Consider the following 54,942-nt stretch of genomic DNA (forward strand, 5'->3'; position numbering starts at 1 on the left):
TGAAAGGCTTATTATTGCTAACATTACAGGGTTATGATTAAAAACGGATAATCAAAAAAATATATAAACTTTCTATACCCAAAAATTCTAATTTTGAGAGTAATGAAAAGAACTTCATGTATCTTATTATTGTTTTCTCTCCTTTTTCTTTTTTCCTGTGGTGATTCCAAATTTACGCAGCTGAAAAAAGATTGGGACAATATGGTGGATGATAACTTTTCAGACTCTAAAGATTCGGCTGATGTTGTTCAGAAAGACGATGTAAATTCTCAGAAAAATATAAAGCCGACTACAGCTTTCAATTCCGGCAATAAACGCGAGGATGTCGTAAGTTTTGCAAAACAATATATCGGAACCAAATATTCTTTTGCCTGTGCAACACCGGAAGAAGGTTTCGACTGTAGTGGCTTTTTGTATTATATATACAGTCATTTCGGTTATAAAGTTCCGCGTTCCTCCGCGGAATATGAATTTTTTGGCAAGGAAGTCCCTATTCAAAATGCAAATGTTGGAGATCTTGTGCTTTTCACTCCCACAGAAAACGATTCTACCGGCGCCAGAATTGGTCACATCGGAATCCTTATCAACCAAAAAGGGATGAACTCCGATTTCATCCATTCCTCCAGTGGAAAAGCCAACGGCGTTACCATTTCACAATTGGGTTCAGAACATTACACCAAACGCTTTGTGAAAGCCATCAACATTATGGATTAATTTTTTTCCCACAGATTGCACAGATTTTCACAGATGTGCAATGTCGCGAGCGAAGCGAGCGGCAAAACAGTTAGTTTTAGAGCTCAAAAACCGACCTCGGAGTTGTTTGCGCAAAGAAAAATTGAAATTTCTTTATCGCAAATCTTTCAACTATCACTACCTAAAAATTTTCAGTGTTTGAAGCGCGGCGAAAATCTGCAATCGAAAAACAAACCTTCAATACGCGCAAGTTTGAAAATTTTATAAAAAGAAATTTCAATTTTTTAGCAAACAAATCCAGTCTTGATCTTTTGATTCTTTTGCATCAAGGCAAATGAACAGTAAACAATTTAAAAATCAATCAATTAACTTTTCAATAACTTTCAATTTTCAATTTTCCATTCTCAATTAAAATCCCTACTTTTGCACCGTCAAAATTCAGATATGCAAAACATTAGAAATATCGCGATTATCGCACACGTTGACCACGGTAAAACCACTTTGGTTGACAAAATTATCCACGCTACCAACATTTTTAGAGAAAATCAGGAAAGTGGCGAACTGATTATGGATAACAACGATTTGGAACGTGAAAGAGGAATCACCATCCTTTCCAAAAACATTTCCGTAACGTACAAAGAAACAAAAATCAATGTAATCGACACTCCTGGTCACGCCGATTTCGGTGGGGAAGTGGAAAGAGTTTTGAAAATGGCAGACGGTGTTGTGCTTTTGGTTGATGCGTTCGAAGGACCAATGCCGCAAACACGTTTCGTTTTGCATAAAGCCCTTGAATTAGGATTAAAACCAATTGTTGTCATCAACAAAGTAGATAAAGAAAACTGCCGTCCTGATGAAGTTCATGATAATGTTTTCGATTTGTTCTTCAACTTGGATGCTACAGAAGAGCAGTTGGATTTTCCAACATATTACGGATCCTCAAAGCAAGGTTGGTTCAACACAAGCTTAGAGCAAACAGATAATATTTTACCACTGTTGGATGGGATTTTACAGTACGTTCCGGAACCGAAAATCGAAGAAGGAAACTTGCAGATGCAGGTAACTTCTTTGGATTATTCATCGTTCTTGGGAAGAATTGCAGTAGGGAAAGTGGCAAGAGGTTCCGTTAAAGAAGGACAATGGATTGGTTTAGCACAGGAAAACGGAAACATCCAGAAAGGAAAAGTAAAAGAACTTTACGTTTTCGAAGGATTGGGTAAGAAAAAAGTAACCGAAGTTCAGGCAGGAGATATTTGTGCTGTGGTTGGTTTTGATGCCTTCCAGATTGGTGATACTTTCGTAGATATTGAAAATCCGGAACCGTTGACAAGACTTTCTATCGACGAGCCAACACTGAATATGACTTTCTCTATCAACAATTCGCCTTTCTTTGGGAAAGACGGTAAATACGTAACTTCAAACCACTTGAAAGAGCGTTTAACAAAAGAATTGGAGAAAAACTTGGCCTTAAGGGTTGAGCAAACTGACGATGCGAATACATTCCTTGTTTTCGGACGTGGAATTCTTCACCTTTCCGTTCTTATTGAAACAATGAGACGTGAAGGTTACGAAATGACAATCGGACAGCCACAGGTAATTTTAAGAGACATCGACGGCGAAAAATGCGAACCTTACGAAAGTATGGTAGTTGACGTGCCGGAAGAATACGCATCAAGAGTAATCGATTTGGCAACGCAAAGAAAAGGCGATCTTCACATTATGGAAACCAAAGGCGAAATGCAGCATTTGGAATTCGAAATTCCTTCCAGAGGTTTGATCGGTCTGCGTTCCCAAATGTTGACGGCAACTGCAGGAGAAGCCATTATGGCACACCGTTTTTCGGAATACAAGCCGTTCAAAGGTGCCATTCCGGGAAGAAGCAACGGAGTTCTGATTTCAAAAATTCAGGGACCTTGTACCGCTTATTCCATCGAAAAGTTGCAGGACAGAGGACGTTTCTTCGTAGATCCGGGTGAGGAAGTTTATGCAGGAATGATCGTGGGCGAACAAAATAAACCTGGTGATTTGGTCGTAAACATCGTGGAAGGAAAGCAACTGAACAACATGCGTGCTTCCGGAAAAGATAAAGACGGCAACATTGCCCCAAAAATCCTTTTCTCCCTCGAAGAATGTATGGAATACATCCAGGGCGACGAAGCTATTGAAGTAACCCCAAACTTCATCCGTATGCGTAAAAAAATCCTTTCCGAAGAAGAAAGAAAACGCGCTGAAAGAATGGCAAAAACAGACTAATTTTTCTAGAAATTAGCAGAAAGAATAAAGATAAAAGACGCTGATTGAAGCGTCTTTTTTTGTGCGTTAACTGATCACAACAGTTGTCATGCTGAGGCTCTTGAAGCATTTTAATTTTTGTCATGCTGAGCTTGTCGAAGCATCTCACAAAACCACTCACCAACTCTCAAACTCATTCACTCATAATTAGGAGCCGGGAACCTGCTTTCCGTTACAAATTGAGGACCGATATTCGGCGATTCCATAAAAAAATATAAAAAATAGAGGCAATTCCTCCCGCCTTTGCTGGTTCCATTGTTTGCTGCGGGATTTTCACTGCAAAACGACGAAGGAGTTTCGGCGATTCCAGTAAAAAACATAAAAAATGAAGAGCCAATAAGGGATAGTTACTGGTTAGGAATTTTTGAAAATTTCGAATGATGATCAAAGTTATTTGCAGAAACTTTTTAGTCTGTCAATTTCCTTTTGAATTTGATCATAAATCTCTGAATTAGCTACTTCTTTGTCAACACTGTACACAATGAATACATTTCCTTTATAATCTCTTGTAAAATTATTGAAACCGGCTTGCATTCTCTCTGAAGGTTTATAATTTCCGAAATTCGCTTTGGATGTAATCGGCTTAATTTGAATACCAAAGGCGATTTCTTCACATACAAAACCTAGATAATCTATATCACCTGCATGATCTAATTCGGGAGGACTTTCTTCAAATCTAACTTCAGGAAACCTTTTTGAAAGATCGTCATTCACGACAGATTTCTCCCTCAAAAATCCGTCATAAGTTCTGTTAATTGTTAAATTGTAGATGTAATCATGGCAGTCTTGCTTGGTAAGTTTTGAAAAAGCTTCCTGCCATTCGGGAATTACTACTTCTGTAATTTTTTCATATAATCTTTCTCCAAGTTCAGTTAAACTTTCGCGTGTGATTTTAAATGTATTTTTTCCTGCTGTTGTTGCATTTTCGAAATACCAACTTTCCCATTCTTCAATAGTTTCAGGCTGACATTCTCTGATTAAAGCCATTACTGCACCCACTTTATTGGGACGTGAAAGTTGATAAGTTTGGCAAGCATAGTTCAGAACTTTTTCTTTCTTGCCAAATTCCATTGAGTATTTCATTGTTTTAAGTTTTATATTTCAAATAATGGAGAAGTAAAGCTCGATTTAAGATGTCTGTTTTAAAATTTTCAAGAAGTGGGAATACCAAATCAAATATTTCCAAGCTTTCATCAGCTGTTATTCTAACTAATCTTCCATGCGCAATATCATTTCTATTATTAGCTAATTTTTCATCAATAATTCCAACTTTGGTTTCATAGTTTTTCTCGTCTATTCCGAGGATATTACATATTTCCACCAGCACTTCAGTTCTTAAGTTGTAATATGTAGCAATCGAGTAGTCATAAGGAATAAAAGATTTTTTGTCTTGATTAAGAAGAATATTTTTTAATGCCAGTATTTTTAACGCAACATTGGATTCTTGATATTCCTTTAACTTTTCCAGCTCGCTAATAGCAAATAAACCAATATTTATCTCATTGTTTTTTAAATCTAAATGACTGATGAACTTAATAAGACATTCGCTTGAATATTTTATGAATCCTTCCCAATGAGAATATAGAACAGATATTAAGTTTTTTGCGTAAACTCTTCCATGCTCATTAGTTTTATTTCTTTCTACTAACTTTTTAAACAAGGTTAATTCATTTCTTCTTGTAACAAAATCTAAATCAACAGCATCCTGTAAATCTTTTAATGATTTAAATCTTTTACTCATTTTTTAAAGTATTCCTTCGCAAAAGGTATAATTCTTCTAATTCTTATTTCAGTGTTAGTTCCAGTTCCTTTTGCATTCTTAAATTCCTCTTGCTCATCAAGGTCGTCAATTTTTTGCTTAATATAAGCATAGTCATCCTTTGAGTAATCGTCAATATTGTAATAAAGTCCAATTGCAATTGCTTCATAATATGATTCTAAAAATTGTTGACCACTACGACCTGATTTTCTTTTAAATACATCTTCTCCATAGCATTCATTTAAAAGTTCAAAAGTTTTTTTGAATTTATTTTTTTCAAGATCTAAATCAAAACTACCATCAACTATTTTTGCCAAAAGATTATCATTTTCATCATAAAATATGGAATTATCCAAATAGTCATCCACTTTTTTAATTTTTGATTTTAAGTCATATTTTGGAAAAATAAAAAGTCTAAGAACTAACTCTTTATCATATTGTTCGTTTATCCATCGCTCTTCTAATCCGGAAATACACGATTTGAAATTGTCGTCTATCGATAAATTTTCCACCCATCTGTAGATATTCTCATCATACATAATGAATAATGCATTTCTATATTCTTGTCCAGATAAAATTGTTGGTTTTTGATTGATTCTCTGAAATAGCTCGAATTTTGCTTTTGACTTTTCAGATGAAGTGTCTTTAATAATTTTAACTTCGATTTTAGTTTTTGTAAAATCAAATTGTGTATCTTCATCAAATTCTTCCCAACCTAAGTTATTTATTTCTTTCAGGGTTTTAACATTTTCAATTTTGAAGCTTTCAATATTTTCGCCTTCATCATCTTCTAAAATTCCCACAAATTGAAAAATAGTTGACAATCTCTGAAGTCCATCAATAACTTCCCATTGACTTCTATCCTGATAAATAAAAATTGAAGGTATTGGAATTTCGAGAAGTACTGATTCGATCAAACGAGATTTTTGATCATTGGACCATCTAAATTTTCTTTGGTATAAAGGATTGGTTTTTAATTGATTATTTTTATACATATTCATCAATTCACCAATTGACATTGAATATGAATCTGTTCTATAATTTTCTCTTTTTTGAAGAATAGTATCGTATAACATTATATTTTTCTAAATTTTGATTTTAACTTGAAATCTAATGATTCATCCACATCCACCAATTTTTCTCTCAACAAATGTGCATTCACAAAAGTTTTGTTTTGTAAATACAGATAAGCCATTAGATTATTATCATTGTCGTGCTTTAATTCATCATATTTCAGATAGACTTTTTTTCCACGGACTTTTTCTCTTAAATAATCCGTTGCTTTTCCATTAATTTTAGGGTTTTCTTTAATGCCAATAAGACGAATAACTAAATCGTTACTAAGCTTTATTAATTCAGGACTTATAATTTCTTTAACTGAGAAAAATTCTTCACGTTTCCCCGTGCTTTCTGAATCTATTTTGGATCCATATTGAATTTTTTTGACGTCAATTTTTTTGTCAAGCTTGTGAGTGTCAACAAATTGATAAGGTAGTTTTTTGATTTCTTTCTCGAAATCAATATTTAAATTTTTCTGTTTAATTAAATTGAATTCAACTTCAGAAAAAGCATCATTCTGTCCAATTTTATTCTTAATGATTGTGATAAATTCAGGGTTAATTTCAAAACCAACAGAATTTCTGTTCAGTTTTCTAGCTGAAAGAGCCGTTGTTCCACTTCCCATAAAAGGGTCAAGAACAGTTTCACCCGGAAAAGAAAACATTTTGATAAGTCGGTGCGGAAGTTCTTCAGGAAACATCGCTAAATGTTTGTCTTGTTTTGCTCCAGAAAAATACCAATGACCATTAAAATAAGTATTCCATTCTTCATTAGTCATTTTGGAGTTTTCCTTCTGCTCTTTGGTAGGTTTTGGTGCATTTCCCTGTTTTTTAAACAGTAAAATATATTCAAAATCAAGTTTCACAATACCATTTCTTGGATGAGGAAAACTTCCCATAATGCTTGCACCACCGGAAGTATTCATAGTTGTGGTTTTCTGCCAAATAATTTGCCCCATAAAATCAAAACCAATCATCTCACAGAATTTTATAATTTCTGCATGGATTGGTATAATTTTGTAACGTCCATAATAGGTTGAACGTGCAAACTGATCTCCAATATTGATGCACAATCGACAACCTTTATCCAGAACACGGAAACATTCTTTCCAAGTTAAATTCAAGTGATTAATATAAGTTTCATAATCGTCGTGAAATCCAATTTGATCTTCAGTTCCGTAATCTTTAAGTTGCCAATATGGTGGTGAAGTGACAATCAGTTGAACGCTTTCGTCTTTAAGATCAGACATTTCGCGACTGTCACCATTGATAATTGTATGTTTTGTTTTGTTTTCCATCTTCAAATCCAATATTTACAAATTTAAAAAATTAAGTTCTAAGGTTTTAAATAATTTTAAAAACTTTATCCACAAAACAAAATCCTCTATTTTTGCCCCATGAAATACACAAAAATCCTCACAATTCTATACATCCTCATGGCAGCAGTTTTCCTTCAAAACTGCTCCACCCAAAGACCCACAAAAACTACAACCCAAAAACCCGCCACAACAAAACCTGCCCAAAAACCATCAACCGACAGCCAAAAACCAACAACCAAGCTTGTCCTTCCCGAAATCGACCGCGAGTTTCGTGCAGCGTGGATTGCAACCGTGGCGAACATCAACTGGCCGACAAAAAATTCGCTGTCCACAGAGCAGCAGAAAGCAGAAGCTGTACAGATTCTGGATTTGTTGCAAAAACTGAATTTCAATGCAGTCGTTTTTCAGGCAAGACCTTCCGCAGATGCACTCTACAAAAGCGATTTGGAACCTTGGTCGTATTTCCTGACCGGACAAACCGGAAAAGCACCGTCACCCTACTACGATCCTCTGGAATTCTGGATTTCCGAAGCCCATAAACGTGGCATGGAACTTCACGTGTGGCTCAATCCTTATCGCGCGCATCATACAACCGGAGGAAACGTAACGAGCGAAAGTATGGCTTCTAAAATGTCCAGGGAAACCTACAGACTGAAAAACGGAATGTATTGGATGGATCCTTCGGATGAAAAAGTGCAAAACCACGTTTCGGCGGTCATCAAAGATATGGTGAAGCGTTACGATATCGACGCTATCCACATCGACGATTATTTTTATCCTTACAAAGAATACAACGGAGGAAGAGATTTTCCGGATGATAAAACTTGGACTGTATACAAAAATTCTGGCGGAATTTTGTCTCGTGCAGATTGGCGTCGTGGAAATGTAAACAAATTCATCAAAAGAATTCACGATGAAATAAAAGCCGAAAAATCGTACGTCAAATTTGGAATTTCCCCATTCGGAATTTGGAAGCCGGGATTTCCTGCAGATGTAACGGGAACTTCGCAATATGATGAACTTTACGCCGATGCAAAATTATGGCTGAACGAAGGTTGGTGCGATTATTTTTCGCCGCAACTCTATTGGAAAGAAGGCGGTCCGCAAAGTTATTCCTCACTTTTAAATTGGTGGAAATCAGAAACACCGAAGAATGTTCATCTTTGGCCGGGATTGAACACGGTGGGAGTAAAAAATGTTGCCGATAAAGCCGAAGAAATTTCAAACCAAATTCAGATTACGAGAAATGTTTTAGGAAAAGAAGCCGGAGTAATCCATTACAGCGTGGATGGAATTTCAAAAAACTATTCCATGCAAACGGCACTTCAGAATTTGTACAAAGAAAAAGCGCTCGTTCCTGCAAGTCCGTGGATTAAATCGGAACCAGTTTTAAAGCCTGAAATTACCGCCAAAAAATCAGGTAATAATGCAGAAATTCATTGGCTTTCAAGAAATCCGCAACAGGTAAGACAGTTCATTCTTTTCGCCAAATACGGCAACCAATGGCAAACCGAAATCTTGAACGTAGACGAACATACCAAATTTTTACCTCTAGTGAAATCAGGCGTTACCTTGACAGATTTAGCCCTGAAAGCGGTTGACAGACTTGGAAACGAAAGTGAGTATGTTGCGGTAGAAATTCATTAACTTTCCGGATGTCTGCAGATTATTACGTAAAGTTTTTTTTACAATATCATAAATAGAATTTAGGGAGCTGCAGTTCTTGATGAAATAAGCTGAAATCTCAGCCCATAACAGCCATAAGAATTTTACTGTTGTTTATAAATATCAATAAAAGTGAACTTTAGCCCGTCTTTTTTTGGATGTTCCCCGTAGCTTCAGCCAAAACTTACAGCGCTGCGAATTTTTATATCACGTTAAATATCACTATTTTTGCCCACTTCAATTTTAGGACAAAGAAAAACTTTGAACCTCAAACTTTAAAACTTAAACAATGAAGTGTGGAATCGTAGGACTTCCGAACGTAGGTAAGTCAACTCTTTTTAACTGTCTCAGCAACGCCAAAGCGCAATCTGCAAACTATCCGTTCTGTACGATCGAACCGAATTTAGGAACCGTTTCTGTTCCGGATCCGCGTCTCAATAAACTTGAAGAACTGGTAAATCCTGAAAGAGTAGTTCCTGCTGTGGTGGAAATTGTAGATATCGCAGGTTTGGTAAAAGGTGCTTCGAAAGGAGAAGGTTTAGGAAATCAGTTTTTGGCAAATATCCGCGAATGTGAAGCGATTATTCACGTTTTAAGATGTTTTGACAATGGAAATATTATTCACGTTGAAGGTTCTGTAGATCCTTTGAGAGACAAAGAAATCATCGATATCGAATTGCAGTTGAAAGACCTTGAAACGGTTGGAAAAGCGGTTGACAAAGCCAAAAAATTCATCAAATCCGGAAAGAAAGAAGATATTTTAGCGTACGATACTTTGGTCGCGCTTCAGAAGTTTTTGGAAGATGGCAGAAATGCAAGAGAATTTGAAACGAATGATTTAACAAAACCAGTGATTGATGAAGTTCATTTGTTAACTAAAAAACCTATTCTTTACGTTTGTAACGTGGATGAAAACTCCATTAAAAGCGGAAACGAATGGATTCCGAAAGTGGAAGAGATGGCAAAAAATGAAGGAGCAGAAGTGGTGGTTTTGGCAGCACAAATTGAAGCCGACATCAACGAACTGGAAACTTTCGAAGAAAGACAAATGTTCCTTGAAGAATTAGGGTTGGAAGAACCTGGTGTAAACCGTTTGATCAGAAAAGCGTATGACTTATTGCATCTTCAAACGTATTTTACGGCGGGCGTGAAAGAAGTTCGTGCATGGACCATTGAAAAAGGTTGGACAGCGCCACAAGCTGCAGGAGTAATCCACACCGATTTTGAAAAAGGATTCATCCGCGCCGAAGTTATTTCCTTCGAAAATTTTGTGAACTACGGTTCTGAAGCAAAAGTAAAAGAAGCAGGAAAAATGGGCGTTGAAGGAAAAGAGTACATTGTTCAGGACGGTGATGTGATGCATTTCCGATTTAACGTGTAATTTTAAGAGCCAAGTAAAAAGAGCCAAGATAAATACAAAAGCGAGCAGAAATGTTCGCTTTTTTTTTGTTTTAGAATTTTTTTAAATGTTTGTGAAGTTTTTAGAAGTTGATTACAGTAATTTTTAAAGTTGTAATTTAAAATCTAAATTTTAAGAAATGCCAAAGAAAATTGCTGTCATCATCGGAAGTTTACGCAAAGAATCTTTCAACAGGAAAATTGCCAATGAACTCATTCGTCTGTCTTCCAAAAAACTCAATATGGAAATTATCGAAATCGGAGATTTGCCTCACTACAACGAAGATTTGGATGAAAATCCTCCAAAATTTTGGGTGGAATTCAGAACTAAAATTAAAACGAAAGATGCCATACTTTTCGTTTCTCCGGAATACAACAGAACCATTCCCGGAGTTTTGAAAAACGCAATAGACGTTGGTTCCAGACCGCCCGGAAAGAGCGTTTGGGACGGAAAATTGGCGGCAGTTGCAACGGCTTCACCAAGTAATTTGGGCGGTTTCGGTTCCAACCATAATATTCGGCAGGCTTTCGTGTTCCTTAATGTTCCCTTGATGCAGCAACCCGAAATGTATTTGTCTAAAGTAAACGAATCATTCCTGAAAGACGGGAAAACTGTGAATGCAAAAACAGCAGCTTACCTGCAGAAATTTCTTGATGGATTTGAAAAGTGGGTGTATCAGTTTTAGTATCTAACTTCCATCTTCCATCTCAATAAACTTTTCCACAAAATTTTTTCTGAAATTTCCATTTCGTTATATTTGTAAGTTATTGATTTTATAGAGGAGAAAAGAGTTTTATGAGCGAAAATACTAATGTGCAATATACCGAGGACAATATTAGAACGCTGGAACCGCGTGAGCATGTCCGTTTAAGACCGGGGATGTATATCGGTAAATTGGGGGATGGTTCTGCTGTGGATGATGGTATTTATATTTTACTGAAGGAGGTGATAGATAACTCCATCGACGAATTCCGTATGAAAAACGGAAAAAAAATCGAGGTAAAAATAAAAGAGGGAAATGTTACCATCCGAGATTATGGTCGTGGTATTCCTTTGGGGAAAATTGTTGAGGTAGTTTCCATCATGAACACTGGTGGTAAGTACGACGACGGCGCTTTCAAAAAATCTATTGGTTTGAATGGTGTTGGTACAAAAGCCGTTAACTTTTTGTCCACCTATTTTCAGGTAAAATCGGTTCGTGACGGAAAAATGCGCCGCGCGGAATTTCGTGAAGGAAGGCTCGAAAAACTTCATGACGAAGTAGAAAGCACCGAAAGAAACGGTACTGAAATCACCTTTGTTCCGGACGATACGATTTTCATTAACTATAAATTCAGGAATGAATATGTGGAACGTATGCTCCGCAATTACACGTATCTGAATTTGGGTCTTAAAATCTATTTTAACGGAGAAGTTTATGAGTCTCAAAACGGTTTGAAAGACCTTTTGGAAGAGGAAATCGATGGTGAAATCGTCTATCCGATTATTCACATCAAAGATGAAGATATGGAGATTGCGATTACGCATTCGGACAAATCTCAGAGTGAAACGTATTTCTCTTTCGTTAACGGACAATATACTTCTCAGGGTGGAACACATTTGAACGCTTTTAAGGAAGCTTATGTAAAAACCATCCGCGAATTTTACAATAAAAATTTTGAAGCTGCCGATATTCGAAAAGCCATTATTGGTGCAGTTTATATTAACGTTGGGAATCCGGTTTTCGAATCTCAGACGAAGACGAAATTGGGTTCTACAACCATGGGTCAGGATAAGGACGGAAAAGAATTGGAGACGATTAAAACCTTCGTTATCAATTATCTGAAACAAAAACTGGATAATTTCCTTCACAAAAATCCTGAAATTGCAGAAGCGCTTCAAAAGAAAATTATGATTTCTGAAAGGGAGCGAAAAGAGCTTTCAGGAATACAGAAATTAGCGAGAGAAAGAGCAAAAAAAGTTTCGCTTCACAATAAAAAACTGCGCGACTGCAGACAGCATTACAGCGACCAAAAAGCTGGCCGTAAAAGCGAAACCATGATCTTCATTACGGAGGGAGATTCCGCTTCCGGTTCTATCACAAAATCGCGTGATGTAGAAACTCAGGCAGTATTTTCACTGAAAGGAAAGCCATTGAACTGTTATGGTTTAACCAAACGTGTGGTGTACGAAAACGAGGAGTTCAACTTACTTCAAGCGGCTTTGAATATTGAAGATTCACTTGAAGATTTGCGTTACAATCACGTGATTATCGCAACAGATGCCGATGTGGATGGAATGCACATCCGTTTGTTGATGATTACGTTCTTCCTGCAGTTTTTCCCGGATTTAATTAAGAACGGACATCTCCATATTTTGCAAACGCCATTGTTCAGAGTTCGAAATAAAAAGGAAACGAGATACTGTTATTCCGAACCGGAAAGAATTAAAGCTTTAACTGAATTGGGCAGAAACCCAGAGATTACCCGATTCAAGGGACTTGGGGAGATTTCTCCGGATGAGTTTAAGCATTTTATCGGAAAGGATATCCGTTTGGAACCGGTAGTTCTTGGGAAAGATCAAACCATTGAGCAGCTGTTGGAATTCTACATGGGTAAAAATACACCGGACAGACAGACTTTCATCCTCGAAAATCTGGTGGTGGAAGATCCGGATATTGATAAAAAAGAGATGCTGAGCGACGCAGAATTCTAACAATCAAAAAAAGAAAATGAATAAAAAATTAATTGAAAAAAACTTGAAAAATATGTAAGCAAAGAAATTCAAATTAAAAACACAAACACATGAGATTAAACAACCGAAACAAATCTGGGCTTTACAACTTTTTGATGATGTTGCTTTTGATGCTTCTTTTCGCCGGAATTATCGGTTTCCTTTTGGAACGTTATAAATTCGATATTTTAGGATGGGAAAGTTCTTTTCTGATTATTCTACCGGTACTTTTACTGGCTATTTTTTTCATCAGGGGGAGGCAAATTTTTGAATACGACAGCGACGGTGAAGCTTTGAATTTTAAAAACAGAAACATCATGCTTTTTTTGGATAAACCATTAAATGACGAGTTTCCGAAATATAAATTAATGAAATACGAAGTGGTAAATGCACTGATTTTTAAAAGATTATACATTACCATTTCGAGCAAGAAAAATAATGCTACAATCCTGAAATACGATATATCTTACCTTACTAAAAAACAGTTGATGGATCTTAAGGTATCGCTAAGCAAGGTTGTAAGAACTAACCAGGAAAATAAGAGAGAGACGAATAGTTGATGGAAGAACAACAGGAAAACCACCACGAAGAATCCCTGAAAAAAATCTCCGGTCTGTACAAAGACTGGTTTTTGGATTACGCTTCATACGTAATTCTGGACAGAGCGATTCCTTCAATTTACGACGGTTTCAAGCCAGTACAAAGAAGAATCATGCACTCTATGCGTGAGCTGGAAGACGGCCGTTACAACAAAGTTGCCAATATCGTTGGTAACACCATGAAGTATCATCCACACGGTGATGCATCTATTACGGATGCAATGGTACAGATTGGCCAAAAAGAATTACTTATTGATACCCAGGGAAACTGGGGAAATATTTTCACCGGAGATTCCGCAGCAGCAGCGCGTTACATCGAAGCAAGATTGACACCGTTTGCCTTGGATGTGGTTTTCAACCCGAAAACTACGGAATGGGTAAAATCTTACGATGGTAGAAACAATGAGCCGGTAGATTTGCCGGTAAAATTCCCAATGCTTCTTGCACAGGGCGTTGAAGGTATTGGAGTTGGGCTTTCTACGAAAATTATGCCGCACAACTTCAATGAGTTGATTAATGCTTCCGTTGCTTATCTGAAAGGTAAAAAATTTGAATTGTTTCCGGATTTTATTACGGGCGGAATGTTGGATGTTTCCAATTATAACGACGGTGAAAGAGGCGGAAAAATTCGTGCGAGAGCGAGAATTATTCAGAAAGATAAACATACACTCACCATCAACGAACTTCCTTTCGGTAAAAATACCGGAGATTTAATTGATTCGATTATTAAAGCCAACGAAAAAGGCAAAATCAAAATCAAAAAAATAGAGGACAATACTTCAGACGCCGTTGAAATCAATATTATCCTGAATAACGATGTTTCGCCGGACAAAACCATTGATGCATTGTACGCTTTCACGGATTGTGAGATTTCTATTTCTCCGAATGCGTGCGTGATTGTTGGTGATAAACCGGAATTCCTTTCTGTTTCGGAAATTTTACGAAGAAATACTGATCACACAGTTTCTTTGCTGAAAAAAGAGCTTGAAATCGAGCTTCATGAATTGCAGGAAAGTTGGCATTTTGCCTCATTGGAAAGAATTTTCATCGAGAACAGAATTTACCATGACATTGAAGAGGTAAAATCTTGGGAAGATGTCATTAAAACTATTGATGAAGGCTTGAAACCTCACACCAAACATTTGTTGAGAGCCGTTACCGAAGAAGATATCATCAAACTTACCGAAATCCGAATCAAAAGAATTTCGCGTTTCGATCTTGATAAATTCAAGGAAAATATTCTGGCACTTGAAGGTAAAATTGAGCAGGTAAAACACCACTTGGCGAATTTGGTAGCTTACGCAATCGATTATTACCAAAATATCCAGAAAAAATACGGAAAAGACAAAGAAAGACGTACAGAATTGAGAATTTTCGATACCATTGATGCAACAAAAGTTGCGGTAGCGAACGAAAAATTCTATGCGAATTTCGAAGAGGGTTTTATTGGAACTTCCCTTAAAAAGGACGAATATTTGTTCGACTGTTCCGATATCGACGATATCATCACGTTCCAGAAAGACGGAACCATGAAAGTCGTTAAAGTGGAAGCCAAAACATTCATCGGTAAAAACATCGAACACGTCGGAATTTGGAAGAAAAACGACAAACGTACCGTTTACAACATGATTTACCGTGAAGGAAGAGACGGACCATATTATATGAAACGTTTTTCCGTAACGGGTGTCACGAGAAATACAGATTATAAGCTTGCTTCGGACAAAAAGGGCTCGGAAATGCTTTATTTTTCAGCAAATCCAAACGGAGAAGCGGAAGTGGTAACTGTTTTACTGAAACCAAATGCAAGAATCAGAAAAAATAAAATTGATATCGATTTCTCTGAACTCGCGATTAAAGGAAGAGATTCCAAAGGAAATTTGGTGACGAAATATGCCGTGAAAAAAGTGGATTTGAAGGAAGAAGGTCATTCTACTTTAGCGCCGAGAAAAATTTGGTTTGATGATACCGTTCGCAGATTGAATGCAGATGCAAGAGGAACTTTACTTGGAAACTTTAAGGGTGATGATAAAATCCTGACAGTCAATTCACAAGGTGAAGCAAAACTTGTTTCATTTGATTTGAGCAACCGTTTTGATGATGAATATTTAATCCTCGAAAAATGGAATCCGGAACAGGCAATTACGTGTATTTATTTCGACGGTGAAAAGCAAATTTATTTCATCAAACGCTTCTTGCTGGAGAATACACCGAATGTGCAAACCTTCATGCCGTCCGAAAATCCAAAATCTTTCATCGAAAACGTGATTGTTTCCGACGGTGCTACTGCGGAACTGATTTTCGCAAAAGATAAAGGCAAAGAAAAAGAACCAGAAACGATTAATGTTGATGAATTTATTGGCGTAAAAGGTATCAAAGCTATTGGAAATCAATTGACTAAAAATAAAATTAAAAACATCAACATCACCATTCCTGAACCGGAAGAAGAAATCAATCCAGGTTTTGATGAGGTTGAATCTACAGAAGGGCACATTTCTTTCATCGACCATGATGTAAAAGATGAAGAATTTCCTGAAGAAGGCACAATCGGAAGTCTTTTCGGAGATGAATAAAATGTAGGAACGTGCCTTTGACGCGTTCAGAATTAAAATTAAAAATTATGAGTACAGTTCTTTTAATAGTAATTGCAGTTACCGCAATCATCAGTTTCATTGGATTTCAGAACCCTTCGGTTTTCGAAAAATATAAATTCAATGTAGGAGCCATCAACGGAAATAAAGAATACATCAGATTACTTTCAGCTGGATTTCTTCATGCGGATATGATGCACTTGTTGTTCAACATGATGACGCTGTATTTCTTTGGACCAATTGTTATTGAAGCATTTGGAGAAATAGGTTTTTTGGTGATTTACTTCGGTTCTATTATTTTGGGAAATTTATTTTCGCTGTATCTGTATAAAAAACAGTCGTGGTATTCGGCAATTGGAGCGAGTGGAGGTGTTTCCGGAATTTTGTTTGCAGCGATTGCGATGATTCCGAGTTTGGGAATTTATTTCTTCTTCATCCCAATTCCAATTCCCGGATATATTTTCGGCTTGCTGTATTTCGGATATTCCGTTTACATGATGCTGAACCCAAGACCACATGATAATATTGGTCACGCAGCGCATTTAGGTGGTGCAGCTTTCGGACTTTTGTACGCGATTGGAAATAAACCGGACATTGCACTTTCTAATTCAATATATCTTGGAATTATGGCGCTTCCGTTAATTTACATGAGCTACATGGTTTTTGTGAAGAAAAGAATTGGTTAGAAAACGGTTTCCCTCTTTCAGAGGGGTGTCTAAATCGGAGATTTAGACGGGGTGTTCATACATAAGCAGAAAAGAATAGGACTTATGTCCTATTTTTTTATTGTCAAAACCTAACAAAATGATGTGACGAAGCCAAATTTGTGATCATCTGTGCAATCTGCAGAAACTATTTCCTTGCAAAAACAATCCTGTCATTTGCCGAAATATCTTTAATCAGCTCACTTTCAGAAAATTCAGAAAACAGTTCCAAAGTCTCTTTTCCCAATTTCTGATTGATTTCGAGAAAAACCATTCCATTTTCAGCAAGATTTTTATGGGCATCTTTTGCAATTTTTCGGTAGAAAATCAAAGCATCTGAAGTAGGCGAGAACAGCGCCATTTTCGGCTCAAATTCTTTGACGGAGTCTGCAATATCATTTTCTTCATCAATGCCGATATATGGCGGATTGGAGATGATAACATCGTATTTGTCATTCAAATTATAATTCAGATAATCTGCATGAATAAAAGTGATTTCGGTTTGATGAAATTTTGCATTTCTTTTAGCGGTTTCCAAAGCCTTTTCTGAATAATCAATTGCGCTGATTTCAGCTTCCGGAAAATGTTTTTTCAAGATAATCGGAATAATTCCGCTTCCCGTTCCGATATCAAGAATCTTTAAACCTTGAACTTTAAACCCTGAACTTTGAACTTTTTGAATCGCAAACTCCAACAATTCCTCAGTCTCCGGTCGTGGAATCAGCACATGTTCATCCACGAAAAATTTCAATCCGTAAAATTCCGTTTCTCCTAAAATTTGTTGAAAAGGCTTACCTAATTTCAGCTGTAAAATTTTATTGTAAAATTCAGACTGTTGATTGATATCCAGTTCTTTATGAATTGAATTTCGAAGTTCAATTTTATTGAGACCTAAGATTTTCTCCGAAAAAACTGAAAACAACTCGTTACTTTCAGAATCGGTGTACAATTCTGAAATTTCCTTTTTGAAATAATCCTTTAGTTCAGAAATAATCATCTTGTGAACACTAATTTTTTATCTGTTGATAATTTTTCATCAATCAGATAGCCTTCATAGTTGAACGCTTTTACATCATTAAGTGTTTTTGCATTGGTTTCAGCACAGAATCTCACCATCAAACCTCTTGCATGTTTGGTGTAAACAACGATGGTTTTTAGCTTTCCGTCTTTCATTTCATAAAAATCAAAATCAATTACCGGAGCTTTCAGTTTTTTTCTGTCGAGCACTTTGATGTATTCCGAACTGGCTAAATTTAATATTAAATCTTTGGCTTTCAGTTCGCTGTTGAGTTGTTCTGTTACCTTTTCAGTCCAGAAAGAATATAGATTTTTATAGGAATCAAACTCGAAATTTCTGCCCATTTCAAGTCTGTACAGCATCACTCTATCCGATGGTTTCAGCAAACCGTACAATCCCGAAAGCATTCTGTAATTTTTCTGAAGATAATCTACCGCAGACTTATCCAAAGTTTTAGCATCCAAACCGCGGTAAACTTCTCCTACAAAAGCAAACATCGCCGGAGCTGAATTTTTAGAGGTTGGATTAGGTTTCCATTTTTGGTTTCGTTCCCAGTTTTCATCAGCAAGTTTTGATGAAATTTCCATGAGTTCCGAAAGATATTTGGGAGATTTCTCCTTTAAATAAGATTGAATAAATTCCGCTTCCTTAATGAATTTTGGAGTGGTGGATTTTAAAAATTCCGTAGAATTTTCAATGTTCATCAGCTTTGCAGGCGAGGTAATTATTTTCATAAAAATTGTTCGAAGTTGGAAGTTCGAGGTTCATGGTTCAAAGTCAAAACATTTCCGCTCTCAAACCTTGAATTTTGAACGCGGAACATTGAACTAAATTTCTCCTTTTCCTTCACGGATAATTTCAGGTTCGCCACTCGTTAAATCTACGATTGTTGAAGCAACATTATCACCGTAACCGGAATCGATAACGATGTCAACAAGATGGTCGTATTTTTCCGCAATCAGTTCAGGATCAGTGGAATATTCCAAAATTTCATCTTCATCCTTTATGGATGTTGAAGCAATAGGATGACATAATTTTTCGACAATCAATTGTGGAATAGGATGGTCGGGAACACGGATTCCAACTGTTTTATGACCTTTATAAGCCAAAGGAAGACTTTTACTCGCATCCAGAATAAAAGTAAAAGGTCCCGGAATTTTGCTTTTCAGGAATCGGAAAGTAGAAGTTTCAATAGGCTTTGTAAATTCTGAAAGATGGCTTAGATCGTTACAGATAATAGAAAACTGAGCTTTTTCTAATTTTAGTTTTTTAATCTGAGCCAACTTTTCCATCGCTTTAATATCAAAAATATTACAGCCCAATGCATAAACAGTGTCGGAAGGATAAATAATCAGTCCGCCATTATTTAAAACGGTAATCACTTCGTTAATAAGGTTTTCCTGTGGGTTTTCGGGATAAATTTTCAGAATTTTTGCCATACACAAAGGTAAATATTTTTGATGAATAAAGAATTTTTGCTAATAATTTGGAGGTTGGCAAAATATTTGTATATTTGCACCACAATATCGCGGGGTAGAGCAGTAGGTAGCTCGTCGGGCTCATAACCCGGAGGTCGCACGTTCGAGTCGTGTCCCCGCTACTAAAGCAAACGCTTCAGAAATTCTGAAGCGTTTTTTTTTTATTCTCAAAGATGCAATAATGACAGACCTTCCTGGAAAAGCAATTCACGATTTCTATTTCGAAAAATCTAAAGCAAAACTCTTTGTTCATGATTCTTTCGGGCCGAAAGTAGAAATGCCTATTACGATGTACTTTCGAAAATTTTCAGCGATGCCTTTGCTGGAAAAAAAGGCGCTGCAACTTTGTGAAGGTAAGATTTTGGATGTTGGAGCTGGAGCGGGTTCTCACGCTGTGTATCTTCAAAATAAAGGTTTTGAAGTAGATGCGCTGGAAATTTCACCAACGGCCTGTAAAGTGATGACCGACATTGGTGTTTCAAACGTGATTTGCGATGATTATTTCAAGCTTTCTGATAAAAAATGCGACACATTGCTGCTTTTGATGAATGGGATTGGTTTGTGTGGAAATGTAAATGGTTTCAGAAAGTTTTTGCTGAAAGCTTCAGAGCTTCTTGTAGATGGCGGAAAGATTATCTTCGATTCCTGCGATATTTCTTACATGTACGAAAATATAGAAGTTCCTGAACGCTATTTTGGTGAAGTGAAATGCCGTTATGAATACAAAAAGGAATTTACGGAATGGTTTAGCTGGTTGTATCTTGATGCCCAGAAAATGACCGAAATTGCTTTAGAGATGGGCTGGAAAGCGCAAATTGTGTTTGAAGATGACAACGACCAGTATTTAGCAGTTCTTTCAAAAATTTAAATTTTTCTAATTGATTTTCAACTATTTAACTATTTAAATTCACTTATCACTAAAAAAATAGTTGTAAGTGTGATTTTAATTTCTACATTTGTATCACTAGATATTTAGTGATATTAAATTTTTGTTTAAAAAACTGATTTAACAAAATGAAAATCCAGCAGTTAACAAAAGCAGAGGAACAGGTGATGCAATATTTATGGGAGCTTGAAAAAGCTTTTCTGAAAGATATTCTAGACCTTTTTCCGGAACCGAAACCTCATTCCAATACCGTTTCCACCATCTTAAAAGTTTTGAAGGAAAAAGACTTTGTAGATTACAGGGTTTTCGGAAGACAGCACGAATATTTTCCATTGATTTCAAAGGAAAAATACAGCGGAAAGACAATGAAAAGTCTGGTGAAAAATTACTTTAAAGGTTCCTACAAAAACGCCGTTTCTTTCCTTGTTGAAAAAAATGAAATGAGTTTAGAAGATTTGGAACTGCTCTTAAACGAACTCAAAAATAAAGACTGACATGGAAGCAATTTTTATTTGGATGGGAAAAACTATTCTCACTTCCGGTGTAATGTTTAGCTATTATAAGTTGTTCTTAAAAGACAAAACTTTTCATCATTACAACAGGTTTTATCTTTTGGCAACGGTGTTGATAAGTTTGTTTTTGCCGTTACTGAAATTAGATTATTTTACACTTGAAGTAAGCAGTAATATGTATTTAATTTTAAATAAAATACAAAATTTTAATTCAACTAATACTTTAAATAATGATAGCGTTTATTCTGAACTTATTTTTGCAGCTTTTGGATTGGTTGCTCTCTTTTTTCTAGGTCGATTTTTATTTGGAATATTGAAGATTTTTAGTTTCAAGAGAAAGTATCCTAAAGAAAATTTTGAAGGAATTTCTTTTTACCAAACCAATCTTACAGATGCTCCTTTTTCATTTTTCAAAAGTTTGTTTTGGAAAGATAGTATTTTAATTCAGAGCGATTTGGGACGCCAAATTCTGAAGCACGAAATGGTTCATGTGGAACAAAAACATTCGTACGATAAAATGGTAATGGAAGTTATTGTTTCCATCTTTTGGTTCAATCCTTTTTTTCATCTCATCAAAAAAGAAATCAGTTTAATACACGAATATCTTGCCGATAAAAAGGCGTTAAAAAATTCGGACACCAAAGCATTTGCGCAGATGCTTTTGGCGGGAAGCTTTTCCGGAAAAGTCATCCCAGGAACGAGTCCGTTTTTAAGTTCAAACCTCAAAAAAAGATTAATTATGCTTAAAAAATCAAAAACCAAATACGGTTATGCGCGAAAAATTCTGGCGTTGCCGATATTATTTGCTCTTGGATTTATTTATTTGGTGAATGCAAAGAACAAGGAAATTGCAAAAAATAATAGAGAGATTGAAAATGAATTATCCAATTTAAAGCAGGATACTGTAAGAAAATCCGTTACAGCGACTTTGGTTGAAATTAAAGGTGGTGAGAATTATGCTATAACTGAGGCTTCTAAGGCTCCTGAAAATGCTTTGTTTATCACAGGTTCAAAGGAAGTATCAAAAGCTGAATATTTGAACTATCTTGAAAGTAATAAAGGAAATTCGACAAAAATGGTTTCATCCTTTTCTTCCGGTAAAAGTGTTTTTGGCGAAAGAGGAAAAAATGGTGTCTACCACACGGAAATGCTTTCTGAAGTTTCTAGTAATAATGACGGCTACAATTATCTGATCAAAAAATATAATCCGAATTTTGAACGGGATAAAACTTTGCAGGAATCTGTTTCATCAGAAAGAAAAGCAAAAATGGGGGCGAATTTTATTCAGAAAACTTTTGATTATTTTTCTTCTGAAGACGATGCAAAAAACGCCCAAAAAGATGCGTCAATTGCTCTTGCAGATGCAAAACAGGCACGATTGGATGCTCTTCAAGCTACAAAAGATGCTTTGGTAGCACAGAAAGATGCTGAGAGAGCAGCTAAAGACGCAAATTCGGAAAGTGTCAAAAAAGCAGTGGAAGAAGCTGGGAAACAAGCGAAAGAAGCTCAAAAACAGGCTTATGAAGCTGCGAGACAGGCTGCGTTAGCTTCAAAACAAGCTGCAGATTTGGCGAAATCAGGTGTGTCCAATGAGAAAATTGAAGCTGCAAAAAAATCAGCCGTAGAAGCAAAGAAAGCAGCTGAAGAAGCAAGAAAAAATGCGGGAATTGAAGTTAGCACTCTTGGAAGTAAAAAGAATTATATCATCATTTCTAAGAAAGAAGATGGTGTTGTTAAATATTTTGTTGATGGTGTTGAAATGACTAAAGATGAAATGAATAACGAGGTTAACGTAAAAGAGATTAAAAGTGTGAATGTACAAAAAGATGATGCAGGAGGAAGAATTTATATCGTAACTAAGAAATAACAACAGATCCGGAAACATTTCCGGATTTTTTTTACATTTATAAAAACTTAAAAAATGAAAAACTTTACTTTTCTTTTCCTGATTCTGGGAACTTTAATATCTGCTCAAAATCAAAGATTCATTTACGATTATAAATTTGTTTCCGATTCTGCAGATATTACAGATGTAAAATCAGATTTAATGTACCTTGATGTCACTCCCAAATCTTCCAGATTTTACAGTTATGATGTTTATAAGCAGGATTCCACAAGAATGGCTGATTTTGAAAAGCAGATAAAAACCTCCGGTTCCATGAATGTGGTAACTTTTAATGCAGCGAAAGGTAAAGGTTTTGTACGTTACGCTGTGTCTAAAGAATATCCGGATTATAAAGTTTTTCTGCATACTAGAATTGGAAGAGACGGCTATAAAGTGTTGAACGACGCACCATTAACCTGGAAAATAGAATCTGAAAAGCAAAAAATCGGGGAATTTAACGCACAAAAAGCTACAACTTTTTATCAAGGCCGAAAATGGACAGCTTGGTTTACTACCGACATTCCTTTGCAGGAAGGACCTTACAAATTTCATGGTCTTCCGGGACTTATTGTAAAAGCAAGTGATGATAAAAACTTTCACGTTTTCGAACTTGCCGGGGTGAAAAAACTGGTTGAGCCAATAGATTTTTCGAAAGCGTCTTTAACTTTTTCCAATAATGAAGTTGCTGTAAATTATTCAACTTACCGAAATCTGTTTAAAGAAAACCGTGCTGATCCAACCAAATCTATGCGACAAATGATGAGCTCCGGAATGGTAACAAATATTCGAGATGCCAATGGAAATCCTATGGATATGGAAAAAATGATGCGCGAACGTGAAAAATCTGAAAAAGAAAGACAGAAAAAAGATAATAACCTTATCGATTTAACTTTACTTAAATAACAGAAAATGAAAAAGTATTGTGCTTTACTATTGTTTTTGTTTCTTAATTTTTCGGCTCAAAACCAAAGGTTTATTTACGAATATAAATTTGTCACAGATTCCACTAACCGGGATGTTGCGCAATCGGAATTGATCGTTTTGGATGTTGATGCAGAAGGCTCTAAATTTTACAGTTACGAAAAATACAAAGCCGATTCGGTAACCAGTGAAGAAGTTAACAAGCAGGTTGCAACGAAAAGTAGCGATATTTTATTGAAAAATACCTACAAGGGCAGTATTCGGTATTCGATTACGAAAAATTATCCCGATTTTAAAACCGTCATGAAGACCTCAGTTGCCGGTGACGATTATAATGTTTGGGATGAACGCGAAATTGAGTGGAAGATTTTGCCCGAAACGGAAATAATAGCCACTTTTAAAGCGCAAAAAGCGGAGACCAAAATGTTTGGCAGAATATGGACAGCCTGGTTTACCAACGAGATCCCAATACAGGATGGACCTTACAAATTCAGAAGTTTACCGGGATTAATTGTAAAATTGCAGGATAAAACTTTATCGCATTCATTTGAAATTAAATCCGTTAGAAATATTGTTCCACAAACTGAATTTAAATCTGCATTTATTGAAAAGCCTATCGATGTGGACTATTCCAAATACAAAAAAATCTTTTGGGAAAACCGTAAAGATCCTGCAAAATCGCTTCGCTTGATGATTAATGAAAATCCAACATTCAAAATTGTAAAAAACGGTGAGGAAGTTTCTGGCGAGCAAATGGTTCGAGAAAGGGAAAAATCGGCCAAAGAAGCCCAGAAAAAGAATAATAATCCACTCGAACTCGACCTTTTAAAAGAATAAAATGAAAAAGTACTTTTTGCTGCTGTTATTTGTTTCGTTAGGCTTGTTAGCTCAAAACCAAAGATTTATTTACGAATATCAATTTAAAACCGATTCTACAAAACTGGATTCAGCTAAATCCGAAATAATGTATCTGGATGTCTCCAAAAAGGGTTCTAAATTTTACAGTGTCGATAAATTTAAAGCAGATTCTACCATTGATGCGCGACAGAAAAATAATCCAAACCAACCCAATTTTTCGGGAATTAAATTCGGACAGATTAATACTGTTGTTGAAAAAACATACCCTGAATATAAAGTTGCCCTATTTGATTTTATTGAAATCAACAACTACATGGTTTCCGATGACCGAAAAATGAACTGGAAAATCCTGAATGAAAAAGAAAAAATCGGGGAGTTTGAAACCCAAAAAGCTGAAACTTTTATTTATGCCAGAAAATGGACGGCTTGGTTCACTACTGAAATTCCAATTCAGGACGGCCCTTACAAATTTCACGGACTTCCCGGAATGATTGTGAAAGTGGCAGACTCAAAAAATACTCATGTTTTTGAATTAAAAGCCATTAAAAAACTTTCCCAAAGCGATGTATGGAAAAGTGAAGCTGATAGAACTAACTTGATGAAAGTGGTAAAAGTGGATGAAAAGCAGTTTAAAAAAATATTTTTAGAACACCGCGAAAATCCTACGAAAGGAATCCGACAAATGCTCGCTTCTGGTGCAAAAGTGATGATGACAGGAAAAGATGGTCAAGTCATTGATATTGAAGAAAATTTGAGACAGCAGGAACGTACCCAAAAAGAAGAAAACAAAAGAAACAACAATCTTCTTGAACTGGATTTATTGAAATAATTTTTTCGGCGGGAGCGAAGCTCCCGCCGAAAAAAATAAAAAACGTTTCGGGCGGCGCTTTGCGCCGCCCGAAACGTTTTAATATGCTGTAATTCTTATTTTTTTTAAGAAAGTTTCTGCGCATCAGCAACAAACTGAGCCAGTCCAGAATCCGTTAAAGGATGTTTCAGAAGACTCAAAATAGAAGCCAAAGGCGAAGTAATCACGTCAGCTCCAATTTTTGCACAGTTGATAATGTGCATTGGACTTCTGATAGACGCAGCCAAAATTTCAGTTCGGAAATCATAGTTGTCGAAAATAACGCGGATTTCTTCAATTAAATTCAAACCATCAACAGAAATATCATCCAATCTTCCCAGGAACGGAGAAACGTAAGTTGCACCGGCTTTCGCTGCCAACAAAGCCTGTCCTGCAGAGAAAATCAAAGTACAGTTGGTTTTGATTCCTTTATCCGAGAAATATTTTAAAGCTTTAATACCGTCTTTAATCATCGGAATTTTCACAACGATATTCGGATGAATTGCTGCCAATTCTTCACCTTCTTTAATCATTTCGTCGTAAGTAGTGCTTAAAACTTCAGCAGAAATATCACCGTCTGCGATTTCGCAAATGGTTTTGTAATGGTTAAGAATCGCTTCCTTACCGCTGATTCCCTCTTTTGCCATCAACGATGGATTCGTAGTTACACCATCTAAAATTCCTAAATCCTGAGCTTCACGAATTTGATCCAGGTTAGCTGTGTCAATAAAAAATTTCATCTTTTCTTTTTAAAATTTGATTGGCGCAAAGATATTAAAAGCTATTGGTTTTTAGATATTTTTGTAGGGATGAAAACTGAAAAATCTTTCAAAGCAACACTCGAAATTATTGGAATCAACCCTTTTGTTTTTGTTCCGGAGGAAATTCTGTTGTCTATTTTCGAACGGGCAGGGAAAAATAAAAGTCCCATTGCGGTAAAAGGTTTCGTCAATGGAAATGCGTTCAATCAAAACCTGATGAAATATTTGGGAGAATGGCGACTTTATATCAATTTAAAGATGCTGGAAAATTCCCCGAAAAGAATTGGGGAAATCATTGAAGTTTCAATTGACTTTGATGATGAAATTAAAGCAACAGAAATGCCTTCATCGCTTCAAAAAGCTCTCGAAGAGAATCCGGATGCAAAACTCGTTTTCGAAAAATTAATTCCTTCACGACAAAAAGAACTGAAACGTTACATCATTAATTTAAAAACCGAAAAAGCGGTTGAAAAAAACATTCAGAAAATCATCAGTTATCTTCTTGGCCAAAGCGATTTTTTTGGCAAGAAAATTTAGATTTAAGGTCGTCATTGATTAATTAGTTGGAGGAAAGATTGTTTCCGAATTTTTTATTTTCTAAATTTGAGAGAATAATCCAAAAGCTTTTCCAATGAAATTTTCTGCCTTTCTCTCATCAGCTTTTATTTTTTGGTGTTTTTTTTCGTTTGCTCAGCAAAAAACGTATTGCAATCCTATTAATATCGATTACGGTTATACACCTTTCAAAGTTTTTTCACAACTTGGGAAACACCGTGCTACAGCGGATCCGGTTATCGTCAATTTTCAGAAAAAGCTGTTTCTTTTTTCAACGAATCAGGAAGGATATTGGTACAGCGATGATATGCTGAACTGGAAATTTGTGTACCGAAAATTTCTGCGCGACAACAAATACACGCATGATTTGAATGCTCCTGCAGTTTGGGCAATGAAGGACACGCTTTACGTTTATGGTTCAACCTGGGAATCTGATTTTCCGATTTGGAAATCTACAAATCCAACAAAAGACGACTGGAAAATTGCAGTAGATACGCTAAAAGTTGGAGCTTGGGATCCCGCTTTTCATTATGATGAAGACACTAACAAATTATTTCTGTATTGGGGTTCCAGCAACGAATGGCCACTTTTGGGAACTGAAGTAAAAGTGAAAAATTTGCAAAGCGAAGGTTATGTAAAACCCATCATCAAACTGAAACCTGAAGACCACGGTTGGGAAAGATTTGGGGAATATAACGACAATGTTTTTCTGCAGCCTTTTGTAGAAGGAGCGTGGATGACAAAACATAACGGTAAATATTACATGCAATACGGAGCTCCGGCAACAGAATTCAGCGGTTATTCCGATGGAGTTTATGTTTCCAAAAATCCTTTGGAAGGGTTTGAATATCAGCAGCATAATCCATTCTCTTACAAGCCGGTAGGTTTTGCTAGAGGAGCTGGACATGGTGCAACTTTTCAGGATAATTTCGGGAATTACTGGCATATTTCCACCATTTTTATCGCCGTTAAAAATAATTTTGAAAGAAGACTGGGAATTTGGCCTGCGGGTTTCGATAAAGACGATGTGATGTACTGCAACACTGCTTACGGAGATTATCCGACTTATATTCCTCAATATGCGCAAGGAAAAGATTTTACAAAAGGATTATTTTCAGGTTGGATGTTGTTGAATTACAATAAACCGGTGCAAACTTCTTCAGTTTTGGGTAGTTATCAACCCAATTTCGCTGTTGACGAAGACATTAAAACCTATTGGTCTGCAAAAACGGGAAATTCAGGGGAGTGGTTTCAGACAGATTTAGGCGAAATTTCTACGATTAATGCCATTCAGATTAATTATGCAGACCAGGATGTTGAGTTTTTAGGAAAAACATTGGGCAAAATGCATCAGTATAAAATTTACAGTTCCAACGATGGTAAAAACTGGAAAGTTTTAGTGGACAAAAGTAAAAATACCACAGATGTTCCGCATGATTATGTTGAATTACACACGCCCGCAAAAGCACGTTACCTCAAGATGGAAAACCTAAAAATGCCGACCGGAAAATTTGCCATCAGTGGTTTTAGAGTATTTGGGAAAGGAGCCGGACAAAAACCGGGCAAAGTGGAAAATTTTGTTCCACTACGTGCAGACCCGAAAAAATTTGGAGAAAGACGCAGTATTTGGATGAAATGGAGACAGAACGAAAACGCCGATGGTTACGTAATTTACTTCGGAAAATCTCCGGATAAAATGTACGGAAGCATTATGATTTACGGTAAAAATGAATATTTCTTTACCGGCGCCGACAGAACCGATGCGTATTATTTCCAAATTGAAGCCTTCAACAGCAACGGAATTTCTGAACGTTCCGAAGTTTTTAAATCTGAATAAATTTTTCATTCATACACTTAAAAGTCGTTTTTGTAAGCGACTTTTTTTATTTTTGAATATAATTTCGAATTGATGAAGATTGCTTTCCTTGGTCCGCACGCGAGTTTTACACAGTTGGCTGCCTCTCAAATTTTTCCTGACACCGAACTCGTTCCACAATCCAGTATTTTAGACTGTTTTAATGCAGTGAAAAACGGCGAGGTTGAAAAAGCCGTTGTTCCGCTCGAAAATTCTATTGAAGGTACCGTTTCGATGACCTTGGATTATTTGTATCAGTTTCAGAATATTTATATTGAAACCGAGGTCGTAATGCCGATCGCACATCATTTGATGATTCATCCCGATAACGAAAATTTCGAAAAGATTATTTCACATCCGCAAGCTTTAGCCCAAACTTTTCATTTTCGCGTGAGCAATTATGGTGATGTTCCGACTCAGGATTTTTCTTCAACTTCGGCTTCTGCGAAATTGGTTTCAGAAAATCCAAATCAAAAATGGGCCGCAGTTGCAAATCATTATGCTGCGAAATTGTATGGATTGAAAATTATTCATGAAAATATTCAGGACTTTGAACAGAATCACACTAAGTTTATCGTGATTTCCACCAATCCAAACCCAGCTTTAGGTTCTGCAGAAGTTTTGAATTATCCAAAAACTTCAGAAAAAACGTCTTTGCTCATTACACTTCCGGATGACCACGCAGGAGGTTTGCATCAGGTTTTGTCAGTTTTTGCATGGCGAAAAATGAATCTTTCAAAAATAGAAAGCCGCACTTTAAAAACCGGTCTCGGAAATTATTTCTTCTTCATCAACGTTGCGAATGAATGGCATCCCGTTTTATCCGAAAACGCTTTGGAAGAACTCCGTTCCCTTGGCGCCGGTGTAAAATTCTTGGGACATTATGAGGAGTTTTTGTTGGAAAGCTAGTGAAGTTTGAAATGGTTTGATGTGGTTTGACGTCTTTCATAATTCACAATTCAGCATTAATAATTCACCATTAACAATTCACAATTAATATTTCCCTTTCCATTTTTTCTCCAATTCCTCGCGAATTTTTTTCTCCGTTGAATTATTTCCGGGCTCATACAGTTTTGTGCCTTTAATTTCTTCAGGAAGAAATTCCAAATCCACAAAATTTCCTTCATGGGAATGCGCGTACTGGTAATCTTTACCGTAATCCAAGTCTTTCATGAGTTTGGTTGGAGCGTTTCGCAGGTGGAGTGGAACAGGAAGATTTCCGGTTTGTTTTACCAAAGCCATCGCTTCATTAATCGCCATGTAAGTGGAATTTGACTTCGGGGAAACTGCTAAATAAACCGCAGTTTCACTTAAAATAATTCTCGCTTCCGGATTTCCAATCACGTTAATCGCCTGAAAACAGTTATTTGCCACAACCAAAGCATTTGGATTGGCTAAACCAATATCTTCTGAAGCCAAAATCAACATTCTGCGGGCAATAAATTTAATGTCTTCACCCCCAACCAACATTCTGGCCAACCAATAAACTGCACCATTTGGGTCGGAACCGCGTATGGATTTAATAAACGCCGAAATAATATCATAATGTTGCTCTCCGTTTTTGTCGTATAATGCCATAGTTTCCTGCAAAACCGACATTACATCATCGTTGGAGATTTCTTTCTTTGTTGTATTTTTAAAATTGTTCAGGACAATTTCTACAGAATTAATGAGTTTTCTTGCGTCACCTCCGGAATATTGAATGAACGCTTCTTTATCCTTTAAAACAAAGGAAGTCTGTTCTTCTTCGTTGAATTTTTTCAGTGCGGTTTCTGCCAGTTCTTCAAGCTTTTCATAACTCAAAGATTTCAGAATGTAAACCTGGGAACGGGAAAGCAATGCGGAAACCACTTCAAAACTTGGGTTTTCTGTGGTAGCACCAATTAATACAATCCATCCTTTTTCAACTGCATGAAGCAAAGAATCCTGCTGCGATTTATTAAACCTGTGAATTTCATCTATGAATAAAATCGGGGATTTTCCTGAAAAAAGATTCTGTTTTTTGGCTTCCTCAATCACGTCGCGAACATCTTTCACCCCGGAAGAAACTGCCGAAAGTTTGTAAAATTTTCTGCCGGATTTTTCTGAAACAATTTCCGCCAACGTGGTTTTTCCGGTTCCGGGAGGTCCCCAAAAAATCAGAGAATTCAGCGTGTCATTCTCCAGCATTTTTCGGATCGTTCCGTTTTTTCCTGTTAAATGTTCCTGCCCGAGAACTTCGTCGAGCGTTTTCGGTCTTAAAATTTCGGCTAAAGGCGTATTGGAGCTCAAGGTTTCGGGTTCAAAATTTTAGATTAAACAAAATTACAATTAAAAAACAATTTTAAAACTTTAACCCTGAACTTTAAACTGGAAACGGTGTTATCCCATAATGTGAAAACCGCCATCTACATGACGTATTTCGCCGGTAATTCGGGTTTCCGGACGGAAAAGATGAACGACTTCATGCGCCAAATCTTCCGGAGTGGCATTTCCGAGCGGACTCAAACGGTCGGCTCTGTCGACATCTTCGGTTTTCAACGTGGCGTTTCCGGCTTTACTTCCCATGTAAGGTGAAAAACGTACACAATTAGCACGAATTCCGTAATCTCTGCCCAATTCATAAGCCATTTCAATGGTTAATCTTTCAAGTGCAGCTTTGGCAATACTCATGTTGATGTATGGGAAAAACGAAACTTTTTCCGCGGCAATGTAACTTAAAGATACAATGGAAGCACCTTTTTGTAAAATATGGCTCATCAAAAGAACGTGTGAAAGCGAAATCAGTGAAAACGCTGAAACGGTCATCGTATCATTAAATTCTTCCGCCGTAACTTCCAACATTGGTTTTACGGATTTGTTGCGGATGGTTTTATCCATCGCAATTGCATGAAGAAAACCATCTAATTTGACGTTGTTCTGATTTAAAAACTCTACCAAAGAATCCAAACTTTCGGGAAGCGTTACGTCGAGTGGAAATGTCAACGTTTCAGCGCCGAGTTTATTTTTACAAGCAGTTTCGAAATCGCTGTATGATTTATTCAAAAAACTTTTAGCTTTTTCGGAAAGGTTTTTGTGGAAAGGCGTTACGCTAAGTCCGGTGCAAACTACTTTTCCGTTGTTTTGAATAATTTTTTCGGCCACTTTCATAGCAAGAGAATTTTCATCTGCAATTCCGGTGATTAAAAAGGTTTTATTGGTGAACATATTTTGTTTAATTATGAATTATAAATGATGAATTATGAAATAATGCTGAATGTTTATTAACTAATACCTAAATCCTAACACCTAACACCTAAACTTTATAAATCGCCGTTCCCCAAGTCCAACCGGAACCAACAGCGGCGAAAAGTAAGGTGTCACCGTCTTTAATTTTTCCGCTTCGGTAGGTTTCATCAAGCACAATCGGGATGGTTCCGCCGGAAGTATTGGCGTATTTGTCCATATTGGTCATCACTTTTTCAAACGGTATATTCACTTTTTCGGCGACTTCCTTTAATATTCTGATGCTGGGCTGATGTGGAATGACCCAATCGATATCATCAGATTTCATTTGGTTGGCTTCGAGAATTTCGTTGATACATTCAGGCAAAACTTTGGTGGCAGTGCTGTAAACTTCCTTTCCGTTCATCTGAAAATAATGAAGTCCTTGCTTGATGGTTTCTTCTGACGCAGGAATTTCGCAACCACCGGCAGGAATATTGAAGTGCATTTTCCCGGTTCCGTCCGCATGAAGTTTGAAATCGATAAATCCTTTGTCTTCATCTGTTGCAGACAGTAGAATCGCTCCGGCTCCATCTCCGAAAAACACAGAATCTTTGCGAGACCAATCGGTAATGCTCGAAAATGTATCGGCTCCAATTACTAACACATTTTTGTACATACCCGTTTGAATGAACTGAGAACCAATGGCTAAACCATAAATTCCACCGGAACAAACTGCGGAAATATCAAAAGCAACAGCGTGATTTGCATCAATTTTTTCCTGAACAAAACACGCTGTAGAAGGAGCCTGTCTGTCGGGAGTGGAAGTAGCAACAATAATTAAATCCACCTCTTTCGAAGTGATTCCCGCGTTTTCCAAGGCTATTAAACCTGCTTTGGAAGCTAAATCGCTCGTTACTTCTCCTTCAACAATTCTTCTTTCTTTAATTCCTAAGTGGGAATAAATCCATTCGTCATTAGATCCTACGGCTTCAAAAAAATCATTTTTTAAAACTTTTGGTGGCGTGTAAGATCCGGTACCTTTAATTATTGCTCTTTTCATAGTATTTTAAATTGTCATTATAATTTTGGCGGTTCATGAAATTTTCAAAAAACAATCTTATATTGATTATATTTGTTTATAATCTATTTATTTGAATCCTTTTTTACCAAATTTTCAACAAACAAATGTACCAAACATCTTCATACAGGCAAGTTTTAATGTAAACAAATTTTAATTTATTTTTGCACTGCTTTTCAATGATGACTTTCAATAAAATCATAACATTTCCTTTGGTGGTGCTGATAAAATTTTATCAGTGGTTTATCTCGCCTTTACTACCAAAAAACTGCAGATACGAACCTACCTGTTCGCATTATATGATTGAAGCTTTGAGAGTTCATGGCCTTTTTAAAGGATTTTGGTTAGGAGCAAAACGCATTGCAAGATGTCATCCTTGGGGTGGAAGTGGTTACGACCCGGTTCCGCCGAAATGTAATCATCAACATTAAAATTTTTACGACAAATAATATGAGTCAGTTTTTTTACAGAGTTTTTGTTTTTTTAATGGTTTTTATAACCACCGTTTTTTCTGCGCAGAAGATTTCCGAAAATGTTTCGGACGGTACATTGCAGATGAACGACGGAACTAATATTCCGGTAAAGATTTTCGCAACGACTTCCGGGCAGGCTTTTGTAGATTTTGGAAGCCAACAACACACCGGAAACACCTTAATTTTTCTCAATGATGAAATGAAGGAATACGTTGGTTCTCCAATTTTTGAAGTTTTTAAAAAGAACGGCTATCAATTGTTGGATAAAAAATTTAATCCTATTGCGTTGGACGCAGTTTCCGACCCGAAAGATTATGCGTATTACTACAAACCGGAAAATGCAAAAACGGTTGTTACACCAGGAACTGTAAAAGATTTAAAGACTGAATTCAAAATCTGGAATCCTTCAAAAGGTTTGAAGTTAGGACCCATTACGCTGCATTTCTACAGTTTGATGTTTATTCTGGCTTTTGGATTGGGTTATTTCATCATGGCTAAAATGTTTAAAATTGATAATGTCAACGAGAAATATTTGGAGCCGCTTTTCACCTGGACTTTAGTGGGAACCATTTTCGGAGCAAGATTAGGACACGTTATTTTCTATGAACCCGAATTATTTAAAACTGATTTTTGGAGCGTTTTTCTCCCAATAAGAACTCAGCCGAAGCTTGAATTCACAGGCTTCTCCGGTCTTGCAAGTCATGGTGCTGCGATTGCGCTCATTTTAACCACTTTATATTACAGCCTGAAAATTATCAAGAAAAATCCTTTTTGGGTTTATGATAGAATTGGGATTGTAGTTGCTTTGGGAGGTGCTTTTGTGAGAATGGGAAACTTTTTCAATTCCGAAATTATTGGGAAAGCTGTAGCGCCAAGTTCGCCTTTTGCGATGTTGTTTCCGCAGCAAAGTTATGGCTATGGTGCAACTGTTCCGCGCTATCCCACACAACTTTTTGAAGCTGTAGGATATTTGCTGCTGTTCATTTTGCTATGGTTTTTGTACCGTAAAACCGATAAAAAATATCAGCAAGGTTGGTTGTTCGGATTGTTCTTCATTATTCTTTGGGGAATCAGATTTTTTGTTGAATTCCTAAAAGAACCGCAGGACGACGAGTTCATCACCTTTGTGGGATTGAATACCGGACAGATTCTTTCGATTCCATTTATGATTGCAGGAGCGGTGATTATGTGGTATTCACAGAAAAATAAAATTACCGAGGCTGAAAACGAAAAGCCTGAATAGAATAAAAGACCGAAAATTTTCGGTCTTTTATTATTTGATGGTGTTTATTCTGACGAGTCCTTCATTTTCGTGGTACATCATGCAAACTACTTTTCCATCGAATTCGGGACATTTGTCAATTTTTTCAAAAGTGACTTCCACGGTTGCGTCTTTGCTGAAATTTTTCAGTTTATCGGTGTTGCAAACGAGATAATCTTTACCGTCAATTCTCAGATAAGAACCTGTGCAATCGCTGATAATTTTTGCGTTTTGTGTTGGAACCTTCGCTACGCACGAAGACATAATTGCAATTCCGAATACTAATATTGATGATTTTACTGATTTCATTTTTAATATTTTTAGGAAGACTAACAAAATTCAGACCTAAATTAAACCACTGAAGTTCCGGGCTCAATTTCATAAGGTTCTTTTCCTTTCTCGAAAATTCTTGTTAGTTCCGTACCTTCCGTAGTGATTTTATCGCCAATTCTGCGAATCCAATTCCCTTCGCGAAGACCAACTACTTTTACATCATTCTGAGTTAAAAACTCTTTGATTCGGGTTTCACGGGTTTCGCCGTTGTGTTTCAAATCCGGATTTGGGTCGAGATAATGAGGATTCAGATTGAACGGAACCAATTCCATACAATCAAAACTTGGCGGATAAACAATCGGCATATCGTTCGTGGTTTTCATATTTTTCCCACCAATGTTGCTTCCGGCGCTGCTTCCCAAATAAGGTGTTCCGGCTTCTACATTTTGTTTGATGAGAGACATCAAATTGTTTTCATGCAAGGTTTTTACTAAAAGAAAAGTATTTCCGCCGCCTGTAAAAAAACCTTTGGCGTTGTTGACAGCTTCCTTCATATCCGAAAATTCGTGTAGACCTTTCACTTTGATATTGAGCTCAGCGAAAAATTTGAAAGCAATGGCAGTATAATCATCATGAGAAATTCCGCCCGGTCTTGCGAAAGGCACGAAAATGATTTCATCTATCCCGGAAAAAAGTTCAGTGATTTCGTTTTTAATATATTCTAAATAATTTCCGCCGAAAAGGGTGGAAGTAGAGGCGAGTAAAATATTCATTTTTTAAGTAATAGTTAATAGTTAAAAATTAATAAGTGAATGGTGTAGCATATCATCCATCATCCAAAATACATCATCCGGCTTAGGTCCAATTCTTTTGAATAAATTCCATTAAAAAATCGGGGCATTTGATGATTTTATTGGTATTAGCGTCGAGGAAAAACAGCGTTGTATTTGCTTCAGTTATTTTTTCTTTAGACTCATTATAAATTTCATATTCGAATTCAATTTTTACTCCGGGAAGCTTTTTGATGTAGGTATGAATTTCGAGAAGTTGGTCATACTTTCCAGGCTTCAAATATTTAATTTTATACTCCGAAACCGGCAGCCAAATTCCCTGATTTTCAATTTCATCGTATGAAATTCCAATGGCTCGAAAAAGTTCAACGCGGGCAACTTCAAGGTACTCTGCGTAGTTTCCGTAGTACACATATTTCATAGGGTCGGTTTCTCCGTAACGTACTCGTATTGAGTGTGTTGTGTGTATCATATTCAGCCTCTCATTTAGTCATACAAATATATTTTTTAATAATCAATAGTACAAAGATTTTTTTTTCCACAATAATGTTTTCATATTTGTATTTACTAATAAAGAAGAATTTTCAACTCTAATTTTGCGAATAATAATGGATCAAGATTTATCATTGATATGGGAAAAGTGTCTCAATTTCATGCGGGACAACCTTAATGCGGCTGAAGACAATGATGATCTAAAAAAATTAGAAAAATCATTCGACTTTATGTTTGATAAAGTGGCGCCTGTATCTTTGGTGAACCATAATCTTACCCTTCTTGTACCAAGCGATTTTTACAAAGAATATATAGAGGACAATTATTTGTCTTTACTTTCTGCTGCACTTCGCAAAAACATTGGTAAAGGTGTAAAATTATGGTATTCTGTGATGGAAAACAAACCATCAGGAAAAGAACAGCCTATTTTGCAAAATATTAAAGGAAATTCTGTACAGGCTCCAAAAATTCAGGAGGCAATGCCGAAAGCTAAAAAATTGGTAAATCCTTTTGTAGCACCCGGAATTAAAAAAGTGAATATTGAAGCCAACCTAATCCCGAATTTGTCATTTGATAATTTTGTGGAAGGAGAGAGCAACAAATTTGCTTCAACCGTAGCAAAATCAATCGCGAAAAGACCGGGAGCAACTGCTTTTAACCCATTGTTTATTCACGGCGGAGTTGGAGTAGGGAAAACACACCTTGCTCACGCAGTTGGTTTGGAAGTGAAGACAAACTTCCCTGAAAAAGTGGTTTTGTATCTTTCTTCCGAAAAATTTATCCAACAGTTTGTTTCTGCTGCAAAAGCTCAAAACAAGACAGATTTTCAGAATTATTACCAAATGGTGGATGTTCTGATTATTGATGATATTCAATTCCTTTCCGGAAAAGCGGCAACCCAAGACAGTTTCTTCCACATTTTCGATTATCTGCACCAAAACGGAAAGCAAATTATCCTGACTTCGGATAAAGCACCGGTTGATATTCAGGATATTCAGGAGCGTATTGTTTCCCGTTTCAAATGGGGACTTTCAGCGGAAGTAAAATCTCCGGATTTCGATACCAGAAAGAAAATTATTATTGATAAATTGAGTCGCGACGGAATTGTTTTAACAGAAGACATGATTGATTTCCTTGCAGGAGAAGTAAAATCTAACGTAAGAGAACTGATTGGCGTAATTAATTCCGTAATTGCCTATTCTACCATCTACAAATCAGATTTGAGTTTGGAGTTGTTGAAAGACACGATAAACAAAATTGCTTCTACACAGAAAAAAGTCATCAATATTCCTTATATTCAGGAAGTTGTGTGCGATTATTTCGGAATTAAGCGAGAAGATTTACTTTCAAAATCAAGAAAAAGAGATGTGGCTTTGCCGAGACAATTGGCGATGTATTTCTCTAAAGAATATACGAATGCCACTTTCTCTAAAATTGGTGAAGAAATGGGAGGAAAAGACCATTCTACGGTTATGTATGCTTGCGAAACCATTCGCGATGTTTCTAAAATCGATAAGGAAATAAAGAAATATCTGAAAGATTTAACAGAAAAAATCAAACAGTAAAAACAGAATGAAGAATAGCAATATTCTTCATTTTTTTTGTAAATTTCAATTATCACTCATTTACCAATTACTCATTACCCATGAAAATACTAATGGTTTGCCTCGGCAATATTTGCAGAAGTCCTTTGGCAGAAGGAATCATGAAAACAAAACTGCCCGAAAATTTTGAAGTAGATTCTGCCGGAACCATTTCGATGCACGAAGGCGAACATCCGGACAAACGCGCTATAAAAACTGCAGCCAAGCACGGAGTAGATATTTCAAAACAAAAATCAAGACCAATTACTGCTAAGGATTTAGAAAATTTCCACAAAATCTACTGCATGGATTTGAGTGTTTTTGAAGATGTAATTTCGAAAGCCAAAAACGAACAGCAACGACAAAAAATTAAACTTTTTCTTGAAGAAGCCGGAAATACCGTCGAAAATATTGAAGTTCCGGATCCTTATTGGGGAGACATGGCAGAATTCGAAAGTGTTTATCAACTCATTGATGAAGCCTCCGAAAAAATCGCCCAAAAACTTCAGAATCAATAATTATACATTACTCATTACTTATGCTATTTTTGATTCCCGCTTATCTTTCCGAAAATTCTCCACTCGACTATTTTGCTCCGGCGATTAAAGAATATATTCTGAAAACTGATTATTTCTTTGTTGAAAACGAAAAGACCGCAAGAAAAGTCATTAAATTTTTCTGCCCTGAAAAAAAACAGCCCGACTTAAAACTTTTTCTGCTCGACAAGTATTCACAGAATGCTGATTTAAATGAGGCGCAAAAACTCATGAAACAGGGGCAGGATTTTGGTCTGTTATCGGAAGCCGGGCTTCCGTGTATTGCGGACCCGGGAAATATTATGGTGAAATGGGCGCACGAAAATAACATCAAAGTTGTTCCGGTGAATGGACCAAGTTCGATTATTTTGGCCTTGATTTCAAGTGGTTTTAACGGACAGCAATTTACTTTTCACGGCTATCTTCCGATCGATAAATCTGATAAAAAATCGAAAATTCAATGGTTGGAAACGCAGGTTCAGAAGACAGGATATTCTCAGATTTTTATGGAAACACCTTATCGAAATAATCAGTTGTTGGAAGATTTAATCAAATTTTTAAATCCAAATACCAAACTTTGTATTGCAGCCAACATCAACGACCCTGAAAGCGAATTCATTAAAACGCTTAAAATTTCAGATTGGAAAAAAGAAAAGACTGATTTACACAAGATTCCGGCAGTTTTTGTTTTGGGAAATTAAAGTTTAACAGCCTTTAACATTGGTTTTGCATTGTTCTTGTTCGTCTTTATTCATCACAAAAAAAATAATGAAATTATGACTAACAAGAAACTTGCAGGAATTTGGCTTGATACTGAAAAAGCCATCATCGCAAAAAATCACGACGGACAGCAAACTTCAGAATTTACAGTTTCAGGAACTGCAAAACACGAAAAGCAGCACGGAAATTCCAGCGAAAATGCGGGCAACAATTCTGAACAAACCACCAAAACAAAATATTTCAAAGAAATAGATCATCTACTTGAAAATACGGAAGAGCTTTATATCACAGGTCCCGGAACAGTTCAGGAAGAATTGAAATCGTATCTTCACGACACAGCACAGTTCAAAAATCTTAAAATTGTTTTGGACTCATCGCAACAAATGGGAGAAAATGAACTGATTGAAGCGACAAGATCACACTTCGGTCAGTAAATCCAACCAATCAATATGCAAAGACCTTTCAATTTTTTGGAAGGTTTTTTTTATTTTTATTGAATGAAAAAATTCTTTGCTCTTACAATGTTTGTCGGAATTTTAGTTTCCGCTCAGCAAACACCTTCACTTACTGATGAAATGGCCTTCAAACTTTCAGAAAAGCCTTTGCATTGTATTAATCAGGAATATCCGAATAAAACCGCGCATACCATCAATTCTGAAAAAGAAGTCGTTCTTTCTCCCAAAGATTTGCATCCAAGTTTTTACGGCTGTTTCGATTGGCACAGCTCTGTGCATGGTCATTGGATGTTAGTTAGGCTTTTAAAAACCAAACCAAATTTGTCTAACGCCAAAGAAATTGAAAGAATTTTGGATGATTCTTTTGATGAGATTAAATTGAAAGAAGAAGCAGAATATTTCACTAAGTTTCCCTTAACTACAACATTTGAAAGAACTTACGGTTGGGCTTGGTTGCTGAAGTTAGATCAGGAATTGGTGACGTGGAATGATCCACGAGCAAAAAAATGGCATGAAAATCTAAAGCCTTTAACTCAAAAAATTATTGAGCTTTGGAAGAATTATTTGCCAAAACAAACCTATCCCAACAGAACAGGAGTTCATCCGAATACTTCATTTGCATTGAGTTTTGCTATAGATTGGGCAAGAGCGACGAATGATAAAGCCTTTGAAAATCAACTCATTGAAAAATCCAAATATTTCTATTTTAAAGATGAAAAAACACCCGCTTATCTGGAACCCGACGGTTCGGATTTCTTTTCGCCAAGCTTGGAAATTGCAGATTTGATGCGCAGAGTTTTACCTCAGAAAGATTTTGAAAAATGGTTTAAGAAATTTTATGACAAGCGCGGAATTCAGAATATTAAAACCATTCCTGTTGTGAGTGATTTGTCTGATTATCAAACTGTTCATTTAGTAGGTTTATCGTTTTCGAGAGCGTGGTGCATGAAAGGGATTTCTTCGGCGCTTTCCGACAATAATCCGCTCAAAAAAGATTTTGACCAAACTGCCGATAAATTTCTCAACAATGCTTTGCCATTGCTGTTTCAGGGAAATTACGGAGGAGACCATTGGTTAGCAAGTTTTGCTGTTTACGCTTTGGAAAACTAAAAATATTTCAAAATCTTATTCGTTATATTTGATGTAATTAAAGTAAAAAATGAAAAATATACTTCCAATACTGTTGTTTTCCACGGCAACAGCTTTTGCCCAAAATATTCCTCAAAAATTAGATGCTGCAACCAAAGATTTGCTGAATACAGCTCCGGCTTATTCAGCCAACCTGTCTTTTTATGTTGCGGATGAAGCCGGAAATTTTGTTTATGAATATCAGGGAAACCGTGGACTTTCTACCGCTTCAACGCAAAAAATTTTTACAGCTGCAGCAGCATTGGAAACGCTCGGAAAGAATTACCAATATACTACAACCGCCTCATTTTCGGGTGGAAATCTGTTTATTTCATCTAATGGAGACCCAACGTTGGGAAGTTGGCGATATGAAGGTTACAAGCCTGAAAACTTCAAACAAAAACTCGTCGAAGCTTTAAAACAAAAGAATGTTTCCAAAATTTCGGATATTGTGATTGATGATTCTTATTTCGATTTTCAAACAGTTCCGGGAGGTTGGCCTTGGGATGACATGGGAAATTATTATGGAGCCGGAGTTTGGAGTGTGAACTGGCGTGAAAATCAGTTTGATATCAACACGAACGGGAAAGATTTCAAAAATTTTAATGTAGAACTACCGAATGTAAAATGGGTAAATGATGTGAAAACTGCGGGAAGTTCTGACCAAAGTTTGATTTTCACTGCACCACATTCCAATGTTGCCCATATCAACGGATCTTTGCCAGGAAAAGCGATGACTGTTTCCGGTGCTACGCCAAATCCACCTTTAACTTTAGGGTACGAAATTAAAAACTGGTTGAAAGAAGCAGGAATTGAATTCAATGGAAAAGTTTTAACGGCTTCCCAACAAAGAATTGACGGACTGAAAATTCCTGATGGCGCAAAATCAAATGTTATCATGACTTATAAATCGCCAACAATGGACAAAATTGTCTATTGGTTCCTGAAAAAAAGCGTGAATTTGTACGGCGAAACCATCATCAAAACTTTAGGAAAAGAAAAGAAAGGCGTTGGAAGTTTTAGCGCCGGTGTTGATTATCTTAAAGATTTTTGGACTTCAAAAGGAATCAATGCTTCAATGATTAATTTTGCCGATGGTTCCGGTCTTTCTCCGCAAAATTATGTGTCGGCAAGAGCGGAAGTTCAGGCGTTATTGTGGAGCAGAAAACAGGCTTGGTTTAACGATTATTTTTCAGGATTTCCTGAACAGGGAAATGGTATGAAAATGAAAAGCGGAACCATGAAAGACACCAAATCTTTTGCAGGCTATCACACTTCCAAAGACGGAAAGAAATATGTTTTTTCCATCATCATCAATAATTATCAGGGAAGCAGCCCAAGTGATGCGCTGTATAAAGTTTTAAATGTTCTGAAATAAATGCTGCAGAAAACCCTTTTAGCACGAATTAACAACTGGATTATTTACATCGTCTTTTCGGTAATCATTTTGGCTATCGTTGTTGCGACGTATTTTCTGATTGATTATCTGCGAAAAGAAGAAATAAAACGCATCGAACTTTTTGCAACGGCGATGAAATATCAGCAGGAAACCAATATTACAGACCCAATTGTTCTGGATTTAATTCTGCAAATTTCGAAAAGTAATAATTCTGTTCCTGTGATTGTAACTGACGCAAAAGGAAAACCTTTCGGACCAGATTTGATGGTGAATATTCCGAAGGAAACGATGGAAAACCCGCAGAAACTTCAGGCTTTGTTGAACACGATGAAATCTTCGTACAAACCTTTCGAACTCGAAGTTCCGAGCGGAAAACAATATATTTATTTTACGAATTCAAAGCTGCTGAATGATTTGCGTTATTCCCCGGTTTTGCTGGGATTGCTGATTCTTTCCTACATCGCTTTTTCGTTTTGGTTTTTACGGACGATAAAGAAAACCGATGAAGGTTATGTTTGGGCTGGTTTGGCTAAAGAAACGGCGCATCAAATCGGAACTCCGCTTTCATCAATGATTGGCTGGATTGAAATTTTGAGGATGGAAAATGAAAACAGTGAAGGCGTAAAAGAAATTGAGAAAGACATCAACCGACTTCGCACCATTTCCGAAAGATTCTCGAAAATCGGTTCTGTTCCTGAATTAAATGACCTCAATATCAATGAAACCGTTCAGCAAAATTACGATTATCTGAAATCGCGAGTTTCTTCAAAAGTTGATTTTAAACTGCAGCTTCCCAATGAAGAAATTTTAGTTCCCCACAACCGAATTCTTCTAAGCTGGGTGATTGAAAACGTCGTGAAAAACGCTGTTGATGCGATGAAAGGAAAAGGAAGTCTGAATATTTCGATGTATGAAAAAAACAACAACGTCTTTATCGATTTTAAAGATTCCGGTTCCGGAATGACGAAAGCACAAACGCGAAAAGTTTTTAAACCCGGATATTCTACGAAAAAACGTGGTTGGGGTCTTGGTTTGAGTTTGGCGAAAAGAGTAGTGCAGGATTATCATAACGGCGATATTAAAGTGGCGCAGACGGAAGTTGGAAAAGGATCGACGTTTAGAATTATGATGAAAGCTTAATTTTTCGGCGGCGGCGAAGCCGCCGCCGCCGAAAAATCCGCAAAAAAAACCGCGCGGCGCCGAAGGCGCCGCGCGGTTTTTCCAAAATAAATCAATATTTTTATTTAACTCTTTCAGCGTTTTAAACGCTGAAAAGGTTCCATTTCCCAAACTTTCTCAAAGTTCAAAAATCTTTGACAAAGTTTTCACAAAAACTATTTTAATTCGGAAGATTTCATCGGCGGGTCTAACTGATGAATTTGATCACGACTTACAGAAAGCACATTTTTCACTTTTTTGAAATAAGTCATCGCAGCATTTGCATCTTTTCCATCAGGAACTTTTATTGCAAAGCCATTTAAGGCATTGTATTCGTAAACAATTTCGGCTCCGTATTTTTCAATTGCTTTTTTTACGGAGTCTTTTTTGCCCTTTTCATAGAAAATAATTAAAGTTTTGTCAACTGATTTGTTGGTTGAAAAAGCAGAATTTGGGGCTTGAACTTGCTTCAAATTGATAAAATAATTGCGGCTAATTTGAACCGGTTCAGAAGATTTCAAAGCAATATTTTGCCATTCAGTTTTAGGTGTAATCATTTCAGAACCTATCCTTAAAGGAAGTTTGAAATTGTCAGCCACATTTTGATATCTGTAGTACAATTGATTTCCTCGTTGCTCATATTCAAGTGTAGGAATTTTTGTAGTTCGTAAATACTGATTAAATACTGTTGAAAAATCAATCCCAGATTCTTGGGAAATATAGTTCTCAATTTGTTCTGTAGTTACTGTTTGATGATAGAAATCTTTATTCATTCCACGTAAAATTTCACGGAATTTTGCATCATTATTAATCACTTCCCGAATCGTGTGAAGCATGTTGGCACCTTTGTAATACATGTCGCCGCTTCCTTCATTACGAATGCCGTAATTTCCGATGACGGGTTTATCATTCATTATCGCCATTCTGGTTCCCTGAACATACGCATCGGCAGATTTTCTGTCCAAAAATTTCTCAGTAAAAAGCGTTTCGGAGTAAGCTGTAAAACTTTCGTGAATCCACATATCAGCTTGGTCTTTTGCAGTGATGTTATTGGCGAACCATTCGTGCCCGCTTTCGTGGACAATAATGAAATCCCACTTCAAGCCAACTCCCGTTCCGGATAAATCGCGCCCAAGATAACCGTTCATGTATTTATTTCCGTAGGCAACGTTGCTTTGATGTTCCATTCCCAAATAAGGCGTTTCAACCAACTTGTACGAATCTTCGTAGAAAGGGTAAGGTCCAAACCAATATTCAAAAGCTTTCATCATGGGCTGAACTTGCTGAAACTGCTTTTTGGCTTTATCTAAATTTTTCTCTAAAACCCAGTAATCTAAATCCAGTTTTCCTTTTTCGCCGTTGTAGGTGTCATTAAAATTGGCAAATTTTCCGATGGTTGGAACAATAGAATAAGGATTGATGGCATTTTTTACTTCCCATCTGAAAAGATTTTTCCCGTTCTGAATTTTTTTGGAAATCAGTCTTCCATTTCCCACGCCGGTTAAATTTTTAGGGGTGATGATGTCCATTACGATTCCGTTTTCAGGTTCGTCGCTCCAAATATCTTTTGTTGGAAGCCACAACGAAACACCGTTTCCTTCCTGTGCGACACTAATCCACGGATTTCCGTCGTCATCTTTGTCAAAAACCCAACCTCCATCCCAAGGAGCGTGTTTTGCAATAATTGGATTGCCAAAAAATTCAAAATTAAAAGATTGAACTTCTCCTTTTTTATAATTTTTTTTCGCCTGAATGAAGATGAAATCTTTATCACGTGATGCCGTAAGTTTACTGTCTTTATTAACGAATTTAAAATTCATCGGTTGCTGCAAATCTATCTGAAAGACAGGGTTTGAAACGTCATTTGTAATCTCGAAAGTGATTTTATTTTTTCCCTGAACAGTTTTTTTGTCGAAATCCGGCTCTACGGAAAGTTCATATTTTTTAACGTCCCAAAAGTTTCGAAATTCGGTGTTGGAACCTTTTAAAGTGTCTTCACGTTTTGTGGTATCGCCTTTTGGGAAAAGATTTTGTGCCGAAGTGAAAGCTCCTGCAGAAAGGAATAAAGCAACAAGGATTTTGTTCATTTTAATTCAGATTTACATCAAAGATAATTATTTTGACGTAAGATGAATGCGACTTTATGAAGTCTTAACTAAACCTTTTTCTTCGTTTTTCTGCAGTCTTTTGTAAATTCTGGATGAAGTCATAATACTGAATTCATACAGAACAACAAGTGGTAAAGCAGCCATCATCATGCTTAAAACATCGGCTGGAGTGATAATTGCAGCAACTACCATAATCAAAACAATCGCGTGTCTTCGATACGTTCTCATAAATTGCGGCGTTAAAATTCCGATGGAAGTCAGGAAATAAACGATAACCGGAAAAAGGAAAATGGTTCCCATGCCTAAAACGATTTGCAGGAAAAGCGTGGTATAATCTGTTAAATCGAAAAGCTGAGTAATATTATCCGAAATTCGGAACATCATCCCGAAATTAATAGCCAAAGGTAAAATTAGGAAATAACCACACAAAACACCTGCAAGAAACAGCATCCAAATAAAATTGATGAAAAATCTTGAATTTTTTCTTTCGGTTGGATGAAGCGCCGGGCTGATGAATCTCCAAAGCTCATAAATAATGTAAGGAAAAGCCAAAACAATACCGCCAAAAATAGAAACCGACATCATCACGTTGAACTGCTGCATCATTTTTTTCTGCTGAATTTGGAAAGTATCCGGCAAAGTGATGCTTTTTGTTCCTAAAATTTTCTCGGAGAAATGGTTAATCACTTCAAAAGTGACGAAATTATTTTTCGTTGGTGCGAAAAAAATATGGTCCATAATCCATTGAATGTTGAAACCCACCACGAAACCGCCAATAACAATGGCAATAATGGAACGGATTAAATGTCCGCGAAGTTCTCCGATGTGTCCCCAAAAAGACATTTCTTTTTCTGTACTCACTTTTTTTTCAGCTGAATTTTGAAGTTGCGAAATTAAAGAATTATCTGTTAACTCTTCGAAAGTCGCGTGTTTTTATTTTCGCGGAAGTAGTAAATTTTCACTTTTTTCCGCAAGGTAAATCCTAATTTTTCGTAAACGGAAATCGCTCTTGTATTTTTCGGGTCAACATGAAGGAACGGAATTTTTCAGTCTGAAATAATTTTGTTGTTCACGAAATTCATGAGTTGCTGTGCGTAACCGCGGCCTGTAAAAGCAATATTGGTAACAACTGCAGAAATTTTGAGGAAATCTTCATTCTGAAAACGTTCTCCGGTTACAGCTACGAGTTTTCGTTCATTAAAAATTCCGTAATAATTGCCTAAAAGATGCGTTTTCGGGCGGTAAAATCCGGGAAAAATTCCTGCATCATGTCAGTAAAAAAATATGTTTTATCAAAGTCTTGCGAGAATATGAAATTTGAAAATAAGCTAAAAACTAAAAACAGAAATCTGGTATTCATGGACTATTATCAAACAAATTCAAATCACTTCAAACGAACTCAAACTAGTTAATTCCTTCATCCAACAACCTATGCAAATCCACAATTCCGAAATATTTTCCGTTGTCCGTCACAATCAGCTGACCAATATTATTTTCTTTCAGAATTTTCATGGCTTCTTTTGCCAACTTGTTTTTATCGATGCTTTTGGGGTTTTTGCTCATAATTTCAGAAGCTTTTACATTTGAAACATCTTCGTTGTTGGTCAGGAGCATTCGACGCAAATCGCCGTCCGTAATGACTCCCAAAATTTCTTCGTTTTCGGTAACAACGGTAACACCGTGTTTGGAACTGCTCACAGAAATAATCACTTCCCGAATATTAGCGTTTGGAGAAACCTGCGGCTTTTGTTGGGAAAGAAACTGTTCCACTCTTGCAGTCAAGTTTTTACCTAAGCTTCCACCCGGATGAAACTTGGCAAAATCGGTGTCTTTAAAGTTTTTAATTTCCATTAAAACCACCGCTAAAGCGTCTCCTAAAGCCATCTGAACAGTGGTAGAACTTGTAGGAGCCAGTTTGTTAGGACAGGCTTCAACATCAACTTTAGTGTCCAAAACCACATCAGAACCTTCTGCCAATTTAGATTTCGGATTTCCCGTCATTCCAATTAAAGCGGAGGAATATTCTTTTAAATAAGGAACTAAATTGACAATTTCGGGCGAATTTCCCGAGTTCGAAATGCACAAAACAACATCCTGTTTTTGCACTACTCCCAAATCTCCGTGGATGGCTTCTGAAGCGTGTAAAAACTGTGCTGGAGTTCCGGTGGAGTTCAGTGTGGCTACAATTTTGTTTCCAACATGAGCAGATTTTCCGATACCGACAATGATGAGTTTTCCTTGGGCGGAACTGATGAGTTCTACAGCTTTTACAAAGGTGTCATCAATTCGGTTTTTGAGTTTTTCAAGTTCGGAAATTTCTATCTCTAACGATTTCTGTGCGAGCGAAATAATGTTTATGCTTTCCAAAATATACGCATTTATTTTTTAAAAAATTAGCCTTGTAAAATTGACTTTATTTTTAAAATTATTTAACTTTGATTAAATGCAAAATTAGCAAACAAATTTGGATGAAGTATCGCAACAGGAATATTTACCTGTAATTTTTTATTTGAAACATCCACGAAAAAAATATTATCGAAGAAGAACAGATGAATACAAAAACCACCGATTTATCTAAAGAACTAAAAAAATATTTCGGTTTTTCACAGTTTAAAGGACAGCAGGAAAAAATTATACAAACCCTTTTGGAGGGGAACGATGTGTTTGTTTTGATGCCTACAGGAGGCGGAAAATCTCTTTGTTACCAACTTCCGGCGCTTATTTCAGAAGGAACGGCAATTGTTGTTTCGCCGTTAATTGCACTCATGAAAAATCAGGTAGATGCAGTAAACGGGCTTTCTTCGGACGAAGGAACAGCGCACGTTCTTAATTCCTCCCTCAATAAATCCCAAACCAATCAGGTTTTTACAGATATTAAATCCGGAAAGACAAAACTGCTTTATGTTGCTCCGGAATCTTTGATTAAGGAAGAATATCTAGAATTTTTAAAGGAGGTGAAAATTTCTTTCGTTGCTATTGACGAAGCACACTGTATTTCGGAATGGGGACACGATTTTCGCCCGGAATACCGAAACCTGAAACTGATTATTGATAAAATTGCGGAAGTTCCTGTGATTGCTTTAACTGCCACTGCAACGCCAAAAGTTCAGGACGATATTCAAAAAACTTTAGGAATGACGAATGCAATGGTTTTCAAAGAAAGCTTCAACCGTCCGAATTTGTATTATGAAATTCGTCCGAAAGTAAATGTAGATAAAGAAATTGTAAAATTCATAAATCAGAATAAAGGAAAATCCGGAATTGTCTATTGTTTGAGCCGAAGAAAAGTGGAGGAGTTTGCTCAACTTTTACAGGTAAACGGAATCAATGCTTTGCCTTATCATGCAGGTTTAGACCAAAAAACCAGAGTTGCGAATCAGGATAAATTTTTGATGGAAGAATGCGACGTTATTGTTGCCACCATCGCTTTCGGGATGGGTATTGACAAGCCGGATGTAAGATTCGTAATACATTACGACATTCCGAAATCTCTGGAAAGTTATTATCAGGAAACAGGTCGTGCTGGAAGAGACGGTGGTGAAGGTTACTGTTTGGCTTTCTACGACCCAAAAGATATTGAAAAACTCGAGAAATTTTTAGCTCAAAAGCCGGTTTCAGAACGTGAAATTGGATTACAACTTTTGAATGAGGTTGTTGGTTATGCAGAAACTTCAATGAGCCGAAGACAATACATTTTGTACTATTTTGGAGAACAGTTTGACCCGGTAAAAGGAGCCGGAGCGAAAATGTGCGACAATTCTACCAACCCACCAAAACTGAAGGACGCCACCAAAGATTTGAAAACCGTTCTGGAAGTGGTGAAAAAGTTAGAAGAGAAATTCAAAACCAAAGATTTAATCAATATTTTGGTAGGAAAAGAAAGTTCTGTTACAAAGTCCTACAAACTCGAAACGCATAAACTTTTCGGCATCGGAAAAGCGGCATCGGACAATTATTGGAAATCGATTATCCGACAGGCAACCGTTCAAAATTATCTTCAAAAAGATATTGAAACTTATGGTGTTCTCAAAATTTCAGAAAAAGGACAAACGGTTATTGATGGTAAATCCAAAGAGACTTTCCTTATTGCAGAAGACCGCGAATATGATTTGGAGCAGATAAAATCTTCTTCTGAAAAAGTGGAAGTTCAAGCCGGTGGAGGTTTGGACCAAAATCTTTTTGCGTTGCTGAAAGAATTGCGTAAAAAAGTCGCCAAAAAACATGGAATTCCGCCTTACACTGTTTTCATGGATCCAAGCTTGGAAGACATGACAACACAATACCCAGTTACGGTTGAAGAAATTGGTAAAGTGTATGGTGTTGGAGAAGGAAAAGCCAGGAAGTACGGAAAAGAATTTGCAGATTTTATCGCAAAATATGTTAAAGAAAACAATATCGAGCGAACTCAGGATATGGTTTTGAAACAGGTAGCGAATAAATCCAGCCATAAAGTCTTCATTATCCAAAGTACCGACAAAAAAATTGATTTTGAAGACATTGCAAGAGCCAAAAATTTGTCAATGGATGAGCTTTTAAAAGAGATGGAACGTATTGTTTATCAGGGAACCAAACTGAATGTAGATTATTACATCGAAGATAATTTTGATGAAGATATCGTGGAAGAATTTATGGAATTCATGGGCGAATCCGAAAGTGATTCTATGAAAGTTCTGACTTCCGAATTCGGTGACGATTTAAGCGACGAAGAACTTAGAATGTTGAGAATTAAATTTATTTCGGACGTAGCGAATTAGATAAATATGAAAAAAAGAATAGCATTAGTATTGATTTGTTTGTGTGGATTAGCTTCTGCACAAGTTGTTGACTACAACCCAAATAAAGACCCGATTCAGATTGAAAATGTGCCTCAGAAAAAGACTCCACCTATTTTCAATACATCAAAGTTAATTGTAAGGGATGGCAAAAGTTTTGGTAAAAAACCTTTGTATGTAGTGGAGGGAAGGATTATAGATGAAAAAGAATTTCACGCTATAAATCCGAATAAAATTGAATCTATGCATGTTCTGAAAGGAGAAAATGCTACCCGAATCTACGGAGAAAAAGGTACCAACGGCGTTATTGACATTAGGTTGAAAAAGGAATTAAAAATTATTCAATAAAAAACCCAGTCACCATAATTTGTGGCTTTTTCCTTTCCCAACCTTTTGAAACCGTGCAAAAAAAAATAAAAATAATTTTCATTCTTCCGGACCTCGAAACCGGCGGTGCAGAACGGATTGTTACCACAATTGCGAATCATCTTCCGCGTTCAACATTCGAGCCGAAAATTATGTTGTTGCGAAAAGAAGGCGGTTATCTCGAATTTTTAAAAGGTGATGTTGAGGTTATTGATTTAAAAACCCAAAGAATTCGTAACGGATTAAAACCGATCTTGTCGGAAATTCATAAGCGCAAACCCGATATTGTTTTCAGCGGATTTGGGGAGGTGAATGCATATCTTTCGATGTTTCTAAAGTTTTTTCCGAAAACAAAATTTATTGCAAGGGAAACCAATGTTGTTTCAAAACATGTTACAAGACGGGAAATCCGTTTTTTCTATAAATTTTATAACAATTACGATAAAATCATTTGTCAGAGCGACGATATGATGAACGATTTGGTAGAAAATTTCAAGATTAAAAAAGAAAAACTCGTAAAAATCAACAATCCTGTTGATTTTGATTTTATTGATGAAAAACTCGCTGTTTCAGAAAAGCCGGAAAGTTTTAAAGAAGATTTTAAAAATGTTGTCGCCATCGGAAATTTATCTTCACGAAAAGGTTTCGACAATCTTTTGAAAGTTTTTGAACATTTAAAAAACGAGAAAATTCTACTTCACATATTGGGTGATGGTCGCGATGAAGAAATGTTGCATCAAATGAAAACGGATTTAGGTTTAGAAAATGTCACTTTTCACGGACAGCAGAAAAATCCGTATCAGTTTCTGAAATTTGCGGATTTATTCATTCTTTCGTCCCGTTATGAAGGTTTCCCGAATGTTTTGCTCGAAGCCGGAGCCTGTGGAACTTACGCTTTAGCCAACAATTGTCCCGGCGGAATTCAAGAGATTATTCAGCCTAAAATAAACGGAGAAATTGGGGATATAGAAAATGATGCTGAATTTGCTGAGAAAATTAAGGATATTTTGACTGAAAATCATGATAAAACGGCAATTCGAAATTCTATACAATCGAGATTTTCAAAGGAGATTATTTTGAGGAATTATGAAGATTTGTTAATTTCAATATCGAAAATTTAACAACATTTTTTCATTCCGTAGGAATCTAAACCGTTGAGATTCCTACGGAATGACAAATTTGTGTTTTAGCCAAACGTTTATTAAAAAGATAAAGTGTAACTAGCCATTGAAATGGAAATCCAGCAGCCATCGTTTGGAATGTATTGGCGCGAGGAATTGTAATGGAAAGCAGGTTCCCGGCTCCGAATAATTCAACATTCAAAATTTAAAATTCAAAATTTCCTTAATCTGCGGGAGATTTTGTAATTTTGAAAACCTTAAAAAATCATTCAAATAATTCTAAAAAAATAATAATGAGTCAATTCGATGTTACCGTTATCGGTTCCGGTCCTGGTGGTTATGTAGCGGCAATTAGAGCTGCACAATTGGGTTTTAAAACTGCAATAATCGAGAAATATCCAACCATGGGCGGAACATGTCTTAACGTTGGATGTATCCCTTCCAAAGCGCTTTTGGACAGTTCTGAGCATTTTCATAACGCAGCACACAATTTTGCCAGTCACGGAATTATCGTGGACACGCCAAAAGCGGATATGGCAAGAATGGTGGAACGCAAAAACGAAGTGGTGGACCAAACAACGAAGGGAATTCAGTTTTTGATGGACAAAAACAAAATCACTGTTTTTCAAGGCGTTGGAAGTTTTGAGGATGCGACTCACGTTAAGGTAACGAAAGAAGACGGTTCTTCAGAAGTGATTGAATCAAAGTATACCATCATTGCGACAGGTTCAAAACCGGCGTCGTTGCCTTTCATTACTTTAGATAAAGAAAGAATTATCACTTCTACTGAAGCATTAAACCTAAAAGAAATTCCAAAGAAATTTTTGGTCATCGGTGGTGGAGTTATCGGTCTTGAATTAGGTTCTGTAATGTTGAGATTAGGTTCTGAGGTAACCGTAATCGAATTCATGGATAAAATTATTCCTGGAATGGATGGTGCTTTGTCGAAAGAACTTCAGAAAGTGCTGAAAAAGCAGGGAATGAAATTTGAACTTTCTACAGCAGTTTCAGCGGTGGAAAGAAACGGAGATTCGGTGAAAGTAACCGCGAAAAACAAAAAAGGAGAGGAAGTTTCGTTTGACGGTGATTACGTTTTGGTTTCTGTAGGAAGAAAACCTTACACAGACGGACTTGCGGTGGAAAAAGCAGGTGTGGAACTCGACGAAAGAGGAAGAGTGAAAGTAAACGACCATCTTCAAACCAATGTTCAGAATATTTACGCGATTGGTGATGTTATTCAAGGTGCGATGTTGGCTCACAAAGCGTCTGAAGAAGGTGTTTTGGTGGCAGAACAATTGGCCGGACAAAAACCACATATCAATTATAATTTAATTCCGGGAGTAGTTTACACTTGGCCTGAAGTTGCCGGAGTTGGCAAAACTGAAGAGCAATTGAAAGAAGCCGGAGTTGCCATTAAAGTGGGTAATTTCCCGATGAGAGCGTTGGGAAGAAGCCGTGCTTCAGGTGATATCGACGGATTCATCAAAATTATTGCTGATGAAAAAACCGACGAAGTTTTAGGCGTTCATATGATTGGTGCAAGAGCTGCAGATATGATTGCGGCTGCTGTTACCGCAATGGAATTCCGTGCAAGTGCCGAAGATATTGCGAGAATGTCTCATGCTCACCCAACTTTTGCTGAAGCCATTAAAGAAGCGGCTTTGGATGCGACAGGGAAGATTGCTATTCACATGTAAGAATCTGTAAAGTGGTGGAGTCGAAAAGTCGTAAAGATGTTAGTCGACTTTGCAACTCAACGAATTAACAACTTAACAATAAAAAGAGAAGCTCCAGCTTCTCTTTTTTTGTTTGAACATCGCTTTGATTCACAATTTTTAAGAAAGTTAAATCCAAATTATCAAATTTTTAAAATATTTCAATTTTATTGATCAATGCTTAAATTTTTACCAATACTGTTGATTTTGGCACACTTGTAGAATAGATTTTTTCAGAACTTTTAAAATGAATAAAAATGAAAAAAATCTTTACTATTTCAGCAATGGCTTTCTCAATGTTAATATTTGCTCAGGAAGCCGGAAGAGTAGGAGAACTGCTGAAAAATGAAGCCAACAAATCTGAAATGCAGACGCAAAGACAAGCGGTAGGAAACAGAAGCGCAAACAACAGCAAAGTTTTGGATAATTCTGCCTACAGAAACGGAAACCGCGACCGCGATAACAAGCAGTACAAGGCAAAAACGTATCAGTGGAATAATAATTATGGAAATTCTGAAGTGTTTTTAAGAATTCCGGAGCGTGGATATTTTAGTGTGGAAGTTGGAGATCAAGTCATGAGCAATGCTTCAGGAAAATTCAGATTCTTTGATCTGGCTGCAGGAAATGTTCCGATTTCAATTTATGAAGACGGTTATTTGGTGTACAGAACTAAACTTAATGTTCGTAACAATATGAGAATGGTTTTGGATTTCTTCAGCAACAAAGGTTTATATCTTTTGGATTCTTACCAAGTTCAGGGAAAAACTTATGGTTTTAACGAATGGGATGATGTCTGGAACAATCCTTACGCTAACCAAAACGGAAACTGGAACAATGGTTATGAAAACAATGGTTATTACCAGAACGTGATGAGTTCAAGACAGTTTGCCGATTTCTTTAATGCAATGAACAAAAGCGCTAATTTCGATGAAGAAAGAACACGGTTCATCAGTCAGCAAATGAGGGATGCCAACTTTACATCAGACCAAATTTTTAAAATGCTGAAAGAATACAGCTTTGATAAAAACAGGCTGCAAATGGCGAAGCAGCTTTATGCAAAATGTGTTGACAGAAAGAATTTTTACCTTGTTTATGATGCATTCGATTTCGACAGTGCAAAACGGGATTTGAGCAACTATGTAGCAAGAACATAACGAAAGGGGAGTTTTTACTCCTCTTTTTTTATTATTTTTAAATTTAAATTTTTCAATGTGAGTGATTCAAAAGGAAAGCCAGTTAAAAACGTCGACCATTGCAACGTAATTGGCAGAACAAACATAGGAAAATCCGGAAAAGTGGAAGATGTGAACATCAGCAAAACCGGACATATGACGATTACTGTTCGACAAAAAGATGATGTACGCTTTAAAACTTTGGCGAAGAATGTGGAGATTATTTAATATCTCGCAGATTAGGCAGATTGTATAGATTTTATTTGTGCATTTGTGGCAAACTTCCATCATCCATCCCAAAAAACATATCTTTGCACCATGAAAATCGGTAAAACGCAGACTTTAAGAATCTCGGAGAAAAATTCATCAGGTTATATGCTGGTGGATGAAACAGAATGGAAGGCCTTTCTTCCTAAAATTTTTATCCACGAAGAAAAAGAAGAAGGGGATGAAATGGAAGTTTTCATTTATCAGGATGATGGGAAACTGAAAGCTACTACCGAAAGTCCATTAGCCGAAGTTGGCGAATTTGCGGTGATGAACTGTGTGCAAAGTCTTCCCAGTGGCGCTTTTATGGATTGGGGAATTATTAAAGATTTATTTATTCCGTACACGCAGCAGAAATTGAAAATTGTTGAAGGAAAGCGTTACTTGGTTTACATTTACATTGATGAAGCGACAGGTTTAATTACCGGAACCACGAAATTCAAAAGAAATCCACAATACGAAAATTTACCTTTCGAGAAAGGCGATAAAGTAGAGTTGTTGATTATGGGCGAAAGTGAAATCGG

52 protein-coding genes and 1 tRNA gene are annotated in these 54,942 nt (G+C 36.6%); 35 read left to right on the plus strand and 18 right to left on the minus strand.

All coding sequences use genetic code 11. The features are described 5' to 3' along the window. Positions 1-102 precede the first annotated feature (102 nt). Positions 103-714: a C40 family peptidase gene (locus tag Q0252_RS00275; protein ID WP_297982313.1), complete on the plus strand. Its 612-nt coding sequence runs from the start codon at positions 103-105 to the stop codon at positions 712-714. Between the two features lie 423 nt (positions 715-1,137). Next, positions 1,138-2,946 carry a translational GTPase TypA gene (gene typA, locus Q0252_RS00280; RefSeq protein ID WP_297982314.1) on the plus strand — a complete coding sequence of 603 codons (1,809 nt, stop codon included), beginning with the start codon at positions 1,138-1,140 and terminating at the stop codon, positions 2,944-2,946. Positions 2,947-3,375: 429 nt separating this feature from the next. Here the strand turns inward: typA and Q0252_RS00285 are convergent, their stop codons facing one another. From Q0252_RS00285 to Q0252_RS00300, 4 genes are read right to left on the minus strand one after another with little or no spacing between them, the layout of a single operon-like run. After that, the gene (locus tag Q0252_RS00285) at positions 3,376-4,068 is read right to left on the minus strand and encodes an MjaI family restriction endonuclease (RefSeq protein ID WP_297982316.1); all 693 of its coding nucleotides are present in this window, start codon (positions 4,066-4,068) and stop codon (positions 3,376-3,378) included. Positions 4,069-4,072: 4 nt separating this feature from the next. After that, a complete protein-coding gene (locus Q0252_RS00290) occupies positions 4,073-4,726 on the minus strand; it encodes an MAE_28990/MAE_18760 family HEPN-like nuclease (protein WP_297982319.1) in 654 nt (217 codons plus the stop codon). Next, positions 4,723-5,820 carry a DUF262 domain-containing protein gene (locus tag Q0252_RS00295; protein ID WP_297982321.1) on the minus strand — a complete coding sequence of 366 codons (1,098 nt, stop codon included), beginning with the start codon at positions 5,818-5,820 and terminating at the stop codon, positions 4,723-4,725. The genes Q0252_RS00290 and Q0252_RS00295 overlap by 4 nt, the downstream gene beginning before the upstream one ends. Continuing rightward, the gene (locus Q0252_RS00300) at positions 5,820-7,100 is read right to left on the minus strand and encodes a site-specific DNA-methyltransferase (protein WP_297982323.1); all 1,281 of its coding nucleotides are present in this window, start codon (positions 7,098-7,100) and stop codon (positions 5,820-5,822) included. Before Q0252_RS00300 ends, Q0252_RS00295 begins: the two co-directional genes overlap by 1 nt. A 99-nt stretch (positions 7,101-7,199) precedes the next feature. Between Q0252_RS00300 and Q0252_RS00305 the strand changes: the two genes are divergently transcribed. From Q0252_RS00305 to Q0252_RS00335, 7 genes are all read left to right on the plus strand, one after another. Continuing rightward, a complete protein-coding gene (locus tag Q0252_RS00305; protein ID WP_297982326.1) occupies positions 7,200-8,768 on the plus strand; it encodes a family 10 glycosylhydrolase in 1,569 nt (522 codons plus the stop codon). A gap of 307 nt (positions 8,769-9,075) precedes the next feature. Continuing rightward, entirely contained in the window at positions 9,076-10,167 is a 1,092-nt protein-coding gene (gene ychF / locus Q0252_RS00310) for a redox-regulated ATPase YchF (RefSeq protein ID WP_297982329.1), read from the plus strand. A gap of 157 nt (positions 10,168-10,324) precedes the next feature. Further along, positions 10,325-10,870 (plus strand): NADPH-dependent FMN reductase, encoded by a 546-nt coding sequence (locus tag Q0252_RS00315; RefSeq protein WP_297982331.1) that lies wholly within the window; start codon positions 10,325-10,327, stop codon positions 10,868-10,870. A gap of 110 nt (positions 10,871-10,980) precedes the next feature. Beyond that, entirely contained in the window at positions 10,981-12,879 is a 1,899-nt protein-coding gene (locus tag Q0252_RS00320) for a DNA topoisomerase IV subunit B (protein ID WP_297982334.1), read from the plus strand. Positions 12,880-12,968: 89 nt separating this feature from the next. After that, positions 12,969-13,457 carry a hypothetical protein gene (locus tag Q0252_RS00325; RefSeq protein WP_297982336.1) on the plus strand — a complete coding sequence of 163 codons (489 nt, stop codon included), beginning with the start codon at positions 12,969-12,971 and terminating at the stop codon, positions 13,455-13,457. Next, positions 13,457-16,066 (plus strand): DNA gyrase/topoisomerase IV subunit A, encoded by a 2,610-nt coding sequence (locus Q0252_RS00330; RefSeq protein ID WP_297982338.1) that lies wholly within the window; start codon positions 13,457-13,459, stop codon positions 16,064-16,066. The genes Q0252_RS00325 and Q0252_RS00330 overlap by 1 nt, the downstream gene beginning before the upstream one ends. Positions 16,067-16,113: 47 nt before the next feature. Continuing rightward, positions 16,114-16,770 carry a rhomboid family intramembrane serine protease gene (locus Q0252_RS00335; protein WP_297982341.1) on the plus strand — a complete coding sequence of 219 codons (657 nt, stop codon included), beginning with the start codon at positions 16,114-16,116 and terminating at the stop codon, positions 16,768-16,770. A 166-nt stretch (positions 16,771-16,936) separates the two neighbouring features. Here Q0252_RS00335 and prmC read toward each other — a convergent pair whose 3' ends face one another. The 3 genes from prmC to Q0252_RS00350 form a co-directional block, all read right to left on the minus strand. Further along, on the minus strand, positions 16,937-17,785 hold the full coding sequence (prmC, locus tag Q0252_RS00340) for a peptide chain release factor N(5)-glutamine methyltransferase (RefSeq protein WP_297982344.1): 849 nt from the start codon (positions 17,783-17,785) through the stop codon (positions 16,937-16,939). After that, on the minus strand, positions 17,782-18,540 hold the full coding sequence (yaaA, locus tag Q0252_RS00345; RefSeq protein WP_297982346.1) for a peroxide stress protein YaaA: 759 nt from the start codon (positions 18,538-18,540) through the stop codon (positions 17,782-17,784). Before yaaA ends, prmC begins: the two co-directional genes overlap by 4 nt. 93 nt (positions 18,541-18,633) lie before the next feature. Continuing rightward, positions 18,634-19,245 carry an L-threonylcarbamoyladenylate synthase gene (locus tag Q0252_RS00350; RefSeq protein ID WP_297982349.1) on the minus strand — a complete coding sequence of 204 codons (612 nt, stop codon included), beginning with the start codon at positions 19,243-19,245 and terminating at the stop codon, positions 18,634-18,636. 88 nt (positions 19,246-19,333) lie between these two features. On the opposite strand from Q0252_RS00350, the gene Q0252_RS00355 reads away from it, so the two are divergent. From Q0252_RS00355 to Q0252_RS00385, 7 genes are all read left to right on the plus strand, one after another. Next, positions 19,334-19,406 (plus strand) — tRNA-Met (locus Q0252_RS00355). Positions 19,407-19,465: 59 nt separating this feature from the next. Next, positions 19,466-20,152 (plus strand): class I SAM-dependent methyltransferase, encoded by a 687-nt coding sequence (locus tag Q0252_RS00360; RefSeq protein ID WP_297982351.1) that lies wholly within the window; start codon positions 19,466-19,468, stop codon positions 20,150-20,152. Between the two features lie 146 nt (positions 20,153-20,298). Further along, positions 20,299-20,664: a BlaI/MecI/CopY family transcriptional regulator gene (locus Q0252_RS00365; protein ID WP_297982354.1), complete on the plus strand. Its 366-nt coding sequence runs from the start codon at positions 20,299-20,301 to the stop codon at positions 20,662-20,664. Position 20,665: 1 nt separating this feature from the next. Next, positions 20,666-22,549, plus strand: a complete 1,884-nt coding sequence (locus Q0252_RS00370) for a M56 family metallopeptidase (RefSeq protein WP_297982356.1) — start codon at positions 20,666-20,668, stop codon at positions 22,547-22,549. 54 nt (positions 22,550-22,603) lie between these two features. Beyond that, on the plus strand, positions 22,604-23,470 hold the full coding sequence (locus Q0252_RS00375) for a GLPGLI family protein (RefSeq protein ID WP_297982358.1): 867 nt from the start codon (positions 22,604-22,606) through the stop codon (positions 23,468-23,470). A gap of 6 nt (positions 23,471-23,476) precedes the next feature. Beyond that, on the plus strand, positions 23,477-24,325 hold the full coding sequence (locus tag Q0252_RS00380) for a GLPGLI family protein (protein ID WP_297982361.1): 849 nt from the start codon (positions 23,477-23,479) through the stop codon (positions 24,323-24,325). Between the two features lies 1 nt (position 24,326). Then, the gene (locus Q0252_RS00385) at positions 24,327-25,175 is read left to right on the plus strand and encodes a GLPGLI family protein (protein ID WP_297982363.1); all 849 of its coding nucleotides are present in this window, start codon (positions 24,327-24,329) and stop codon (positions 25,173-25,175) included. 104 nt (positions 25,176-25,279) lie between these two features. On the opposite strand, the gene fsa is transcribed toward Q0252_RS00385, so the two are convergent. Continuing rightward, complete coding sequence (gene fsa, locus Q0252_RS00390) at positions 25,280-25,933, minus strand: fructose-6-phosphate aldolase (protein ID WP_297982366.1); 654 nt, start codon at positions 25,931-25,933, stop codon at positions 25,280-25,282. A gap of 69 nt (positions 25,934-26,002) precedes the next feature. Between fsa and Q0252_RS00395 the strand changes: the two genes are divergently transcribed. The 3 genes from Q0252_RS00395 to pheA all read left to right on the plus strand — a co-directional run bounded on the left by Q0252_RS00395 (position 26,003) and on the right by pheA (position 29,273). Next, positions 26,003-26,491 carry a YdeI/OmpD-associated family protein gene (locus Q0252_RS00395; protein ID WP_297982368.1) on the plus strand — a complete coding sequence of 163 codons (489 nt, stop codon included), beginning with the start codon at positions 26,003-26,005 and terminating at the stop codon, positions 26,489-26,491. A gap of 94 nt (positions 26,492-26,585) precedes the next feature. Then, positions 26,586-28,346 (plus strand): discoidin domain-containing protein, encoded by a 1,761-nt coding sequence (locus tag Q0252_RS00400; RefSeq protein ID WP_297982372.1) that lies wholly within the window; start codon positions 26,586-26,588, stop codon positions 28,344-28,346. Positions 28,347-28,418: 72 nt separating this feature from the next. Then, positions 28,419-29,273 (plus strand): prephenate dehydratase, encoded by an 855-nt coding sequence (gene pheA / locus Q0252_RS00405; RefSeq protein ID WP_297982374.1) that lies wholly within the window; start codon positions 28,419-28,421, stop codon positions 29,271-29,273. Between the two features lie 84 nt (positions 29,274-29,357). Here the strand turns inward: pheA and Q0252_RS00410 are convergent, their stop codons facing one another. The 3 genes from Q0252_RS00410 to Q0252_RS00420 all read right to left on the minus strand — a co-directional run bounded on the left by Q0252_RS00410 (position 29,358) and on the right by Q0252_RS00420 (position 32,610). Beyond that, positions 29,358-30,635, minus strand: coding sequence for a replication-associated recombination protein A (locus tag Q0252_RS00410; RefSeq protein ID WP_297982376.1), 1,278 nt, complete (start codon positions 30,633-30,635; stop codon positions 29,358-29,360). 90 nt (positions 30,636-30,725) lie between these two features. Beyond that, complete coding sequence (locus Q0252_RS00415) at positions 30,726-31,550, minus strand: SDR family oxidoreductase (RefSeq protein WP_297982378.1); 825 nt, start codon at positions 31,548-31,550, stop codon at positions 30,726-30,728. 88 nt (positions 31,551-31,638) lie between these two features. Further along, on the minus strand, positions 31,639-32,610 hold the full coding sequence (locus tag Q0252_RS00420) for a beta-ketoacyl-ACP synthase III (RefSeq protein ID WP_297982380.1): 972 nt from the start codon (positions 32,608-32,610) through the stop codon (positions 31,639-31,641). 200 nt (positions 32,611-32,810) lie between these two features. Here Q0252_RS00420 and yidD point away from each other — a divergent pair, with 200 nt between their 5' ends. Then, a complete protein-coding gene (yidD, locus tag Q0252_RS00425; protein WP_297982431.1) occupies positions 32,811-33,059 on the plus strand; it encodes a membrane protein insertion efficiency factor YidD in 249 nt (82 codons plus the stop codon). A gap of 436 nt (positions 33,060-33,495) precedes the next feature. Next, on the plus strand, positions 33,496-34,344 hold the full coding sequence (gene lgt / locus Q0252_RS00430) for a prolipoprotein diacylglyceryl transferase (protein ID WP_297982434.1): 849 nt from the start codon (positions 33,496-33,498) through the stop codon (positions 34,342-34,344). A 30-nt stretch (positions 34,345-34,374) separates the two neighbouring features. Here the strand turns inward: lgt and Q0252_RS00435 are convergent, their stop codons facing one another. The 3 genes from Q0252_RS00435 to Q0252_RS00445 all read right to left on the minus strand — a co-directional run bounded on the left by Q0252_RS00435 (position 34,375) and on the right by Q0252_RS00445 (position 35,898). Continuing rightward, positions 34,375-34,671, minus strand: coding sequence for a hypothetical protein (locus tag Q0252_RS00435; protein ID WP_297982382.1), 297 nt, complete (start codon positions 34,669-34,671; stop codon positions 34,375-34,377). A gap of 41 nt (positions 34,672-34,712) precedes the next feature. Beyond that, positions 34,713-35,408 carry a dipeptidase PepE gene (gene pepE, locus Q0252_RS00440; protein ID WP_297982384.1) on the minus strand — a complete coding sequence of 232 codons (696 nt, stop codon included), beginning with the start codon at positions 35,406-35,408 and terminating at the stop codon, positions 34,713-34,715. 82 nt (positions 35,409-35,490) lie between these two features. Next, positions 35,491-35,898 carry a thioesterase family protein gene (locus Q0252_RS00445; protein WP_297982387.1) on the minus strand — a complete coding sequence of 136 codons (408 nt, stop codon included), beginning with the start codon at positions 35,896-35,898 and terminating at the stop codon, positions 35,491-35,493. Between the two features lie 136 nt (positions 35,899-36,034). Here Q0252_RS00445 and dnaA point away from each other — a divergent pair, with 136 nt between their 5' ends. From dnaA to Q0252_RS00480, 7 genes are all read left to right on the plus strand, one after another. After that, positions 36,035-37,483, plus strand: a complete 1,449-nt coding sequence (gene dnaA, locus Q0252_RS00450) for a chromosomal replication initiator protein DnaA (RefSeq protein WP_297982389.1) — start codon at positions 36,035-36,037, stop codon at positions 37,481-37,483. A gap of 80 nt (positions 37,484-37,563) precedes the next feature. Next, complete coding sequence (locus Q0252_RS00455; protein ID WP_297982392.1) at positions 37,564-38,019, plus strand: low molecular weight protein-tyrosine-phosphatase; 456 nt, start codon at positions 37,564-37,566, stop codon at positions 38,017-38,019. Positions 38,020-38,039: 20 nt separating this feature from the next. Further along, complete coding sequence (locus Q0252_RS00460; protein ID WP_297982393.1) at positions 38,040-38,738, plus strand: SAM-dependent methyltransferase; 699 nt, start codon at positions 38,040-38,042, stop codon at positions 38,736-38,738. 75 nt (positions 38,739-38,813) lie between these two features. Beyond that, the gene (locus Q0252_RS00465) at positions 38,814-39,191 is read left to right on the plus strand and encodes a hypothetical protein (protein ID WP_297982396.1); all 378 of its coding nucleotides are present in this window, start codon (positions 38,814-38,816) and stop codon (positions 39,189-39,191) included. A 63-nt stretch (positions 39,192-39,254) separates the two neighbouring features. Further along, entirely contained in the window at positions 39,255-40,322 is a 1,068-nt protein-coding gene (locus Q0252_RS00470; RefSeq protein WP_297982398.1) for a DUF2891 domain-containing protein, read from the plus strand. A gap of 49 nt (positions 40,323-40,371) precedes the next feature. After that, positions 40,372-41,718: a D-alanyl-D-alanine carboxypeptidase/D-alanyl-D-alanine-endopeptidase gene (gene dacB / locus Q0252_RS00475; protein ID WP_297982401.1), complete on the plus strand. Its 1,347-nt coding sequence runs from the start codon at positions 40,372-40,374 to the stop codon at positions 41,716-41,718. After that, positions 41,719-42,879 carry a HAMP domain-containing sensor histidine kinase gene (locus Q0252_RS00480; RefSeq protein WP_297982404.1) on the plus strand — a complete coding sequence of 387 codons (1,161 nt, stop codon included), beginning with the start codon at positions 41,719-41,721 and terminating at the stop codon, positions 42,877-42,879. Between the two features lie 194 nt (positions 42,880-43,073). Here Q0252_RS00480 and Q0252_RS00485 read toward each other — a convergent pair whose 3' ends face one another. From Q0252_RS00485 to Q0252_RS00495, 4 genes are all read right to left on the minus strand, one after another. Beyond that, positions 43,074-44,984 (minus strand): M1 family metallopeptidase, encoded by a 1,911-nt coding sequence (locus Q0252_RS00485; protein ID WP_367174798.1) that lies wholly within the window; start codon positions 44,982-44,984, stop codon positions 43,074-43,076. Positions 44,985-45,038: 54 nt separating this feature from the next. After that, positions 45,039-45,866, minus strand: a complete 828-nt coding sequence (tatC, locus tag Q0252_RS00490) for a twin-arginine translocase subunit TatC (RefSeq protein WP_297982406.1) — start codon at positions 45,864-45,866, stop codon at positions 45,039-45,041. A gap of 47 nt (positions 45,867-45,913) precedes the next feature. Beyond that, a complete protein-coding gene (locus tag Q0252_RS12245; RefSeq protein WP_367174799.1) occupies positions 45,914-46,048 on the minus strand; it encodes a GNAT family N-acetyltransferase in 135 nt (44 codons plus the stop codon). Between the two features lie 361 nt (positions 46,049-46,409). Continuing rightward, positions 46,410-47,372 carry a KpsF/GutQ family sugar-phosphate isomerase gene (locus Q0252_RS00495; protein WP_297982409.1) on the minus strand — a complete coding sequence of 321 codons (963 nt, stop codon included), beginning with the start codon at positions 47,370-47,372 and terminating at the stop codon, positions 46,410-46,412. Between the two features lie 182 nt (positions 47,373-47,554). On the opposite strand from Q0252_RS00495, the gene recQ reads away from it, so the two are divergent. From recQ to Q0252_RS00530, 7 genes are all read left to right on the plus strand, one after another. Continuing rightward, complete coding sequence (recQ, locus tag Q0252_RS00500; RefSeq protein ID WP_297982412.1) at positions 47,555-49,759, plus strand: DNA helicase RecQ; 2,205 nt, start codon at positions 47,555-47,557, stop codon at positions 49,757-49,759. 6 nt (positions 49,760-49,765) lie between these two features. Continuing rightward, positions 49,766-50,125, plus strand: coding sequence for a TonB-dependent receptor plug domain-containing protein (locus Q0252_RS00505; RefSeq protein ID WP_297982414.1), 360 nt, complete (start codon positions 49,766-49,768; stop codon positions 50,123-50,125). Between the two features lie 53 nt (positions 50,126-50,178). After that, positions 50,179-51,264: a glycosyltransferase gene (locus Q0252_RS00510; protein ID WP_297982417.1), complete on the plus strand. Its 1,086-nt coding sequence runs from the start codon at positions 50,179-50,181 to the stop codon at positions 51,262-51,264. A 293-nt stretch (positions 51,265-51,557) separates the two neighbouring features. Next, the gene (gene lpdA, locus Q0252_RS00515) at positions 51,558-52,961 is read left to right on the plus strand and encodes a dihydrolipoyl dehydrogenase (protein WP_297982420.1); all 1,404 of its coding nucleotides are present in this window, start codon (positions 51,558-51,560) and stop codon (positions 52,959-52,961) included. A gap of 275 nt (positions 52,962-53,236) precedes the next feature. After that, positions 53,237-54,133 (plus strand): DUF4476 domain-containing protein, encoded by an 897-nt coding sequence (locus Q0252_RS00520; RefSeq protein WP_297982422.1) that lies wholly within the window; start codon positions 53,237-53,239, stop codon positions 54,131-54,133. 57 nt (positions 54,134-54,190) lie between these two features. Beyond that, entirely contained in the window at positions 54,191-54,379 is a 189-nt protein-coding gene (locus tag Q0252_RS00525; protein ID WP_297982425.1) for an RNA-binding protein, read from the plus strand. 90 nt (positions 54,380-54,469) lie between these two features. After that, the coding region (locus tag Q0252_RS00530; RefSeq protein WP_297982428.1) for a S1-like domain-containing RNA-binding protein at positions 54,470-54,942 on the plus strand (473 nt) is incomplete at its 3' end.

The organism is uncultured Chryseobacterium sp. (assembly GCF_936933875.1).
GTDB lineage: Bacteria > Bacteroidota > Bacteroidia > Flavobacteriales > Weeksellaceae > CAKZIK01.

What these genes read in the sequence shown, in the direction of transcription:
- Q0252_RS00445 (WP_297982387.1), bottom strand. Translation starts at nt 35,898, where the DNA reads ATGATACACACAACACACTCAATACGAGTACGTTACGGAGAAACCGAC.
- Q0252_RS00485 (WP_367174798.1), bottom strand. Translation starts at nt 44,984, where the DNA reads ATGAACAAAATCCTTGTTGCTTTATTCCTTTCTGCAGGAGCTTTCACT.
- Q0252_RS00385 (WP_297982363.1), top strand. Translation starts at nt 24,327, where the DNA reads ATGAAAAAGTACTTTTTGCTGCTGTTATTTGTTTCGTTAGGCTTGTTA.
- ychF (WP_297982329.1), top strand. Translation starts at nt 9,076, where the DNA reads ATGAAGTGTGGAATCGTAGGACTTCCGAACGTAGGTAAGTCAACTCTT.
- Q0252_RS00420 (WP_297982380.1), bottom strand. Translation starts at nt 32,610, where the DNA reads ATGAAAAGAGCAATAATTAAAGGTACCGGATCTTACACGCCACCAAAA.
- dacB (WP_297982401.1), top strand. Translation starts at nt 40,372, where the DNA reads ATGAAAAATATACTTCCAATACTGTTGTTTTCCACGGCAACAGCTTTT.
- Q0252_RS00305 (WP_297982326.1), top strand. Translation starts at nt 7,200, where the DNA reads ATGAAATACACAAAAATCCTCACAATTCTATACATCCTCATGGCAGCA.
- Q0252_RS00360 (WP_297982351.1), top strand. Translation starts at nt 19,466, where the DNA reads ATGACAGACCTTCCTGGAAAAGCAATTCACGATTTCTATTTCGAAAAA.
- Q0252_RS00290 (WP_297982319.1), bottom strand. Translation starts at nt 4,726, where the DNA reads ATGAGTAAAAGATTTAAATCATTAAAAGATTTACAGGATGCTGTTGAT.
- dnaA (WP_297982389.1), top strand. Translation starts at nt 36,035, where the DNA reads ATGGATCAAGATTTATCATTGATATGGGAAAAGTGTCTCAATTTCATG.
- yidD (WP_297982431.1), top strand. Translation starts at nt 32,811, where the DNA reads ATGACTTTCAATAAAATCATAACATTTCCTTTGGTGGTGCTGATAAAA.
- Q0252_RS00480 (WP_297982404.1), top strand. Translation starts at nt 41,719, where the DNA reads ATGCTGCAGAAAACCCTTTTAGCACGAATTAACAACTGGATTATTTAC.
- Q0252_RS00375 (WP_297982358.1), top strand. Translation starts at nt 22,604, where the DNA reads ATGAAAAACTTTACTTTTCTTTTCCTGATTCTGGGAACTTTAATATCT.
- Q0252_RS00300 (WP_297982323.1), bottom strand. Translation starts at nt 7,100, where the DNA reads ATGGAAAACAAAACAAAACATACAATTATCAATGGTGACAGTCGCGAA.
- Q0252_RS00400 (WP_297982372.1), top strand. Translation starts at nt 26,586, where the DNA reads ATGAAATTTTCTGCCTTTCTCTCATCAGCTTTTATTTTTTGGTGTTTT.
- Q0252_RS00330 (WP_297982338.1), top strand. Translation starts at nt 13,457, where the DNA reads ATGGAAGAACAACAGGAAAACCACCACGAAGAATCCCTGAAAAAAATC.
- Q0252_RS00350 (WP_297982349.1), bottom strand. Translation starts at nt 19,245, where the DNA reads ATGGCAAAAATTCTGAAAATTTATCCCGAAAACCCACAGGAAAACCTT.
- Q0252_RS00335 (WP_297982341.1), top strand. Translation starts at nt 16,114, where the DNA reads ATGAGTACAGTTCTTTTAATAGTAATTGCAGTTACCGCAATCATCAGT.
- Q0252_RS00320 (WP_297982334.1), top strand. Translation starts at nt 10,981, where the DNA reads ATGAGCGAAAATACTAATGTGCAATATACCGAGGACAATATTAGAACG.
- Q0252_RS00380 (WP_297982361.1), top strand. Translation starts at nt 23,477, where the DNA reads ATGAAAAAGTATTGTGCTTTACTATTGTTTTTGTTTCTTAATTTTTCG.
- recQ (WP_297982412.1), top strand. Translation starts at nt 47,555, where the DNA reads ATGAATACAAAAACCACCGATTTATCTAAAGAACTAAAAAAATATTTC.
- Q0252_RS00415 (WP_297982378.1), bottom strand. Translation starts at nt 31,550, where the DNA reads ATGTTCACCAATAAAACCTTTTTAATCACCGGAATTGCAGATGAAAAT.
- pepE (WP_297982384.1), bottom strand. Translation starts at nt 35,408, where the DNA reads ATGAATATTTTACTCGCCTCTACTTCCACCCTTTTCGGCGGAAATTAT.
- fsa (WP_297982366.1), bottom strand. Translation starts at nt 25,933, where the DNA reads ATGAAATTTTTTATTGACACAGCTAACCTGGATCAAATTCGTGAAGCT.
- Q0252_RS00435 (WP_297982382.1), bottom strand. Translation starts at nt 34,671, where the DNA reads ATGAAATCAGTAAAATCATCAATATTAGTATTCGGAATTGCAATTATG.
- Q0252_RS00505 (WP_297982414.1), top strand. Translation starts at nt 49,766, where the DNA reads ATGAAAAAAAGAATAGCATTAGTATTGATTTGTTTGTGTGGATTAGCT.
- Q0252_RS00365 (WP_297982354.1), top strand. Translation starts at nt 20,299, where the DNA reads ATGAAAATCCAGCAGTTAACAAAAGCAGAGGAACAGGTGATGCAATAT.
- Q0252_RS00470 (WP_297982398.1), top strand. Translation starts at nt 39,255, where the DNA reads ATGAAAAAATTCTTTGCTCTTACAATGTTTGTCGGAATTTTAGTTTCC.
- pheA (WP_297982374.1), top strand. Translation starts at nt 28,419, where the DNA reads ATGAAGATTGCTTTCCTTGGTCCGCACGCGAGTTTTACACAGTTGGCT.
- Q0252_RS00315 (WP_297982331.1), top strand. Translation starts at nt 10,325, where the DNA reads ATGCCAAAGAAAATTGCTGTCATCATCGGAAGTTTACGCAAAGAATCT.
- Q0252_RS00520 (WP_297982422.1), top strand. Translation starts at nt 53,237, where the DNA reads ATGAAAAAAATCTTTACTATTTCAGCAATGGCTTTCTCAATGTTAATA.
- Q0252_RS00275 (WP_297982313.1), top strand. Translation starts at nt 103, where the DNA reads ATGAAAAGAACTTCATGTATCTTATTATTGTTTTCTCTCCTTTTTCTT.
- typA (WP_297982314.1), top strand. Translation starts at nt 1,138, where the DNA reads ATGCAAAACATTAGAAATATCGCGATTATCGCACACGTTGACCACGGT.
- Q0252_RS00370 (WP_297982356.1), top strand. Translation starts at nt 20,666, where the DNA reads ATGGAAGCAATTTTTATTTGGATGGGAAAAACTATTCTCACTTCCGGT.
- Q0252_RS00325 (WP_297982336.1), top strand. Translation starts at nt 12,969, where the DNA reads ATGAGATTAAACAACCGAAACAAATCTGGGCTTTACAACTTTTTGATG.
- Q0252_RS00395 (WP_297982368.1), top strand. Translation starts at nt 26,003, where the DNA reads ATGAAAACTGAAAAATCTTTCAAAGCAACACTCGAAATTATTGGAATC.
- Q0252_RS00285 (WP_297982316.1), bottom strand. Translation starts at nt 4,068, where the DNA reads ATGAAATACTCAATGGAATTTGGCAAGAAAGAAAAAGTTCTGAACTAT.
- yaaA (WP_297982346.1), bottom strand. Translation starts at nt 18,540, where the DNA reads ATGAAAATAATTACCTCGCCTGCAAAGCTGATGAACATTGAAAATTCT.
- Q0252_RS00455 (WP_297982392.1), top strand. Translation starts at nt 37,564, where the DNA reads ATGAAAATACTAATGGTTTGCCTCGGCAATATTTGCAGAAGTCCTTTG.
- Q0252_RS00460 (WP_297982393.1), top strand. Translation starts at nt 38,040, where the DNA reads ATGCTATTTTTGATTCCCGCTTATCTTTCCGAAAATTCTCCACTCGAC.
- Q0252_RS00295 (WP_297982321.1), bottom strand. Translation starts at nt 5,820, where the DNA reads ATGTTATACGATACTATTCTTCAAAAAAGAGAAAATTATAGAACAGAT.
- Q0252_RS00465 (WP_297982396.1), top strand. Translation starts at nt 38,814, where the DNA reads ATGACTAACAAGAAACTTGCAGGAATTTGGCTTGATACTGAAAAAGCC.
- prmC (WP_297982344.1), bottom strand. Translation starts at nt 17,785, where the DNA reads ATGATTATTTCTGAACTAAAGGATTATTTCAAAAAGGAAATTTCAGAA.
- lpdA (WP_297982420.1), top strand. Translation starts at nt 51,558, where the DNA reads ATGAGTCAATTCGATGTTACCGTTATCGGTTCCGGTCCTGGTGGTTAT.